This window comes from Streptomyces sp. BYX5S (genome assembly GCF_054724165.1).
The window spans coordinates 3,796,316-3,852,984 of sequence record NZ_CM138829.1 but is presented as its reverse complement, the minus strand read 5'-3'; the positions used below and the strand labels follow the sequence as shown (position 1 = coordinate 3,852,984).

Annotated in this window: 49 protein-coding genes and 1 pseudogene (2 of these 50 running past the window's edge); 10 read left to right on the top strand and 40 right to left on the bottom strand. The window is 72.5% G+C overall.

Features of this window, described 5'->3' with window-relative positions:
- The 3 genes from ACYBSK_RS17530 to ACYBSK_RS17520 all read right to left on the bottom strand — a co-directional run.
- On the bottom strand, positions 1-1,716 hold the 5' portion of the coding sequence (locus ACYBSK_RS17530; protein ID WP_460246765.1) for a right-handed parallel beta-helix repeat-containing protein. It extends 1,602 nt beyond the left edge of the window; only the first 1,716 of its 3,318 coding nucleotides appear in the window; the start codon lies at positions 1,714-1,716; the stop codon falls past the left edge of the window.
- Positions 1,717-1,869: 153 nt separating this feature from the next.
- On the bottom strand, positions 1,870-3,036 hold the full coding sequence (locus ACYBSK_RS17525) for an RICIN domain-containing protein (protein WP_460246764.1): 1,167 nt from the start codon (positions 3,034-3,036) through the stop codon (positions 1,870-1,872).
- The gene (locus ACYBSK_RS17520) at positions 3,033-3,782 is read right to left on the bottom strand and encodes a type VII secretion system-associated protein (protein ID WP_460246763.1); all 750 of its coding nucleotides are present in this window, start codon (positions 3,780-3,782) and stop codon (positions 3,033-3,035) included. Before ACYBSK_RS17520 ends, ACYBSK_RS17525 begins: the two co-directional genes overlap by 4 nt.
- A gap of 411 nt (positions 3,783-4,193) precedes the next feature.
- Between ACYBSK_RS17520 and ACYBSK_RS17515 the strand changes: the two genes are divergently transcribed.
- Together ACYBSK_RS17515 and ACYBSK_RS17510 are read left to right on the top strand one after the other, a co-directional pair.
- Positions 4,194-5,210 carry a mannose-binding protein gene (locus ACYBSK_RS17515; RefSeq protein WP_460246762.1) on the top strand — a complete coding sequence of 339 codons (1,017 nt, stop codon included), beginning with the start codon at positions 4,194-4,196 and terminating at the stop codon, positions 5,208-5,210.
- Between the two features lie 76 nt (positions 5,211-5,286).
- A pseudogene (locus ACYBSK_RS17510) lies at positions 5,287-5,397 on the top strand (hypothetical protein); the annotation flags it as partial.
- Here the strand turns inward: ACYBSK_RS17510 and ACYBSK_RS17505 are convergent.
- A complete protein-coding gene (locus ACYBSK_RS17505; protein WP_460246761.1) occupies positions 5,352-6,785 on the bottom strand; it encodes an endo-1,4-beta-xylanase in 1,434 nt (477 codons plus the stop codon). The pseudogene ACYBSK_RS17510 and the gene ACYBSK_RS17505 overlap by 46 nt on opposite strands.
- 284 nt (positions 6,786-7,069) lie before the next feature.
- On the opposite strand from ACYBSK_RS17505, the gene ACYBSK_RS17500 reads away from it, so the two are divergent.
- Entirely contained in the window at positions 7,070-8,536 is a 1,467-nt protein-coding gene (locus tag ACYBSK_RS17500; protein ID WP_457478036.1) for a non-reducing end alpha-L-arabinofuranosidase family hydrolase, read from the top strand.
- Positions 8,537-8,573: 37 nt separating this feature from the next.
- On the opposite strand, the gene ACYBSK_RS17495 is transcribed toward ACYBSK_RS17500, so the two are convergent.
- Entirely contained in the window at positions 8,574-10,010 is a 1,437-nt protein-coding gene (locus ACYBSK_RS17495) for a DEAD/DEAH box helicase (protein ID WP_460246760.1), read from the bottom strand.
- Positions 10,011-10,228: 218 nt separating this feature from the next.
- Between ACYBSK_RS17495 and ACYBSK_RS17490 the strand changes: the two genes are divergently transcribed.
- A complete protein-coding gene (locus ACYBSK_RS17490; RefSeq protein ID WP_457478034.1) occupies positions 10,229-10,522 on the top strand; it encodes a BAR domain-containing protein in 294 nt (97 codons plus the stop codon).
- Positions 10,523-10,589: 67 nt separating this feature from the next.
- Here ACYBSK_RS17490 and ACYBSK_RS17485 read toward each other — a convergent pair whose 3' ends face one another.
- From ACYBSK_RS17485 to ACYBSK_RS17465, 5 genes are all read right to left on the bottom strand, one after another.
- On the bottom strand, positions 10,590-10,994 hold the full coding sequence (locus ACYBSK_RS17485; protein ID WP_457478033.1) for an STAS domain-containing protein: 405 nt from the start codon (positions 10,992-10,994) through the stop codon (positions 10,590-10,592).
- On the bottom strand, positions 10,991-12,115 hold the full coding sequence (locus ACYBSK_RS17480; protein ID WP_460246759.1) for a cobalamin B12-binding domain-containing protein: 1,125 nt from the start codon (positions 12,113-12,115) through the stop codon (positions 10,991-10,993). Before ACYBSK_RS17480 ends, ACYBSK_RS17485 begins: the two co-directional genes overlap by 4 nt.
- Positions 12,112-13,770, bottom strand: a complete 1,659-nt coding sequence (locus ACYBSK_RS17475; protein WP_460247049.1) for a SpoIIE family protein phosphatase — start codon at positions 13,768-13,770, stop codon at positions 12,112-12,114. The genes ACYBSK_RS17480 and ACYBSK_RS17475 overlap by 4 nt, the downstream gene beginning before the upstream one ends.
- A gap of 193 nt (positions 13,771-13,963) precedes the next feature.
- Complete coding sequence (locus ACYBSK_RS17470) at positions 13,964-15,136, bottom strand: PP2C family protein-serine/threonine phosphatase (RefSeq protein WP_460246758.1); 1,173 nt, start codon at positions 15,134-15,136, stop codon at positions 13,964-13,966.
- A 109-nt stretch (positions 15,137-15,245) separates the two neighbouring features.
- On the bottom strand, positions 15,246-15,737 hold the full coding sequence (locus tag ACYBSK_RS17465) for a MarR family winged helix-turn-helix transcriptional regulator (RefSeq protein ID WP_457478030.1): 492 nt from the start codon (positions 15,735-15,737) through the stop codon (positions 15,246-15,248).
- A gap of 305 nt (positions 15,738-16,042) precedes the next feature.
- Here ACYBSK_RS17465 and ACYBSK_RS17460 point away from each other — a divergent pair, with 305 nt between their 5' ends.
- A complete protein-coding gene (locus tag ACYBSK_RS17460) occupies positions 16,043-16,672 on the top strand; it encodes a phosphatase PAP2 family protein (protein WP_460247048.1) in 630 nt (209 codons plus the stop codon).
- 2 nt (positions 16,673-16,674) lie between these two features.
- Here the strand turns inward: ACYBSK_RS17460 and ACYBSK_RS17455 are convergent, their stop codons facing one another.
- The 25 genes from ACYBSK_RS17455 to rpmB form a co-directional block, all read right to left on the bottom strand.
- Positions 16,675-17,985, bottom strand: a complete 1,311-nt coding sequence (locus ACYBSK_RS17455; protein ID WP_457481777.1) for a glutamate-1-semialdehyde 2,1-aminomutase — start codon at positions 17,983-17,985, stop codon at positions 16,675-16,677.
- A gap of 22 nt (positions 17,986-18,007) precedes the next feature.
- The gene (rfbC, locus tag ACYBSK_RS17450) at positions 18,008-18,559 is read right to left on the bottom strand and encodes a dTDP-4-dehydrorhamnose 3,5-epimerase (protein ID WP_457478029.1); all 552 of its coding nucleotides are present in this window, start codon (positions 18,557-18,559) and stop codon (positions 18,008-18,010) included.
- Entirely contained in the window at positions 18,556-19,779 is a 1,224-nt protein-coding gene (locus ACYBSK_RS17445) for a polysaccharide pyruvyl transferase family protein (RefSeq protein ID WP_460246757.1), read from the bottom strand. Before ACYBSK_RS17445 ends, rfbC begins: the two co-directional genes overlap by 4 nt.
- The gene (locus ACYBSK_RS17440; protein ID WP_460246756.1) at positions 19,776-20,723 is read right to left on the bottom strand and encodes a glycosyltransferase family 2 protein; all 948 of its coding nucleotides are present in this window, start codon (positions 20,721-20,723) and stop codon (positions 19,776-19,778) included. Before ACYBSK_RS17440 ends, ACYBSK_RS17445 begins: the two co-directional genes overlap by 4 nt.
- Entirely contained in the window at positions 20,720-22,021 is a 1,302-nt protein-coding gene (locus ACYBSK_RS17435; RefSeq protein ID WP_457478026.1) for an MATE family efflux transporter, read from the bottom strand. The genes ACYBSK_RS17440 and ACYBSK_RS17435 overlap by 4 nt, the downstream gene beginning before the upstream one ends.
- Positions 22,018-23,301: a DUF4910 domain-containing protein gene (locus ACYBSK_RS17430; protein ID WP_460246755.1), complete on the bottom strand. Its 1,284-nt coding sequence runs from the start codon at positions 23,299-23,301 to the stop codon at positions 22,018-22,020. Before ACYBSK_RS17430 ends, ACYBSK_RS17435 begins: the two co-directional genes overlap by 4 nt.
- A complete protein-coding gene (locus tag ACYBSK_RS17425) occupies positions 23,289-24,314 on the bottom strand; it encodes an NAD-dependent epimerase/dehydratase family protein (RefSeq protein ID WP_460246754.1) in 1,026 nt (341 codons plus the stop codon). Before ACYBSK_RS17425 ends, ACYBSK_RS17430 begins: the two co-directional genes overlap by 13 nt.
- A gap of 3 nt (positions 24,315-24,317) precedes the next feature.
- Positions 24,318-24,995 carry a PIG-L deacetylase family protein gene (locus ACYBSK_RS17420; protein ID WP_457478023.1) on the bottom strand — a complete coding sequence of 226 codons (678 nt, stop codon included), beginning with the start codon at positions 24,993-24,995 and terminating at the stop codon, positions 24,318-24,320.
- The gene (locus tag ACYBSK_RS17415; protein ID WP_457478022.1) at positions 24,992-25,786 is read right to left on the bottom strand and encodes a glycosyltransferase family protein; all 795 of its coding nucleotides are present in this window, start codon (positions 25,784-25,786) and stop codon (positions 24,992-24,994) included. The genes ACYBSK_RS17420 and ACYBSK_RS17415 overlap by 4 nt, the downstream gene beginning before the upstream one ends.
- Positions 25,783-27,033 (bottom strand): class I SAM-dependent methyltransferase, encoded by a 1,251-nt coding sequence (locus tag ACYBSK_RS17410; protein WP_460246753.1) that lies wholly within the window; start codon positions 27,031-27,033, stop codon positions 25,783-25,785. Before ACYBSK_RS17410 ends, ACYBSK_RS17415 begins: the two co-directional genes overlap by 4 nt.
- On the bottom strand, positions 27,030-28,256 hold the full coding sequence (locus tag ACYBSK_RS17405) for a glycosyltransferase (RefSeq protein WP_460246752.1): 1,227 nt from the start codon (positions 28,254-28,256) through the stop codon (positions 27,030-27,032). Before ACYBSK_RS17405 ends, ACYBSK_RS17410 begins: the two co-directional genes overlap by 4 nt.
- 2 nt (positions 28,257-28,258) lie before the next feature.
- Complete coding sequence (locus ACYBSK_RS17400) at positions 28,259-29,533, bottom strand: O-antigen ligase domain-containing protein (protein WP_460246751.1); 1,275 nt, start codon at positions 29,531-29,533, stop codon at positions 28,259-28,261.
- Position 29,534: 1 nt separating this feature from the next.
- Positions 29,535-31,067 carry a right-handed parallel beta-helix repeat-containing protein gene (locus tag ACYBSK_RS17395; protein ID WP_460246750.1) on the bottom strand — a complete coding sequence of 511 codons (1,533 nt, stop codon included), beginning with the start codon at positions 31,065-31,067 and terminating at the stop codon, positions 29,535-29,537.
- 14 nt (positions 31,068-31,081) lie between these two features.
- Entirely contained in the window at positions 31,082-33,022 is a 1,941-nt protein-coding gene (locus ACYBSK_RS17390) for a heparinase II/III family protein (protein ID WP_460246749.1), read from the bottom strand.
- Positions 33,019-35,199, bottom strand: coding sequence for a bi-domain-containing oxidoreductase (locus tag ACYBSK_RS17385; RefSeq protein ID WP_460246748.1), 2,181 nt, complete (start codon positions 35,197-35,199; stop codon positions 33,019-33,021). Before ACYBSK_RS17385 ends, ACYBSK_RS17390 begins: the two co-directional genes overlap by 4 nt.
- 19 nt (positions 35,200-35,218) lie before the next feature.
- Complete coding sequence (asnB, locus tag ACYBSK_RS17380; protein ID WP_460246747.1) at positions 35,219-37,153, bottom strand: asparagine synthase (glutamine-hydrolyzing); 1,935 nt, start codon at positions 37,151-37,153, stop codon at positions 35,219-35,221.
- Positions 37,154-37,156: 3 nt separating this feature from the next.
- Positions 37,157-38,677 (bottom strand): Wzz/FepE/Etk N-terminal domain-containing protein, encoded by a 1,521-nt coding sequence (locus ACYBSK_RS17375; RefSeq protein ID WP_460246746.1) that lies wholly within the window; start codon positions 38,675-38,677, stop codon positions 37,157-37,159.
- Positions 38,674-40,041 (bottom strand): Wzz/FepE/Etk N-terminal domain-containing protein, encoded by a 1,368-nt coding sequence (locus ACYBSK_RS17370; RefSeq protein WP_457478013.1) that lies wholly within the window; start codon positions 40,039-40,041, stop codon positions 38,674-38,676. Before ACYBSK_RS17370 ends, ACYBSK_RS17375 begins: the two co-directional genes overlap by 4 nt.
- Positions 40,038-41,291, bottom strand: coding sequence for a glycosyltransferase family 4 protein (locus ACYBSK_RS17365; protein ID WP_460246745.1), 1,254 nt, complete (start codon positions 41,289-41,291; stop codon positions 40,038-40,040). Before ACYBSK_RS17365 ends, ACYBSK_RS17370 begins: the two co-directional genes overlap by 4 nt.
- Before the next feature lie 13 nt (positions 41,292-41,304).
- On the bottom strand, positions 41,305-42,633 hold the full coding sequence (locus ACYBSK_RS17360) for a nucleotide sugar dehydrogenase (RefSeq protein ID WP_460246744.1): 1,329 nt from the start codon (positions 42,631-42,633) through the stop codon (positions 41,305-41,307).
- A gap of 71 nt (positions 42,634-42,704) precedes the next feature.
- Entirely contained in the window at positions 42,705-44,228 is a 1,524-nt protein-coding gene (locus tag ACYBSK_RS17355; RefSeq protein ID WP_457478010.1) for a sugar transferase, read from the bottom strand.
- A gap of 563 nt (positions 44,229-44,791) precedes the next feature.
- Complete coding sequence (locus ACYBSK_RS17350) at positions 44,792-46,792, bottom strand: beta-N-acetylhexosaminidase family protein (protein WP_460246743.1); 2,001 nt, start codon at positions 46,790-46,792, stop codon at positions 44,792-44,794.
- Between the two features lie 157 nt (positions 46,793-46,949).
- Positions 46,950-48,782, bottom strand: a complete 1,833-nt coding sequence (locus tag ACYBSK_RS17345) for a SpoIIE family protein phosphatase (RefSeq protein WP_460246742.1) — start codon at positions 48,780-48,782, stop codon at positions 46,950-46,952.
- A gap of 149 nt (positions 48,783-48,931) precedes the next feature.
- A complete protein-coding gene (gene rpsN, locus ACYBSK_RS17340; RefSeq protein ID WP_460246741.1) occupies positions 48,932-49,237 on the bottom strand; it encodes a 30S ribosomal protein S14 in 306 nt (101 codons plus the stop codon).
- Positions 49,237-49,473: a 50S ribosomal protein L28 gene (gene rpmB, locus ACYBSK_RS17335; RefSeq protein ID WP_457478006.1), complete on the bottom strand. Its 237-nt coding sequence runs from the start codon at positions 49,471-49,473 to the stop codon at positions 49,237-49,239. Before rpmB ends, rpsN begins: the two co-directional genes overlap by 1 nt.
- Before the next feature lie 95 nt (positions 49,474-49,568).
- On the opposite strand from rpmB, the gene rpmG reads away from it, so the two are divergent.
- The 4 genes from rpmG to rpsR are packed head-to-tail and all read left to right on the top strand — an operon-like array spanning position 49,569 to position 51,434.
- Complete coding sequence (gene rpmG / locus ACYBSK_RS17330; protein ID WP_460246740.1) at positions 49,569-49,733, top strand: 50S ribosomal protein L33; 165 nt, start codon at positions 49,569-49,571, stop codon at positions 49,731-49,733.
- 32 nt (positions 49,734-49,765) lie between these two features.
- Positions 49,766-50,020, top strand: coding sequence for a type B 50S ribosomal protein L31 (locus ACYBSK_RS17325; protein ID WP_457478005.1), 255 nt, complete (start codon positions 49,766-49,768; stop codon positions 50,018-50,020).
- Entirely contained in the window at positions 50,020-51,174 is a 1,155-nt protein-coding gene (locus ACYBSK_RS17320) for a CobW family GTP-binding protein (RefSeq protein WP_460246739.1), read from the top strand. The genes ACYBSK_RS17325 and ACYBSK_RS17320 overlap by 1 nt, the downstream gene beginning before the upstream one ends.
- A gap of 23 nt (positions 51,175-51,197) precedes the next feature.
- Positions 51,198-51,434, top strand: coding sequence for a 30S ribosomal protein S18 (gene rpsR / locus ACYBSK_RS17315; RefSeq protein WP_457478003.1), 237 nt, complete (start codon positions 51,198-51,200; stop codon positions 51,432-51,434).
- Positions 51,435-51,456: 22 nt separating this feature from the next.
- Here rpsR and ACYBSK_RS17310 read toward each other — a convergent pair whose 3' ends face one another.
- The 3 genes from ACYBSK_RS17310 to ACYBSK_RS17300 all read right to left on the bottom strand — a co-directional run bounded on the left by ACYBSK_RS17310 (position 51,457) and on the right by ACYBSK_RS17300 (position 54,567).
- Positions 51,457-52,722 (bottom strand): amidohydrolase, encoded by a 1,266-nt coding sequence (locus ACYBSK_RS17310; protein ID WP_460246738.1) that lies wholly within the window; start codon positions 52,720-52,722, stop codon positions 51,457-51,459.
- 79 nt (positions 52,723-52,801) lie between these two features.
- Complete coding sequence (locus ACYBSK_RS17305) at positions 52,802-53,590, bottom strand: class II aldolase/adducin family protein (RefSeq protein ID WP_460246737.1); 789 nt, start codon at positions 53,588-53,590, stop codon at positions 52,802-52,804.
- Positions 53,587-54,567 carry a C-terminal binding protein gene (locus tag ACYBSK_RS17300; protein WP_460246736.1) on the bottom strand — a complete coding sequence of 327 codons (981 nt, stop codon included), beginning with the start codon at positions 54,565-54,567 and terminating at the stop codon, positions 53,587-53,589. Before ACYBSK_RS17300 ends, ACYBSK_RS17305 begins: the two co-directional genes overlap by 4 nt.
- A gap of 178 nt (positions 54,568-54,745) precedes the next feature.
- Between ACYBSK_RS17300 and ACYBSK_RS17295 the strand changes: the two genes are divergently transcribed.
- Positions 54,746-55,645, top strand: a complete 900-nt coding sequence (locus tag ACYBSK_RS17295; RefSeq protein WP_460246735.1) for an Lrp/AsnC family transcriptional regulator — start codon at positions 54,746-54,748, stop codon at positions 55,643-55,645.
- 340 nt (positions 55,646-55,985) lie between these two features.
- On the opposite strand, the gene ACYBSK_RS17290 is transcribed toward ACYBSK_RS17295, so the two are convergent.
- Positions 55,986-56,576, bottom strand: a complete 591-nt coding sequence (locus tag ACYBSK_RS17290; RefSeq protein WP_460246734.1) for a hypothetical protein — start codon at positions 56,574-56,576, stop codon at positions 55,986-55,988.
- A protein-coding gene (locus ACYBSK_RS17285; RefSeq protein WP_457477995.1) for a baeRF3 domain-containing protein crosses the window boundary here: on the bottom strand, positions 56,576-56,669 show its end. 1,001 nt of this gene lie beyond the right edge of the window; 94 of the gene's 1,095 nt are visible here — the last part of the coding sequence; its start codon lies beyond the right edge, outside the window; its stop codon occupies positions 56,576-56,578. Before ACYBSK_RS17285 ends, ACYBSK_RS17290 begins: the two co-directional genes overlap by 1 nt.

Below are 56,669 nucleotides of genomic sequence, written 5' to 3'. Positions count from 1 at the left end.
CTGCTTGACGTTCTCCAGGCCGATCAGCGCGTTCAGCGCGCCGAGCGGGCCGTCCGCGCGGTCCGGCGGCGGCGCGTCGGCGGCGCCGGAGCCGGCCGGGTCGGTGTTCTCGGCGCTGCCGCTGCCCCAGGCGTCGCGCTTGCCGTTGTCGGTGCTGTGGAGGCCCTCGACCGCGAGCCGGTCCCCGGGGGCGGTCTGCACGAGGCCGCCGCCCTCGTTCTCCCGTGCGGTGCAGTTCACCAGGGAGACCGGGGCGGTGGACTCGACGCGGAAGCCGTCCTGGGCGCCGCCGTTCGCCTCGCAGCCGCTGAGCGAGGCGAGCGAGCCCTCGCGGAGCAGCAGGCCGTGCCCCTTGGCGGCGTGCACGGTCGTGCGGTTGGCGGTGAGTTCGCCGCCCGCGGCGACGACCACGCCCTCCTCGGCCGGTGTCTCGATGCGGAAATCGCGGACGGTGACGTTGCCGCCGTCCTCGACGACGAGCCCGTTGCCGACGGAGTCGGAGACGCCGCCGCCCGCCAGGTAGAGGGTGCTGCCCGCGGCCACGCGGACACCGGAGCCGTTCGGCCGCAGGATCTCGCAGTCCTCGGCGCGCCCGCGGGCGTTGTCGGTGGCCGCGATGCCGTCGCCGTTGGGCTCGACGATGCGGGCCCGGCGCAGCATCGGGTTGGCGCGGTCGCGCACGGCGATGGCGGGGGCGCCGCCGATCACCTCGACGCGGTCGAGCTCCGGTGCGGAGTCCTCCTCCAGGAGCAGTCCGCTCTGGTCGGCGTCGCGGACGGTCAGTCCGGTGAACGCCGGGGAGGCGGCCCCGGCGACGCGGAGGGCGGCGCCGCGCGCGCCGTCCACCCAGCAGTCCTCGAAGGTGCCGCGCGAGCGGTCGGTGACCAGGATGCCGTTGCCCCGGGTGCGCGAGACGCGGCAGCGGCGCAGCACCGGGTCGGTGCCGGCGGCCAGCGCGATCCCGTTCCCGGAGGCCCCGGTGACGCGGACGTCCTCCAGGGTCGTGCGGCCCGCGCTGCTCAGGTGCACGCCGGTGCTGGTGTCGTGCACGACGGTGCGGACGACCGTGAGCGCGCTGTTCTGCTCCAGGGCGAGGGAGGGCTTGTCGGTGGAGGAGATGTCGCAGTCCTCGACGGTGCCGCGGGACTCGCCGTTGGCGAGCACTCCGTTGCCCCGGGCGTCGCGCACCGTGCAGTCACGGATCCGGGCCTCGCCCTGCTCGGCGAGGACCAGGCCGCTGGTGCCGAGGTGTTCGAAGGTGCAGGACTCCACGGTGGTCGGCACGGTCGAGGTGATCACGACTCCCGCGCCCTGGGAGTTGCTGACCCGGCACTCGCGCAGCGCGAGCGAACCGGTGCCACCGGCCAGCATCGCCGTCCAGGCGGCGCCGACGATCTCGCAGCCGTCGAACGCGGCCTGGCCTCGCCGGACATCCACCGCGGGCAGCTCCGGGTCGCCGCCGCGCAGGGTCACCTCGGAGACCATGACGGCGTCGGCGCGCAGCGCGATCACGCTGCCCGTGCGCGGCCGGATCTCCACGGTGCCGCGTCCCTCGGCGGCGGAGAGGGTGACCCGGGTGGAGACCACCAGGTTCTCCGCGTACGTCCCGGGCCGCACGCTGACCAGCGCGCCGGTGCGGGCGGCCGCGAGCGCCTCACCGATGGTCCGGTAGCGGTCCCCGGGCCCGGGGCCGACCGTCAGTACCTGGCGCGACACGCACCAACCTCCTTGCTACGGCGGCGTCTTGGACGGGCTCCCCCGTGCGCCGGGGGAGCTTGTCGGCGAGCCGACGGTGTCATCATGCCTCGTCGCGGTGACGGGCAGGTGCCGAGGGCGGTGCCCCCGGTCCGGTGCGTGGGGTGCGTCCGGTCAGACGCTCCACTTCTGTGCGTCGGATCCGTTGCAGGTCCACAGCTGCACCGGTGCCTTGTTGTCCGGGTTGCTGCCCTTGATGTCGACACACATGCCCTTGACGGTGTTGACCAGGTCATGGGCTTCGTTCAGGACGAACTTCTGGGCGTCGTTGCCGTTGCACCAGGCGATCTGCATCGGGGTGCCCGGGGTGAAGTCGGCGTTGGCGACGTCCAGGCACAGGCCGTGGATGCGGACGGTGCCGTCGGAGGCGAACTGCCATTGCTGTGCGGGGGCGTTGTTGCAGTCCCACATCATCAGCTTCTTGCCGTCGGTGAAGTCACCGGCCGGCACGTCGAGGCAGCGGCCCGCGAGGTGACTGCGCAGGGCCATGGGGGCGCTGAAGGTGACGTTGCCGGCCTTGGCGGGCTGGTTCTTCGCGCCCTCCGACTTCTTGCCGTCGGTGCCCTTCTTCGCCGGTTCCTTCTTCTCGGCGGCCTCGCTCTTCGGCTTGCCGTCCGCGCTCTCCTTGGCAGACGGCTCGACGGCCGCCTTCTTCTCGCCGGAGTCCTTCTTGTCGTCCTTGGAGGCACTGGCGCTGGGCGTGGCCGTGGACTCCGAGAACGCGCCGGGGGCTTCCGTCTCGTCGCCGCCGAGCACGGTGCCGGCCGCGGTCGTCTCCTTGCGGTCGTTGTCGTCCTTGTCGCCGCCGAGCACCAGGAACGGTACGGAGACGAGCAGCGCGCCCGCGACCGCGGCGCCGGCGAGCACCGCCTTGCCGGGCCGCCCGACCGCGGTGGCGGCCTGCGGCTTGCCGATGGCCGTCGCGGACATGGTCCGAACGAGGGCGGGGAGCCGGCTCTTGGCCGCGGCGGCGGCGCCGGGGTCCGTCTCGGTGTCGGTGTCCGTTCCGGCCGTGGTGCGTTCGCCGGCGGCCGGGGATCCCTCGCTCCCGCTGTCGGGGCCGGCGGCGGGGCCGGTGGGTGCGCTCTGCGGATCGGGGGTCGCGGCCCCGGCGGCGGCCGTCGCCGTGCCGGGCTCGGACGGGGAATCGGGCTCGGCCCCGGTCGCCTCGGGCGGGGTGCCGGGTGCGCGGGCGGCGGTCGCGGCCGCGGCCGTCTCCTCACCGTCCGGCCCGGTCTCCGCCTTGGCGGACGTGGGGGGTTGCTGGGCCGAACGCGTCACGGGGTCCTCCCTGTGATGTGGGGCCGGGGTTCGAGGGGGCTGTCGGTCCGGGGCGCGGTGTCCACCTGGGACACCGGGTCGGCGTGGGGCGCCGGTTCGGGGCCGAGCAGCCGGTCCGCCGGGACGAGCAGGGGTGCTGCCGCCCCGGCGTTGGCGAGCAGCAGGGTGGCCGGTCCGCTCAGGGAGCGGGCCAACTCCCGAGCGGGCAGGGTGTCATGGGCAAGTGTTGCGGACATGAACTCTTGTGCCGGGGAGGTGAACAACAGCACCACGGGTTGCCCGTCACGTCCGGCGGCCGTGAGGGGGGCGCCGTCGGGTGCGCGCACCACGGTGACCTCGGCGTCGGCGAGCGCCGCGACCGCCTCGTCCGTCGTGCCGTAGCCGGTGGCGGCCCGCTGTGCCGCCGCGTCCACCGGGTCGGTGGGTTCGGGCCAGCCGAGCATCCGGGCCGAGGGCCGGTACTCCGGGTTGGCGCGGAACTCGCCGACCCCGCCGCTCTCGTCGGACTGCCATTCGCCGAGCACTGCCCACTGCGGAGGGGTGCGTTCCGCGGTCCACTCCGGGTCGGCCACCCCGATCCAGTGACCGGGCGCGCGACGGGCGGCGGCCCGCACGGCCTCGGGTATCTCGGGGACCGCGTCCGAGGCAGCGGCGACGGCGGCCTCGGGGTCGTGCGCCCGGTCGGAGCCGTCGGACGCCCCGGGCAGGGCCTCGCGCCTGCCGTCCTGCCGTTCTCCGGGCCGCATCTCCACCTGAACTCTTTGGTCCGTACGAATTCCTGGGTGCCGCATGACATGCGCACACGCCGACACTGATCAGATCAGGCGTCAACAGGATGCCACACACGTTCCTTCCGTATCGGACCGAGGAGGACCCGTATCGGGTCACACCCTGCCCGTTTGCCGCCCGAGTGCCGAACTTATGCGGATCAGTGGGGTGTTGGCGGACATAGCGCCGACAGGGGTGGGGCGGGAGGAGCGGCCGTGACGCGTGCGACGGGCTAAGTTGGGTACGTCTTCGCCCCCTCAGCCGTACCGACCGGTGCCTGACCAGTGCCCGGTGCGGCGCCGAACCGCCGGTCCCGCGTGCGGCGTTCGCCCCACCTCGCCGCAGGGACTGCGCACACCGACGGCTCCGCCCCCGAGTAGGAGTACCGCATGTCCACCGAGCAGCAGCCCCCCGGCTCGAACGGGGCGGCGGCCGCCGCCCCCCACAAGGCCGGTGCCGAGCCATCACCCGCGTCCGCGGACCCCACGCCGGAGGCCGCGTCCACCGAACCGGCCGCCGCCTCCGCCGAATCGGCCGCCGCCACCCCTGAACCGGGCGCCTCCGCCACCGAATCGGGCGCCGCTCCCGCCGAACAGGGCTCCGCCGCACCGGAGTCGGGTACCACATCGACGGACACCAAGAAGTCCGCCGGCGCGCGCAAGGCGAAGGAGGGCGTCGCGGTGGCGACGGCCGTCGCCACCGTGCAGCCGAACACCAAGACCCGTACCGGCGTCGACGGCGGGCGTCCGCGCAAGCCGGTCCTGGCCGGGGCCGCGATCGCCGGGGCGGCCCTGATCGCGATACCCATGCTGCTGATCGGCGCGAAGGACGACGGGCCGCCCGACGACAAGGGTTCGACCTCGGCGGAGTCCGACACGGTCCTGAGCGCGGACTCCTCCCCCGACGATCTCGGCGCCTACGCGACGGAGGAGCCGAAGCCCTCTCCCACCAAGGAGAAGAAGACACCGGAGGCGGTCGCCAAGACCGTCGCGCCGCCGCCCGCTCCCACGACGAGCGCGCCCGAGCCGAAGGAGTCACCGAAGCCGAAGCCCAAGCCGAAGCCGAAGGCGACTCCGAAGCCGAACTGGGGCTCCACGACCGTCGGCGCGCCCAGTGTGCTGGAGGTCAACCAGGCCTGGACCACCAACCGCATCCGCATGATCATGCAGCCCGACGGCAACCTCGTGGTCTACAACGAGAAGAACAAGCCGATCTGGGCGTCCATGACCTTCGGCGAGCGCCATCGGGCCATCTTCCAGAGCGACGGCAACCTCGTCATCCACAACGGCGACGACCGGCCCATCTGGGCCTCCAAGAGCCATGGCCACGAGGGCGCCCAGCTGATCCTGCGCGCCGACGCCAAGGTGGTCATCGCGCACAACGGCCGGGTCATCTGGTCGACCTGATCCGCACGCGCCCGCTGCACGACGAACGACCACTGCCGGGACATCCACGGCTCCCGCCGCATTCCGCTGGTTCCACCCGGCTGACCTGCGCGCCCTCGGTCTTCACGACGGCGCGCAGGTCGATGTGTCGGCGGGTCGGGGTCAGGTGCGGGTCCAGCGCTGGTTGCTGCCGTTCGAGCAGGAGTAGAGCTGGATCAGGGTGCCGTTGGCGGTGCCGTTCCCGACGGCGTCGAGGCAGAGCCCGGACTGGACGCCGACGATGGAGCCGTCGGAGTTCAGGCGCCACTTCTGGTTGTCGCCGCCCCAGCAGCTGTAGATCTGGACCTTGGCGCCGTTGCCGGTGCCGCCCGCGTCCAGGCATTTGCTGCCGTAGACCTTGAGTTCACCGGCGGAGGTGTACGTCCACTTCTGGTTGCTGCCGGAGCCGCAGTCCCACAGCTGGAGCTGGGTGCCGTCCGTGGTGCTGCTGTTGGGGACGTCGAGGCAGCGGCCCGAGCCGACGCCCTTGATGGTCCCGGACTCCGCGGGAGGCGTGGTGGAGCCGCCGTTGAGGGCGTTGAGGACGGCGGTGTAGGCGGCCTTCTTGCTGCCGTCGCCGTTGAACAGCAGGGGTGTGTCCCCCGAGCGCCAGGAGTCGGTGTCGCGCACGCCCCAGACGGTGATGCCGAGACAGCGCGGCACGGCCAGGCAGTCGTTGGTCACGGCGGCGTAGGTCGTGGCGGACGCGCCCTGGATGTCGAGTTCGGTGACGGCGACGTCCACGCCAAGGGCGGCGAAGTTCTGCAGCGTGGTGCGGAAGTTGCTGTTGTAGGGGCTGCCGCTGTTGAAGTGCGACTGGAAGCCGACGCAGTCGATCGGCACGCCGCGCTGCTTGAAGTCCTTGACCATGTTGTACATGGCCTGCGTCTTCGCCCACGTCCAGTTCTCGACGTTGTAGTCGTTGTAGCAGAGCTTCGCGGACGGGTCGGCGGCGCGCGCGGTGCGGAAGGCGACCTCGATCCAGTCGTTGCCGGTGCGCTGGAGGTTGGAGTCGCGCCGGGCTCCCGAACTGCCGTCGGCGAACGCCTCGTTCACGACGTCCCACTGGGCGATCTTGCCCTTGTAGTGGCCCATCACGCCGTTGATGTGGTCGATCATCGCCTGGCGCAGGGTGCTGCCGCTGAGGCTCTGCATCCAGCCGGGCTGCTGGGAGTGCCAGGCCAGGGTGTGTCCGCGCACCTGCTTGCCGTTCTGCACGGCCCAGTTGTAGACGCGGTCGGCGGCGGTGAAGTTGAACTGGCCGCGCTGCGGTTCGGTGGCGTCGATCTTCATCTCGTTCTCGGCCGTCACCGAGTTGAACTCACGGTTCGCGATCGTCGTGTACGCCGATTCGCCCAGCTTGCCGGAGGCGATGGCGGTGCCGAAGTAGCGGCCGCTCTGCGCGGCCGCGGCGCCGAGCGTGCTCTCGGCCGCGTGGGCGGCCGGCGGCGGCGCGACGAGTGCGGCCGCCGCGGCGAGGACGCCGACGGTCAGCGCCAGCAGCAGACGGCGCAGTCGTCGGGGGACGAAGGGTCTGGCGAGGGCGGATAAACCCATGGGGGTGCCTCCAAGGTGGACGTCGCACGAGGACTGGAGCGCAAGGGGCTGCGCGTGGGGCACCACGGATGATTGAGGCGTTGGCGGGACATCGTCAAGACACCCGCACGGAAAACTTTCCGCTCCCCCACCGAAACCTTCCGGCCCCCACTGCACCGTGATTCAGGGCCAGTTCAGCCCAAGACCTTGACCGGAGAACCTGGCATTCCTAGCTTGTGGCGTCACAGGTTCCGGGAATTCTTCGAAACCTTTCAGGTGTGTATCCGCCTCCTAGGGAGTCCCCCATGTGGTTCCGCCGCCCCTCCCCCGTCCGCGCGAGACGCTTACTCGCGGTGCTCGCGCCCCTCCTGCTCGTGGCCACCTTCCTCGGCGCCCAGCCCGCCGCCGCGGCGACCGTCGACACCAACGCCTCGTACGTACTGGTCAACCGCACCAGCGGCAAAGCCCTGGACGTCTACAACATGGCGACCGGCGACGGCGCCCGCATCACCCAGTGGACGAGGAACGACCAGAGCCAGCAGCAGTGGCAGTTCGTCGATTCCGGAGGCGGCTACTACCGCCTCAAGTCCCGCCTCTCGGGCAAGGTGCTGGACGTCCACAACTGGTCGACCGCGAACGGCGGTTCCATCGTCCAGTGGACCGACCTCAACGCGACGAACCAGCAATGGCGGCTGGCCGACAGCGCCGACGGCCATGTGCGACTGATCTCGCGCCACAGCGGCAAGGCCCTCGAAGTGCAGGGCGGCTCCACCGCCGACGGCGCGAACATCGTCCAGTACGACGACTGGGGCGGCGCCAACCAGCAGTGGAAGCTCGTCAAGGTCGGCGACGACACGTCCGCCCCCTGCGGCCTCCCGTCGAGCTACAGCTGGTCGTCGACGGGCGCGCTGGCCCAGCCCAAGTCGGGGTGGGTCTCGCTCAAGGACTTCTCCGTCGTCCCCTACAACGGCAAGCAGCTGGTCTACGCGACGACGCACGACACGGGGACGAGCTGGGGTTCGATGAACTTCGACCTGTTCTCCGACTGGTCGCAGATGGCCTCGGCCGGCCAGAACGCGATGTCGTCCGGCACCGTCGCACCCACGCTCTTCTACTTCGCGCCGAAGAACATCTGGGTGCTCACCTACCAGTGGGGCGGGAGCGCCTTCTCCTACCGGACGTCGAGCGACCCCACCAACCCGAACGGCTGGTCCTCACCGCAGGTGCTCTTCTCCGGGAGCATCGCCGACTCCGGAACGGGGCCCATCGACCAGACCCTCATCGGTGACGGCACGAACATGTACCTCTTCTTCGCCGGTGACAACGGCAAGATCTACCGGGCCAGCATGCCGATCGGGAACTTCCCGAGCAGCTTCGGCACGAACTCGACCGTCGTCATGAGCGATACGACGAACAACCTCTTCGAGGCGCCGCAGGTCTACAAGCTCAAGGACCAGAACCGCTACCTCATGATCGTCGAGGCGATCGGCTCGCAGGGCCGCTACTTCCGCTCGTTCACCGCCACCAGCCTGAACGGCTCGTGGACACCCCAGGCCGCGACGGAGAGCAACCCCTTCGCGGGCAAGGCCAACAGTGGCGCCACCTGGACCAACGACATCAGCCACGGTGAACTGATCCGCACCAGCCCCGACCAGACCATGACCGTCGATCCCTGCAATCTGCAGTTCCTCTACCAGGGGCGCAGCCCCAACTCGGGCGGCGACTACGGCCTCCTGCCCTACCGTCCGGGGCTGCTGACACTGCGGCGCTGACGGCCACCGGCGGTCCTTTGAGCGGCGCGGCGGCGGGTCACCGGCCGCGCCGCACCCGGGCCGCCTTCCGGGCCTCCGCCAGCTTGCGGGCCTCGTTCGTCTTGCGGGAGCCCCTGCCGCCGGACCCGGAGCCGCCGGCGGACCCGGACCCGGTCCCCGCGCCGGAGCCGCGCTTCGGGTCCTTGCTGCTGCCGAGGCCGCGGAACGGGGTGTTGTGGTTCTTGGCCCGCGCGGCGGGACCGCCGTCGAGCGGCTTGCCGGAGGGGGCCCTGGCTCCGGTGATGCGGCTGAGCTCCGCCTCGCCGGAGCGCACCTTGGTGACCTTGGGGGCGACCTCGGCGTCCGCCATGACCTGGCTCGTCTCGCGGCGCTGCCCGGACAGGACGAGCGACACGACGGTGCCGGAGCGTCCCGCGCGGGCCGTGCGCCCGGCACGGTGCAGGTAGTCCTTGGGGTCGGTGGCCGGGTCCACGTTGACGACGAGGTCGAGGTCGTCGACGTGCAGGCCGCGGGCGGCGACGTTGGTCGCGACCAGCGCGGTGACCTCGCCGTCCTTGAACTGGGCCAGCGTCCTGGTGCGCTGCGGCTGAGACTTGCCGCTGTGCAGTGCGGCGGCCGCGACGCCGCTCGCCCGCAGGTGCCGGGTGAGCTGGTCGACGCCGTGCTTGGTGTCGAGGAACAGCAGGACGCGGCCGTCGCGGGCGGCGATCTCCGTGGCGACGGACCAGCGGTCGGGACCGTGCACGACGAGGACGTGGTGCTCGATCGTGCCGACCGCGCTGCCGGACGACGGATCCACCTCGTGGACGGCCGGGTCGCGCAGATAGGTGCGCACCAGCTGGTCGACGTCGCCGTCGAGGGTGGCGGAGAACAGCATCCGCTGTCCGTCGGGACGGACCTGGTCGAGGATCTCGGTGACCTGCGGCAGGAACCCCATGTCGCACATCTGGTCGGCCTCGTCGAGGACCGTGATGCGCACGCGTCCGAGGCGGCAGCCCTTGCGCCCGATCAGATCGTGCAGGCGGCCCGGCGTGGCGACGACGACCTCGGCGCCGTCCCGCAGCGTGGCGGACTGCCGTCCGATGGACACCCCGCCCACCACGGTCGCGAGCCGCAGGCCCAGGGCCTGCGCGTAGGGGGTGAGCGCCTCGCCGACCTGCTGCGCCAGTTCCCTGGTGGGGACCAGGACGAGCGCCAGGGGCTCCTTGGGCTGCGCGCGCCGGCCGGCGGTCCGGGCGAGCAGGCCCAGGCCGAAGGCGAGCGTCTTTCCGGAACCGGTGCGGCCCCGGCCCAGCACGTCACGCCCCGCCAGCGCGTTCGGCAGCGCCGCCGCCTGAATGGGGAAGGGCACCGTCACGCCCCGCTCGTCCAGTGTCCGCAGGATCGCGGCCGGAAGTCCGAGCTCCTTGAAGGAGGGCGCGGTGGACGGCGCGTCGTCCTGCTGCCGGGGTTCGGGGCGTGCTGATTCGCTCACAGAGAGCCTTCCTGCGGAGGGTGCCGTACCGGGGGAAACGTCCAAAGCTAGCACGAGGCGCCTTTTCTCCCACGCCCACGGTCGAACGCCGTACCCGTCTTCGATTTCCGTGCGGGCGGGGTCCCCCGGACAGGTGCCGTGCGGCGTGGTCGGGAGGAAGGCGGGCATCGGGGCATCACGAGAGAGCGCGGCACTGCCGCGAGGAGGAAGGAGCGCGCATGACACTGGAGATTCCGTCCCATCCGTCGGCCACGCTGGAGGCCCTGACGCTCCTGCGCGGCGCCCTTCAGGACGGCTACACGCCCGCCTCCCGGGCCCAGCTCGACTCGGCGGTCCTGCGTGTGGGGCGGCGGCTCGGTGACGACGCCGCCGCGCACTGCGCGCTGCTGTGGGCGATGACCCACACCGCGGAGCTGAGTGTGGGCGTCGCGGCGCAGGCCTACGACCTGGACCCGGACTCGGTGCTCGACGAACTGACCGTCGGCCTGCGCCGCGTCGAAGAGCGGGAGTGAGGCGAGCGGGTGCGACGGCGGCGGGTCCGTACCGGGGCCGCCGGATGCCGGTCGACGCGGAGCCTGCTCACCGCGAGGTGTCCTCGCGGTGAGCAGGCTCCGCGTCGCGGCCGCCCGCCTCCTCGTCGGCCTCGGCGGCCGAGGATTCGCCGATGAGGTGGCCGAAGGTTCCGGTGACGTCCAGGAGTCTGTCCAGGCGTGCGGAGCGCGGGGTGAGCCGCAGCGCCGCGCCGAGTCCGTCGAGTCGGCGGCGCAGCGACAGCAGCACGGACAGGCCCATCGAATCGATGCTGTCGAGGCCGGCGCAGTCCAGGAGCAGGACGCGCGTGACGGGATGCTCGGCGAGCGCCCGCTCGACGTGCTCGGCGAGGGCGCCGCTGGTGTCGTAGTCGAGCGTTCCGGCGACCCTCAGGGTCAGTACACCGTCGGTCGCGCCGACACGGGTCACGCTCAGGGCTGCGTAGGAGGTCATGCGGGGATTCCGGGTCCGGGGTCGGGGTCTTGGTCGGGGTCGGGGTCGTGGTCGGTCAGGGCCTTGCGGGCCTCGGCGAGCATGCCGGTGGCGCGCGGGAAGTCGTTCAGTTGGTGCACCAGGGAGTCCAGTACGGGCCGCAGGCAGCCCGGTGGCACTCCTCGGCTGCCGAGGATGTCGGCGGTCCAGGTGACGAATCCGGTGAACAGTTCGGTGTCGTCGACGTAGAGGGCGGTGCCGAGGTTGGTGACGATGTGGTCGATGTCCTCGGTCGTGCGCTCCCTTTGGGGCGCGCTGTAGGAGCGCATGGGCGGGAAGGCGCTCTCGACGTCGGCGAGCGTCTGCTTGATCAACCGCCGCTTCGCCTGCCTGACCATGGTGAATTCCTGGTCGGTGAGGTGCGGCAGGTCCAGGTCCGGCAGCCGGGCCGCCGCCACTGACGGCCGCGCGAGCCCCTGCTCCAGCAGCGCGTGCGCGTCCCGGGCGTCGGCCGCCCAGGCGACCTGCATGCGGCGCGCGTAGCGGCCGCGCGGGCCGAAGGCCGCGCCGCCGACCAGTACCGGGACGGCGGCGGCCTGGCAGGCGCTGATCGCGGCGTGGGCGGTGGGCAGATGCGCGGGGAGCGAGGAGGAGAGCAGCACGGCGTCGGCGGCGCGCTGGTGGAGGTGGGCGACGAGGTGCTCGGTGGGCACCTGCGCTCCGAGGTAGTCGACGTCCCAGCCGCGCAGGCGCAGGACTTCCGCGACCAGGCGGGCGGGCAGGGCGTGCCACTCGCCGTCGACGCAGGCCACCGTCACCCGGCCCAGCTCCGGGCCCGTCCCCGCGGCGGCGGCGAGTTCGGCGACGGCGGTGACGCAGCGCTCGTTTATGGCGGTCGCCGCGTGCTCCTGCGCCACCGTGATCGCGTTCGCCGCCCACTGGAGGCCGACACGTTCCTGCACGGGCGCGATCAGGTCGAGCAGTACCCGCTCGGCCGCCGACCGCACCTGTGCGGGTTCGCCCTCGCCGACGGCGCCGCACGCCACGGCCACGGCGCGCACGTCGTCGCAGCCGATCGCGGCGTCCCACAACTGCTCGCGCAGCACGGCGAGTTCGGGCTCGGTGGCCCGCTGTGCGGTCACGCCGTGAACCTGCCTCGGGTGTGTCCGTCGACCGCGGTGAGATGGGTGGAGCGCGGGGCGGTGATCGCCAGGAGCGCCATGTCGTCGTGGGGGCCGTCGCCGACCCACTGGGAGGCCACCATGTGGACGTGCTCGGTGACGGCCTCCGCCGGCAGTCCGGCGCACTCGGCGAGTACGCCGCGCAGCCGCTCGTCGCCGAACATGTCGTCCCCGAGCGGGCCGCCGTGCGCCTCGGTGATGCCGTCGGAGTACAGCAGGCAGGTCTCCCCCGGCTCCAGGACGACGGTGTCCGTGGTCACGGAGACCTCGGGCAGCACTCCGACGAGGGTGCCGCGCGTCCTGGCCTCCTCGACCCGGCCGTCGGCCCGCAGGATGAGCGGGGCGGGATGTCCGCCGCTGGTCAGACGCAGCCGGACCCGGCCCTGGCTGCGGACCGCCGAGGCGAACACCATGGTCGCGAAGCGCGTGTGGTGCGAGGTCAGGAGCGCGTTGTTGAGGAGGGTCAGTACGCGGGCGTGGTCGGCGGCGAAGGGCAGCAGCGCCTGGACGGTGTTGCGGATCTTTCCGGTGAGGACGGCCGCCTCCAGCCCCTTGCCGCACACGTCGCCCAGGACCGCGAACGCCTCACCGTCCTCGCTGTCGGCGGCGTACACGTCGTAGAAGTCGCCGCCCACGCGCTCGCCCGCCGCCGAGGGGCGGTAGCGGCCGGAGAACTCGATGCCCTGGATGCGCTCCAGTTTGGGAGGCAGCAGCTCCCGCATGAGGACGCTGGTGATGTGGGTCTGCTCCGCGTAGATGCGGGCGGCCGAGAGGCCCGCGCCCGCGCGGGCGGCGAAGAGCCGGGCGAAGGCCTCCTCGCTCTCGGTGAACGCCGCCTCCTTGCTGCGGCGCATCAGTACGACGGCGCCCGCGGGCAGCCCGTGGCCGGGCAGCGGCACCACGACCACCGAGCCGACCTCGGCCGCTTCCCGGGCGAAGCCCTCGGGGATCGCCCACTCCGGCATCCGGGCAGGATCGATCCACCGGGAGGGCACCGGGGGGAAGCCGAGCAGCGCCTCGGTCAGGCCGGGGAGGTCGTCGGTGTCCACGGCGATGCGGCTCTGGGTCACTCCGCGGCCCGCGCAGGCCCAGGTGACCGGGTGGGTGCGGCCGCTGCCGACGCCGACGATGACCGCCGCGTCCGCGAGGTGCTCGGCCGCCAGGGAGGCGGTCACCTCCATGCACCGGTCCACGTTCAGGGACGCGAGGAGTTCGCCGGAGACCTCTTGCAGCAGGCGCGAGCGGGACCGCTCCTGGCTCAACTGTTCGCGCGCGTGGTGCAGTTCACCGTCGTCGACCAGCCACCAGGAGACCGCGCCGTCGGTGCCGCGGCTGGGAAACGCTTCCACCGTGCGCTCGCCGACGCGGCCGCACGCGACGCCGGGCAGCCCGGCGCCCGCGCCCGTGGGGACGCCGCTGTGCGCGTCGGCCAGCCAGTCGGGCGCCGTCTCGGTCAGCAGCGCGCCGACGCGGACGCCGCCGAGGAGCTCTCCCGCCCGGTCGTTGCAGGACAGGACGCGTCCCACCGGGTCCACGGTCAGTATCGGATGCGGCGATCGCTGACCGGGAACCGGCGTCGTTCCTCGGGGGCCCAACGGCTCCGTGGAGGAGACCATCACACGGGGCCCGGGTAGTACGGGCCCCCACCACCCTTCGCTGGGAGTCTGGAGACAGCAACTGACACGGGGTTCAACGAGCTTGTCCTGCTCCCCGGGCAGCGCGGACCATTACAGTTTCCATGAGGCAACAGTTGCACGCTCGGGTCAGTCCCGGCAAGCGACGGCCTCCGCGCCCCGGATCGCCGGGACGTCAGTCGCGAGTGGCTCTGCCGAGCCAGTCCAAACACACCACCAGGGCGTCGTCGTCCGCGTCGTGGTTCAGATGCACCGCCAGCTCCTTCAGAATGGCCCGCGGCACGGCCGAAGCCGGCAGCAGACGTGCTCTCTGGATCGCTCTGGCTAGCATCTTCTCCCCGTACGCCTCCCCGGAGCTCGACAGTCCGCCATAAACACCGTCACTGACGAACAGCAATCGGTCACCCGGCCGCACCTGGAATTCCTGTGCGACGTAGTCGGTCTCCTCGAACATGCCCAAGGGCAACTGGGGTTCGAAGGGTATCTGCTCGATCACCCTGCCCCGCTGCCGCCACAGCTGGGGCGACCCGGCGTCCACCACCCGCACCCGTCCCGTCGCCAGCTCGAAGGAGAGCAGCAGCGTCGAGACGTACTGGTCGCCCCGGTACTGGGCATGGAGCGCCTGGTCGGCGAGGGCCGCCTGGTCGGCGATGCCGATGCCGGCCCGCCGGGCGTTGCGCAGGGCGTTGACGGCGAGGTTGGTCAGGAGGGAGGCCGCGATCCCCTCCCCCATGCCGTTCGTGATGGTGAGGGTGAGCGTCTCGCTGGTCGCCGCCCAGTCGAAGTTGTCCCCGTGGATGGCGTACGCCGGTTCCAGCTGGGCACCGATCGCGTACTCCGCGCCGGTGTGGGCCCGGCCGGGCAGCAGTTGCCACTGCATCTCGGCGGCGAGGGTGAGCCGGCTCGCCCTGCGGGCCTGGAGATAGACGTCGGTGTCCCGGTCCGCGACGACGATCTCGTGGCCGAGGACGTCCGCGAGCGCGGTGAGCTCCCGCACGTCCTCCGGCAGGCTCCGCTCCTGCGGCACGCGTACGCAGAGGATGCCGAGCCGGTCGCCGCGGACGGTCACCGGCAGGTAGAGGTCGACCGCTCCTCCGTCGCCGACGGAGCTGCTGTGGGTGTCCTGGCTCGCGAAGGCCCGGCCCGCGGGGCTGCTGTGCACGGGCAGCGGGTCGGCGGTGCGCGGCAGCTCCGTCACCGTCTGGAGCACGGTGAGGCTGTAGTCGGCGAGCAGCAGGTCGACGCTGAGTGCGCCGTAGTGCTCGGTCAGTGCCCTGCGCACGGTTTCCAGGAGATCGAACGGAGCGGCGGAGCGGACAGCGCGCTCCGCGGCCAGAAAATCCTTCACTGCAGCCTTCTTCGATGGCCGGGCCGGCTGCCGGGGCGGGAATGTCCGAAGGAATGTCCGAGCACCAGACATGTTGCCGTGCGACACACTGGACAACGATTGGTCCAGTCTAGCCCGTCCGCGCGTCCTCCTGGCCTTCTCTCGGAGCGATGTGCTGCGAGGCCGCATGCTCGAACTGCGCCAGTCCCTCGGCCAGGGTGCGCAGCTCCGCCGGGGCCATGGTCCGCAGCACTTCCGAGATCTCCCGCGCGCGGGAGGCGCGGAACTCGTCGAGGACGGCGGCCCCACGACGGCTCAGCCGCAGCTCCACCTCGCGGCGGCTGGTGGGACTCGCGACGCGCTCCACCAGCCCCGCGGCCGCCAGCCGGTCGCACATGCGGCTCACCGAGGACGGCCGGGACCCGAGGGCCTCGCCCAGCGTCCGCTGGTTCACCCGCCGCTGCTCCTCGATGAACGCGAGGGCCCGGAACTGGGAGGGCGGAAGAGGGCCGGACGACGCGGCCTCCTGGCCGCGCCCGTACAGCAGGTCGAGGAGCTCCGACACGTGGCACGCCAGCTCGGCCACCTGTTCAGGGGCGGGGCGGGGCAGACTCCGCGGCATCCCAGCACCCTCCGGGAGAAGACAGCGTCGACACGTCCGACCCTACCCCCGCGCCCCGGCCCGCGTGGGCCCCGGCCGCCGTATCCGCGTCCCCGGACAACTGAGCCACCGGCTTGCCGAGTTGCTCGGGTGCGCGCGCCGCGCGGCGGTTAGGGTCGGTTGAGGATGGTTCGGACACGACTGGGGGGCTCGCGTTGGATCACCTGGCAGGATCAGCGGGCCCGGAAGCGGGAGCGGGTCCCGCGGCGGACCGGAGCCGCCGTGACCGTGACTCCACCACCGCCGCACCGGCCCTCGCGCTCCCAGTGGCGCTGCGCGCGCCGCTCGCGCTGATCGGGGCCCTCGCCGCGCTGACGGCGGTCGCGCTCGGCGTCCTCTACTCCGGTGACGGTGCGCCCGGCCGGCTGGACAGCTGGATCGTCCACCCGACGGCGGACAGCGTCGGTCCGCCGTGGCGGGGTGTCGCGCTCGCCGTGGACTTCCTCGGCGAGCCCGTCGGCGCGGTGGTGCTGGTCTTCGCCGTCGTGGCGTGGTGTCTGCTGCTGCGCCGCCCGCGCGCGGCGGTGCTGGTCGTGGCCGGGGTCGTCGCGACCGTGGGCACGGGGACGGCCGTCAAGCCGCTGGTCGGGCGCACCATCCACGGCCCCGACAACCTCGCGTACCCCAGTGGGCACACCGCCTTCCTCACCGCGCTCGCACTGGCGGTGGCACTGACGGCGGTGGGCCGGTTGGGGCTCGGCAGGGCGGCCGGTACGTCGCTGGTGCTGGGCGCCGCGCTGGTCGCGGGCGCCGCGATGGGGTGGGCGGAGGTCGCGCTGAGCGCCCACTACGCGACCGATGTGCTCGGCGGCTGGTGCACGGCGCTGGTGGTGGTGCCGGTGACCGGGTGGCTGGTCGACCGGGTGGCGGACGCCGGTCGACCAGGGCGGCGCTGACCTCAGGCCAGGCGGCGGAAGACCGGCTTCACCGGGCGGCCGCCCACCCATGGCGTGGGGTCCCGGGCGTCGAGTGCCTTGCGGTACACGGCGCAGGCCTCGGCCACCACGTCGACGGTGTGCTCGATGTCGGCCTCGGTGAGCGCGCTGCTCACCACGAACGACGGGGCCAGCACTCCGCCCATGAGCAGTCGGCGCAGGAACAGGGTGCGGTACTCCTGCGACGGCCGGCCGTCCTCGTCGAGGGTGGCGAAGACCAGGTTGCTGGCCCGGCCCCGGACCAGGACGTGGTCGGCGACGCCCATGCTGGAGGCGGCCTCGCGGACTCCGGCGGCCAGGCGCTCGCCGAGCGCGTGCAGCCGCGCGGTGATGCCCTCCTCGGCGTAGGTGGCCTGCACGGCCATCGCGGCCGCCAGGCAGTGGGTCTCGGCGCCGTGCGTCGTGGAGAGCAGGAAGACCCGCTCGTCCGGGTGGCGCAGGCCGCCGCGCTCCATCAGCTCGCGGCGTCCGGCCAGCGCGGAGACGGCGAAGCCGTTGCCGAGGGCCTTGCCGAACGTGGAGAGGTCGGGGACGACTCCGTACAGGCCCTGGGCGCCCGCCTCGGACCAGCGCAGACCGGTGATCATCTCGTCGAAGACGAGGACGCAGCCGTGGCGGTCGGCCAGTGCGCGCAGGCCCGCCAGGTAGCCGGGCGGCGGCTCGGCGTGGCCGGCGGGTTCGAGGATCAGGCAGGCGACCTCGCCCTCGTACCGGGTGAGCAGTTCCTCCGTGGCGGCCAGGTCCCCGTAGGGGAAGGAGACCGTCAGTTCGGTCGTCGACGACGGGATGCCGGCCGACATCGGTGTCGTCCCGATGAACCAGTCGTCGACGGAGAAGAACGGGTGGTCGCCGCAGATGGCGACGCGCGGGCGGCCGGTGACGGCGCGGGCGAGGCGGACCGCGGCGGTGGTGACGTCGGAGCCGTTCTTCGCGAACTTCACCATGTCGGCGGTCGGCACGGTGGCGAGGAAGCGCTCGGCCGCCTCGGCCTCCAGGACGGACGGCCGTACGAAGTTGCTGCCGCGGTCGAGTTCGCGGCGGACGGCCTCCGTGACTCGCGGGTGGGCGTGGCCGAGGCTGACCGAGCGGAGCCCGGAGCCGTACTCGGTGTAGCGGTTGCCGTCGACGTCCCACACGTGGGCGCCCCGGCCGTGGCTGATGACCGGGGCCAGGTGCTCGGGGTACTGGTCGTCGCCCTTGGCGTAGGTGTGCGCGCCGCCGGGGATCATGCGGTGCAGGCGTTCGTTGGCCGCCCGCGACCGGGGCAGGTCCATCTCTTCGGTGCTCACGGCGTCCTCAACCCACTTTCTGCTTGAGGACGTCGGCGAGGCTCGGCGCCTCCCGGTCCCGCTGGGACATGGCGGTGACCGGCAGCGGCCACGGGATGGCGAGCTCCGGGTCGTCGTAGCGGATCGTCACGTCCTCGGACGGGTCGTGCTCGCGGTCGATGCGGTACGAGGTGTCCGCGGTCTCGGTCAGCGCCTGGAAGCCGTGCGCGCAGCCCGCGGGGATGTGGAGCGTCACCTGCGTGTCGCCGGACAGTTCGAAGGTGGCCCGGTTGCGGTAGGTCGGCGAGTCGGGCCGGAGGTCGACGACAACATCGAAGATCTTCCCGTACGAGCAACGCACCAGCTTGGCCTCGCCCTGGCCGGAGCGCAGGTGCATGCCGCGCAGCACGCCGCGGCGGGAGCGGGAGACGCTGTCCTGGACGAAGGCGTGGGGGTCGAGGCCGACGGAGCGGAGCACGTCGGCGTCGAAGGTGCGGCAGAAGAAGCCGCGCTCGTCGGCGTGCGGGGTCGGCTCCAGCAGGAACGCCCCGGTGATCTCCGGGACTTCGGTCAGTTTCATCGGTTCTCCCGGTGGGCGGGGGCCTGGGCGTGGTCGGTCGTCGGGAACGTCGGGAACAGCGTCGCGGTCAACGCGGTGAACTGGTGGGCGAGTTGTTGGGCGGCGGCCCGGTTGCGCCGGGTCAGGGTGCGGCGCAGTTCCGCCGCGTTCTTCTCGACGTCCCGGAACTGTTCGAGCAGCCGGTCGGCGTCGACGTTCCGGGCGGGGTGGCAGTACGTGCCGAGGCCCATCCGTTCCATGAGCGCCTCGCTCTTCGCCGCGTAGGTGAGCGCGAGGGTCGGGGTGCCGACCTTCAGGGCGCAGACGAGGTTGTGGTAGCGGGTGGCGACGACGGTGTCGGCGGCCGCCATCTCCTTCATCAGGTCGGCGAGCGAGGCCGTTTCGGCGGCGGTGACCAGGGGTGAGTCGACGGCGTCGAGGATCGCGGTGACGACCGTCTCGTCGCAGTCGTCGCCGGTGAGCAGCCGGACGGGCCTGCCGTCCTCGACCAGGGCCCGGACGAACCGGGTGGTGCCGTCGACGTAGCGGCGGTGGATCGCGTCGGCCCGCGCCCGGTCGTCGTTGCTTCCGTGGAAGTCCATGACGCCGACGCAGACCGTGCCCGCGCCGGGCGTCGCCTCGGGGGTGGGCAGGGCGAACGCGAGGTCCGGGTAGACGTTGTCGCGGGCGGTGTTCACGCCCATCGCCCGCATGGCGTCGCGGGACTGGGCGTCGCGGTAGGAGCGGTAGGCGGCGAGCCGCGCCGACCAGCGCACGAGGGCCCGGGTGGGCCGGGCCCGGATCGGGGCGGCGCCGACGCTGACCAGCGCGACCTTCGTCCCCAGCAGCCGTCCGCTCGCGCAGAGCAGGAACAGGGAGTACGGGAAGCCCCACGGCCGCAGCGGCAGGGTGGCCTCCAGCACGCCCATGCCCGGCACGATCACCACGTCGTGCCGGCGCACCCAGGCGGCGGTGCGGAGGACGTCGACGAGCTTGCCCGCGCCCTTGGAGGCCACCGCGCCCAGGCGGGAGGCGGTGGCGTACTCGCCGCGGTTCCAGTGCAGGCGGGTCGCCGGGATCCCGTAGCGGGCGGTGACCGCCTCGGGTCCGCCGCACAGCGCGTCGACGGCCGCGTCCGGGTGTTCGGCGCGCAGGTAGTGGAGGACGGCTTCGAGGGATCCGTCGTTTCCGAGGTTGCCGGAGCCGAGCAGGCCGAACACTCCGACGCGTATCGGGGTCATGGCTTCCTGCCTTCGCGGCCCGCGACGAGGTCGTCGATGGAGACCTCGAACTGGGCGGGATCGACGGGCGCCCGGTCCTCGACGCGCTCCCCCGCGCCCGGCCGCGCCCGGCTGGTCGCCCAGGCGGCCAGGTGGCCGTAGCAGGCGCGCCGTTCGGCCGAGGACAGCGGCGCCCGGCGGATCGCCGAGACGAAGCCGAGGACGTACTCGGCGAGCAGCCGGGGCGTCGGGTGCAGGGCGCCCGCGCGACGCGGGTCGAGGTTGACGCAGCGGGCGCGCTTGGACGGGTTGGCGCGCTCGGCGCGGGTGGGGTGGTCGCGGCGGAAGTACAGCAGTTCGGGCACCTGGTGGAAGGGGCCGTGCAGGCCGATCTCGGCGACGAAGGTGCGGTCGGCGTGGTGGTAGCTGTCGTGCGGCTTCACCTTGCGCAGCACGTCGGCGCGGATCACGCCGTAGAAGTCGTCGCCGCCCGGCTCGAAGAGCATGCTGCGGAACCGCTCGGGGGCGTACGGCGAGGCCGTGTCGAGGGTGTACGCGTAGGGCACCTTGACCTTGCCGTCCTCGTCGATGACGGCCTGGTCGGCGTGGGCGAGGACGGCCTCGGGGTGCTCGTCGAGGGCCTCGACGCAGCGGCGCAGCAGGTCGCGGGCGTACAGGTCGTCGTGGGAGGCCCACTTGAACAGTTCGCCGCGGCACTGCGTGAACACGTAGTTGTGGTTCGGGGCGGCGCCGATGTTCCTCGTCAGCCGGATGCAGCGGATGCGGGAGTCCTTGGCCGCGTAGGTGCGGCAGATGTCCTGCGTCCCGTCGGTCGAGGCGTTGTCGGTGATGACCAGTTCGAAGTCCTCGTAGGTCTGGCCGAGGAGCGCGTCGAGGGACTCGGCCAGGTACTCCTCGCCGTTGTAGACGGGCAGGCCGATGCTCAGCCGGGGGCGGTCGCTCATGAGGTCCTCGCTTCGGGGGTGGGGTCGTGGTGGTGCTCGCGCAGGGCGGACCGCAGGTGCAGCCACCACACGGCGGAGCCGGTGAGGGTCGCGGCGGCGACGCCCCAGGCGGAGCCGACCGTGCCGCCGAGGGCCGCGCCGCCGAGCCCGCCGCCGACGTAGAGGGCGGAGGCCAGCAGTTGGGAGCGCAGGCTGCGGCGGGCCGCGCCGAGCGCGCGCAGTCCCGCCGCCGCTCCGGTGCCGAGTCCGGCGCCCGCGACGCCGAGCGTGACGGGCACGATGAGCTGTGCGGAGGCGTGCCAGACGTCGCCGAGGACGAACGCGCCGGCCCGGTCGGGCACCAGGAGCAGGGCCGCGCCCCACAGCAGCGCGGCGACGGCCTGGCCGCCGCCGAGCACGAGGCAGAACGCGCCGAGGCGGTGCGGTGCCCGCCGCAGGACGCGGGCGGCTTCGGCGACGGTGACCAGCGACAGGCCCATCAGCACGGCCATGAAGGGGCCGAGCAGCAGTTCGGCGCCGCGCACCACACCCACCGCGCCGACTCCGACGATGACGCCGAGTCCGTAGGCCCGCAGTTGGCTTCCGCCGCTGTTGCTGACGTTCTCGACGAGGTAGCGGTAGCCGAGGTCGCGCTGTTCGCGCAGCCACGCGCGCGCCCGGCTCACGCGGGGCCGGATCCCCGACTGGAGGCAGCCGTAGGCGGCGGCGATGGCGGCGGAGCCGCCCCAAGCGAGCACGAAGGCGGCGACGCCGCCGACACGGGCCGCGATCAGCAGGGCGGGGACGAGGGCGACGCACCACACGACGTCGTTGAGGAACGCCTTGCGTCCGGCGCCCGCGGCGAAGAAGGCGAACCGCCAGGAGTCCTGGAGCAGCAGCCCCGGCAGCACGACGCCGAGGCAGGCGAAGGCGGGCCCCACCTGGCCGCCGAGCGCGAGCCCGACGACCAGGGACGCCGCGCCGAGCGCGGTGCCGACGCCGAGGGCGGTGCCCGTCGACCGGGCCACCGCCCCGCGCCACGACGTCTCGTCGACCCCGCTGAAGCGCACCATGAGCGGGTCGGTGGCCAGGCCCCGGGAGACGTTGAGGACCACGCCGTACGTCACCCAGGCCAGGCTGAACACGCCGAACGCGGTGACGCCGAGGGAGCGCGCCACGTAGATGCCCACCGCGAAGTTGGACATGCTGGAGGCCGCCTGGTCGGCGAGCCCCCAGGACAGCCGGCCGGCGAGGGCCCGCTTGGCGGATCCGGCGGTCGGCTTCGTGGTCCCCTCCCCCTCGGTGGTCGTCGACGTCATGCCTTGACCAGCCCCGCTCCGTGCAGGGCGGCGGCCGCCGCGGCGACGGTGTCGAACGGCAGCCCGGACCGCTCGGCGACGTCCAGCAGGCTGTGCGTGCCGTCGGAGAGGTTCAGCACCCAGAGCATGGCCATCTGGGCCTCCTTGGTGTCGCTGCGCCCGCCGAGCGCGTCGTACAGACCGCGCCGCCCCAACTGCGGCTCCCCGTAGGGACTGAGGTTGAGATACGTCCGGTTGCGGTCGAGCACGGCGAATGCCTCCCGGCACACGGCGAGCGTGTCGGCCATCGCCTGCGCGGAGACGAAGTCCATGTTGTCCGCCGACGTGTGGTACTCGGGATAGCCCGCGTACGGGGTGCGGGTGAGGGAGCCGACGCCGAGGTCGAAGCCGGGCGAGCAGTACTGCCGCTCGTCGTAGCCGTAGGGCGTGAACTCCTTGACGGTGTGCGGCCGTTCGGAGACCTTCAGCACGTGCCGCAGCACCCGGTCGATCTCCGCGTCGCCGCGCCTGCTCTGCTTGTACGTGAGGTCGCCGGGGTCGCCCGCGCAGGCGAGCACGAGCCCGTGCTTGACCCGGTCGACGCGCTCCTTGTTGCGGGCGAGCCAGGTGATCGCGCCGATGGTGCCGGGCGCGAAGATGAACCGGTAGGTGTAGTACGGGTTCCGCTCGGCCAGCTCCCGCGCCAGGTACGTCGCCACGGCGACGCCCGCCATGTTGTCGTTGGCCAGCGACGGGTGGCAGACGTGGCAGGAGACGATCACCTCGTCCGCGACCTGGCCGGGGACCACGTGCTCGGCGTAGGTGAGGTGGCCGTCCTCCAGGGTGGAGTCGACGCGCACCTCGTACTCGCCGTCCGGCAGCGCGTCGAGGGTGTCCTGGGCCAGGCAGAATCCCCACTCGGGCTTGTAGTAGCTGGTGCGGTACGGGATCCAGCCGGGCCGGTCCGGCAGGGTGTGCAGGTGCTCTCGCAGTTCGGACAGCGGCATCGTCGCCGCCACCGGGACGCTGTAGCCGAGCACGTGGAGGCTGGACGCGGCGAAGTCGATCACGCGGCGGCCCGAGGCGTCGGCGACGTAGGCGTCCCGGATGTTCCACTCCTGCGGCACCGTCCAGTCGAGCACCTGGGTGCCCGTCGGCACCTCGTGCGTGTCGAGGGCGATGTACTCGCCGACGATGGCCAGGGTGGCGCGCACCCCGTCGCCGGTGATGCTCCGGCAGAGCGGGTAGAGCCGCTCCACCAGGGCGTACATCTCCTCGCCGAGCGCGGTCACGGGCGCCACCGCAGGGTGTCGTCGACGGCGCCGGACCCGGTCGCCGAGCGGAGCACGGCGAGACGGGTGAAGCGGTTGTCGAAGGCGTCCTTGGTGAGGCCGAACTTCCGGTAGGCGTCGGCGAGTTCGAGGGCGCCGCGCTTGACCGTCCACTCGCAGTCGAAGCCGGGGACCGCGGAGCGGAAGCGGGCGAAGTCCACGCGGTAGGAGCGCGGGTCGGCGCCGGACTCCCCGGTGATGCGCACCTTCGCGCCCTCCACCGCCTCGGCGACCTGTTGGGCGATCTCGGCGACCGTGACGTTGTTGGTCTCGCTGCCGATGTTGAACGCCCGGTCGTGGACCGCCTCGCGGGGCGCGTCCAGCGCGGCCGTGAAGGCGCGGGCGATGTCGGCGGCGTGCACCAGCGGGCGCCAGGGCGTGCCGTCGGACAGGACGAGGACCTCGCCGGAGAGCAGCGCGTGGCCGACCAGGTTGTTGAGCACGATGTCGGCGCGCAGCCGCGGCGAGTAGCCGAAGGCGGTGGCGTTGCGCATGTACACCGGGGTGAAGTCGTCGTCGGCGAGCGCGTGCAGGTCGTCCTCGACGCGCACCTTGGACTCCGCGTACGGCGTCACGGGACGCAACGGGGCGTCCTCACCGACGAGTTCGCCGCCGCCCGCCGCACCGTAGACCGAGCACGTGGAGGCGTACAGGAAACGCTTGACGCCTGCCTCGCGGGCCAGTCGGGCGAGGTGGACGGAGGCGTGGTGGTTGATGTCGTACGTGAGTTGCGGCGCCAGCGAGCCGAGCGGGTCGTTGGAGAGCGCGGCGAGGTGGATCACGGCGTCGACGCCCGCGACGTGCTCGGCGGTGACGTCGCGCAGGTCCACCCGGTGCCCCTGCGGGTCGTCGGGGGCCGGGCCGAGGACGCAGTCGGCGAACAGGCCGGAGTCGAGGCCGACGACGTCGTGTCCGGCGGCCTTCAGGACCGGGGCCATCACGGTGCCCAGGTAGCCCTGGTGTCCGGTCAGCAGTACGCGCAAGGTTCAGTCCCCCAGAGTGAGGGCGCCCGCGGTGGCGGCGCCCAGGTCGAGCGTGAGTTTGGTGACGGCGAACGCCTCGGCGTAGCGCTCGTGGCATTCGATGCCGCGGATCCGGGCGAGGCCGAGGAAGGCCTCGCGGTCGTACCAGGGACGGTGCCGCTGCGAGGCGTAGTGCTCCTGGAGCAGCCGCACCTTGTCCTCGGCGGTCTGAGGTGTCAGCGGCTGGTACGCGGACATCCGGCCGAGGTCGCCGTCCCACTTGACGATCTCGTAGCCGAGCACGAGGTGGTCGCGGAACGCGGTGGGGATCAGCCGGGCGAGGCCCCGGTGGTCCTGGTGGGCGTCGTCGGCGCGCGGGGCGAGGACGAGGTCCGGGTCGCCCTGCAGGCGCAGTTCCTCGACGGCGGACTTGGCCTCCTCCCAGTGCGCGGGAAAGCGCCCGTCGGGCAGCTTGTGCACGGTCAGGCGCAGGTCGGCGCCGGGGCAGAAGGCGGCGAGCGCGGCCCGCTCCTCCTGCTCGCGCTCGCTGCCGCCGCCGGTGAGCACCAGGGCGTCGACGCGCAGGCCGGGCCGGGCCCGGCACAGCGTGAGCAGCGTGCCGCCCGCGCCGATGGCGATGTCGTCGCAGTGCGCGCCGACGGCGACGATCCGGCCGGGGCGGCCGGCCGCGAGCCGGATCACGCGCTCACCCCCACGCCGTCGCGCTCCCACACGGCCCACGGGCGCTCGCCGCGCGCGTATCCGGCGTCGAGCGCGGCGCGCTCCTTGACGGTGTCGGTCGGCTTCCAGAAGCCGCGGTGCTGGTGCGCCACGAGCCGTCCCTGCTTGGCGAGTCGGGCGCAGCCGTCGGCGACCAGGTCGCCGTTCTCGGGGATGTGGTCGAAGACTTCCTGGCGGAGCACGAAGTAGCCGCCGTTCTCCCACAGCGGCATGTCGCTGACGGCGGTGATGCCGCCGACGAGACCGTCCTCGCCGAGGTCCACGCAGTGGAAGGAGGACTGCGGCGGCACGACCATCATCGACGCGCCGGCGTCGCGCTGGGCGAACCGGTCGATCATGTCGGGGAGATGGGCGTCGGTGAGGACGTCGGCGTAGTTGGCGAGGAACATCTCGTCGCCGTCCAGGTGGTGGCGGACCCGGCGCAGGCGCTCACCGATCGGCGACTCGATGCCGGTCTGGGCGAACGTGATCGTCCAGTCGGCTATGTCGTTGGACAGCAGCTCGGCCCGGCCGCCCCGGAGCACGAAGTCGTTGGACGTCGTCTCCTCGTAGTTGAGGAAGAAGTCCTTGATGTGGTGCGCGCCGTAGCCCAGGCACAGGATGAACTCCTTGTGCCCGTAGTGCGCGTAGTAGCGCATGACGTGCCAGATCAGCGGGCGCGGGCCGACCATGGCCATCGGCTTGGGCACGTCGTCGGACGACCCGTTGCGCATCCGCATTCCGTAACCGCCGCAGAACAGGACGACCTTCATCGCTGGACCTCGCCATCGCTCGGCTCGACAACACTCAGTTCCGGGATGGGGAAGACCAGACGGCCGCCCCAGTCGTGCACATAGCTCAGCTGCGCGACGAGCTCGTCGCGCAGGTTCCACGGCAGGACCAGGACGTAGTCCGGCTTGTCGACGGCGATCTGCTCGGGCGGCAGGATCGGGATCCGGGTGCCCGGCGTGAACCGGCCGTGCTTGTACGGGTTCCGGTCGACCGTGTAGGCGAGCAGGTCGGGGCGGATGCCGCAGTGGTTGAGCAGCGTGTTGCCCTTGCCGGGCGCGCCGTAGCCGACGACCGTCTTCCCCTGCTCGGCCGCCTCGATGAGGAACTTGAGGAGGTCGCGGCGGACCTTGGCGACGCGCGCGGAGAACTCGGTGTACCCGGACAGCTCCTGGAGCCCGGCCGCCTTCTCCCTGGCGAGCACGTCGGCGACGCGCTGCGAGGGCTCCCCCGCCACCTCGGCGGGGCGCGCCCACAGCCGGATGGAGCCGCCGTGGGTGGGCAGCAGCTCGACGTCCACGAGCGCGAGTCCGCCGCTGGCGAGGGCGCGGATCGCGGAGGCGACCGTGTAGTACTGGAAGTGCTCGTGGTAGATCGTGTCGTACTGGTTCTCCTCGATGAGGGTGAGCAGGTGCTGCACCTCGATGGAGACCCAGCCGTCGTCGGCGACCAGGGTGCGCAGCCCCTGCGTGAAGCCGACGACGTCGGGGATGTGCGCGTACACGTTGTTGGCCGCGACCAGGTTCGCCGGGCCGTGCTCGGCGCGCACCGCGGCGCCGGTCTCGGGCGAGAGGAACTCGGTGAGCGTCGGCACGCCCTTGTCGCGCGCGGCGGCGCCGACGTTGACGGACGGCTCGATGCCCAGGCAGCGGATCCCCCGGTCCACCACGTGCTTCAGCAGATAGCCGTCGTTGCTGGCGACCTCGACGACGAAGGCGTCGGCGCCGAGTCCGGCCCGCTCCACGGCGTCGGCGACGTAGGTGCGCGCGTGCTCGACCCAGGACGTCGAGAACGAGGAGAAGTACGCGTACTCCTTGAACGTCTCCTCGGGTGTGATCAGCGGCGGGATCTGCGCCAGCCAGCAGTCGGTGCAGACCCGCAGGTGCAGCGGGAACGCGGGCTCCGGCGCGTCCAGCCGGTCCGCCGCGAGGAAGCTCTCGCACGGAGGCGTCGCCCCCAGGTCGACGACGCTCGCCAGCGTCGCCGAACCGCAGAGTCGGCATCCAGTCATTTACTGCCCCCCATTGTTTCGTCCCCCATTGATTCCGACCGGCCCGCGATCACGGCCCGGTACTCCTCTTCCAGGCGGGCCAGGCCGACGGCCGGGCTGAAGCCCCGCTCGTACCGGCGTCTGGCCGCCAAACCCATCTCCCGGTTGCGCCCCGGCTCCTCGGCGATCCCGCGCAGGCAGGACGCGAGCGAGGTGCGCTCGCCCGGCCGGTGCAGCAGCCCGGTCGCCCCGTCGTCGACGAGTTCGACGAAGGCGCCGTGCCCGGAGGCGACGGCCGGCACCCCCGCCGCCATCGCCTCCGCGACGACCAGGCCGAAGGTCTCCGGGGCCAGCGAGGGCGCCACCACGGCGACCGAGCGGGCGACGGCCTTGCGTACCTCGTCCGGCTCCAGCAGCCCGACGAAGCGCACGTCGTCGCGGCCCTGCGCCCACGCCCGCACCTCACGTTCCAGGGGCCCCGCGCCGGCCAGCACGAGCGGCACCCCGACGCCGCCCTGCGCGGCGACCATGTCCCACGCGGCCATCAGCACCCGCACCCCCTTGGCCTCCGCGAGCCGCCCCAGGTACAGCAGTTGCTCGCCGTCGCCCTCCCGGCGCGCGCCCGGGTCGGGAACGAAGTTGTGCTTCACCGTCAGCAGGTCGGCGGGCATCCCGGAGCTCACCAGCAGGTCCCGCTGCGCCGCGGAGATGCAGAAGAACCGCTCGACGCCCGACCACCAACGCCGCCGGTTGACCGACAGGTTGACCGCGAGCGGCACCGTCGCGAGGCGTGAGTCGCGGTAGCAGCCGTGCCGGACGGCGGGCAGCGGCACCGATGAGCCGACGCACTCGGTGCACAGCCGGCCGTCCCGCTGGAGCGTGCCCGGCGGGCACACCTGGTAGTAGTTGTGCAGCGTCGCCACGGCGGGCACCCCGGCGTCGGCGCAGGCGGTGAGGACCGAGGGCGACAGCAGCGGGAACACGTTGTGGACGTGCACCACGTCGGGCCGCTCGGCGCGCAGCCGGGCCGTCAGTTCCTTGCGGACGGCCGGGTTCCAGGGCACGAGCAGCGGGACGGCGACCTTGCCGAGCAGCGAGCGCCCGGCGATGTCGTCGCTGCGTCTTTCGAACCGCTCGACGTGGTGGCCGGCCGAGCGCAGCAGCGCGACCTCCTCGTCGACGACGCGGTTCTCCCCGCTCGGCTGCCCCGACGAGTAGTAGTTGTGCACCACGAGCACGCGCATGGTCACATCACCTCCCGGTCCCGGGCCCAGCGCGGGACACGTCGTCGGGGCACCGCGGGCGTCGGGAACGGGCCCGCGGCGGTCGGGGTCGCGAGGAGCGTGGCGGCGAGCGCCAGGTGCAGCAGATACGGCGAGGCGTCGCCGAGCCCCGCCTCGGTGTACGAGGAGAGCGCGACGTAGCTGATGAGGAAGATCGCGCAGGCCCGCGGCAGCGACGGCGGCCGCAGCAGCGCGACGCCGCCGAGGACGAGCACGACGGCCGCGACGAGGGTGACGCCGATCAGCCCCTGCTCGTTGTAGGCGGCCAGCCAGCTGTTGTCGATGGGCAGCCCGCCGTACGACTTGTCGCCCATGCCCGTACCGAAGAACTGCTCGGAGCCGGTGCGGGGCGCGGAGAGCAGGGCGTCCCAGACCTTGGCGCGGCCGGTGAGGCTGGTGAAGTACTCCTGGGTCTGGCCGCGCAGGAACCACGCCTGGAGCGCGGAGGCGAACCCGACCGCGGCGATCGTGACCACCAGCACCGCCCACCCGAAGAACCGCCGGGCCGCCGCGCTGGTGAGCAGCAGCGAGCAGATCGCGAGGGTGAGCCCGGCGAGCAGGCCGACCGTGGCGGTCCGGGTGTGGGTCATCGCGAGCAGCGCGAGGCAGGGCACGATGACGATCGCCGCGCTGGTCCGGTCGACCTGACGGCCCACCAGGAGCAGCACGGTCAGCCCGATGATCACGGCGGTGTACTGACCGATCTGCGGCGGGGTGAGCGGCCACAGCGCGCCGACGAGCCGCCCGCCGTACAGCTCGGGCATGGCGGCGCCCGGGGAGATCGCGAGGCCCGCGACCACGGACACGAGGATCCCGGCGTACATCCGGATGTGGTAGCGCACGAACCGCAGGCTGCCGTCCCACCAGCAGGTGAGCAGCCACAGCGTGGCGACGAAGAGGGCGAGGCGGCCGCAGCGGAACAGGGCGCCGGCCCCGACCTGTTGGTGCACGGTCGAGATCAGGCTCGGCACCAGCAGCAGCGTCAGCAGGAACACGAAGGTGCTGGGCTTGATGCGCAGCCGGGGGTTGAGCGCGAGCGCCAGCGCGAACGCGGCGGCGAGCGAGCCCATGGTGATCAGCTGGATGAGGGAGCGCGGCAGCGGCACGATGGTCTTCGCGCCCGCGGAGCCCAGCGTGTTGATACCGAGGAGCAGCCAGACGATCCCGACGGCCTTGGGGGTGCGGGGTGCGGCGCGTTCCGCCACGGCCGTCTCGGGTGTGCCGGACATCTGGGCCATGTCAGCCACCGGCCTTTCCGAAGGTGCTGCCCTTGTCCTGCTTGTAGGGGGCGCCCTGCCACTCCCCGCGGTCGACGACCTTGCTCTGGTCCTCGACGACGAACGTCCACGACCCCAGGTACGTGTTGTCGTGCCAGCGGTTGTCCTGCTCGCGGGTGATGGCCTCGCCGACCTTGGTGGCCTTGTACGGGGACCACTTCGGATAGGTGCCGTAGAGGGAGAGGATTCCCATCCGGTCGCACTTCTGGGTGCACTTGACGACGGCCTTGTCGAGGACGAAGCGGTTGTCGTGGATGTCGACGCGCTGGGTCTTCCACCGGCAGTCGTCGTAGAGCGGTGCCTTGGCGATGGCGGGCTGCTTGCAGGTCTTGGTGTCCTTGACGAGCAGCGTGCACTCACCGGTGGAGGTGTTCGCGGGGCTGTTGCAGAACCGGTTGGAGTTCTCCCACAGGGTGATGCCGTTCCAGTTGTTCTCCAGCAGGTTCCCGTAGATCTCCAGCTTGTCCGTGCGGGCCTTGACCCGGGGTTCCCCGCCGGCCTCGGAGACGTAGACGGTGCCGTAGGGGAAGCTGTCGCCGCGCGCGGCGGACTTGCGGCTGCCGACCAGGTTGTTGTGGCGCATGGTGTTCTTGCGGATGATCGCGTTGTAGCTGGTCTCGTACATCAGCGCGGCGCCGTCGTTGTCCTCGAAGAGGTTGTCCTCGATGAGGAAGTCGTTGTTGTTGTTGTCGGCCCAGAAGCCGGCGCCGCGGTTGTCGTGGACCCAGTTGCCGCGGATGTCGGCGCCGTTGACGGCCCAGAACTTCATGCCGCCGGTGCAGCCGCAGCCCGGTTGCCTGCGCTCCCAGTCGTCGGTGTTGTTGCCGACGATCTCGTTGTCCTCGACGACGAGGTCGCGGGCGGTGTCGCCGTCCTTGTAGCCGTTGATGCCGTACTGGCCGTTGTCGCGCAGGCAGTTGGCGCGGATCTGCTGGCGGGCGCCGGTCATCATCCCGGCTCCGGCGTTGCGCTGGATCGTCGAGTGCTCGATGATCCAGCCGTCGGCCGAACCGTGGTTGACGACGCCCTCGTTCTGCGGCGGGACGAAGCGCTGCACGGTGAGGTGGCGGATGACGACGTCGGGGGCCTGGCCGCCGAAGGCGTACTGGTTGACCTTGCGGCCGTCGAGGACGGCGCCGGGCGCACCGAGGTAGCGGTTGCCCTTCTTGGGGATGACCTGGGCGTAGCGCGCGGCCTCCAGGCGGTGGGTGCCCGGCCGCAGCCAGAACGTGGTGCCCGCCGGGTGGCTCTCGGTCTTCGCCGCGAGGTCGTTGAGCTTCTTGGGGTCGACGGTCACCGCGCCCTTCGGCGCCTTCTCGGGCCCGGGTTCGGGCTTGGCGCACACGCGGGCCGCGGCGGAGCGGGAGCCGGACTTGGTCGGCGAGGCGCTCGGCTTCGCCTCCTCGTCGGGCGAGCCCGTGCAGGCGGTCGCCGCCATCAGGACCAGCGCCAGCGGTGCCGCGGGCCACGCCCAGTGCCGCCACTTGATACCCACGTGTGTCCTCCCTCCTAGCCCTGGAACCTGAGCACGGTCGTGAACTCCCCCGCGCCGTCCGTGGATCCGGTGCCGACCAGCGTGGTGGCGGGCTCCTTGCGGCCGAACCCGGCGGAGTACCAGCCGAGCGGCGGCGTCATCTCGCCGCGGTGCGCGCGCCACCGGAGCTGTCCGGGCAGGTCCAGCACGGCGGAGCGGTCCTCGCCGTCGCGGGTCCAGGTGAGCCGCGCCCGATTCCCGTCCTCCAGTTCGGCGGTGATGTCGGGGCCGAGATGGAACGCGAGGCGGGCGTCACGGCCCGGCCCGCTCACCTCGTCCACGATGCGCAACTCCGCACCGTCCGGTGCGAGTTCGGCCCGGCGCCGGTGCACGGAACCCTCGTAGCCGTCGTGTTCGGCACGCCAGCGTCCGGCCCCCGCCTCGAGGACGCGGGTGCGGGCGTGCCGGGTCCACAGGAACGGTCCGCCGGAACCGGACTGGTCGGCGCCGTCCAGCTCCAGCGTGTTGTGGCCGAGCGTCGAGCGGAAGTACTGCCGCCACTCGGGCTGACCGTGGTAGCAGTACGTCCCCGGGTCGGCCAGTACGTCGACGCCGTTGTGCCGGACCTCCACGGACAGCGCGTCGGAGTGGGCGTGCGCGGCGATGGACAGGAAGCCGTGCGGTCCGCCGTCGCAGCGGCACCAGACCTCCCCCGTGTCCCCCGCGCCGCGCAGGACGGTGAGCCCCGCGTCGGCGAAGTGGGCCGGGCGGGCGGCGGGCCGCCGCACGGCGGGCGCGCCGGGCTTGATCAGTGCGGCCAGCAGCGGCGTGCGGACATCGCTGCCGGGCACGGCCGGCCACCAGTCGAGGCGCCCGAAGACGGCCTCCCCGGTGGCGAGGAGCGAGCCCCAGCGGTCGGTGCCCGGGGCGTCGACGACCAGGCCGTGGCCGTCGTCGGCGTCGCCCTGGCGCGGTGGCCGCAGCCGGTCGTCGACGACGGCCGCGAGCGCGTCGGTCATCCGCAGCAGCACGATGCGTACGGTCGCGGGGACCGGTACCCCGGCGGCGTCCGCCTCGGCGAGCGCGGCGAGGCCCAGTTCCAGGACGAGGCCGTGGTACTCGGAGGCCAGCTCGCGGTTGATGCCGGAGTGGAAGGTGTTGGACCGCAGATGCCGGTCGAGGGACTTCAGGGCGCCCGCCCGCCAGCGCGCCGACGACGGGAACCAGTCGAACGCGCAGGACGCCGCGAGTTGCCCGGCCGCCTCGGCGATCACGTGGTTGTTCGCCGACGAGCCGCGGCTCGGGAAGGCGGCGAGCCAGCGCTGGTGGTGCCAGATCTGGTTGATCGCGACCGGATTGTCCTCGAACAGCTCGGCCGCGCCGGCCCAGCCGTCGAGCAGCCTGCGCACCCACACCCAGGAGATGAGCCGGATGCCCAGTTCGATGCCGCTGATCCAGTGGACGCCGCGCAGCGGCGGGTTGGCGGCCCACCAGGAGCGCAGATGCTCGGCGACGCGCTCGGCGTACCGCTCGTTGCCGGTGAGCGCGTAGGCGGCGGCGAGCTGCGTGAGGTACTGGTGCCGGGACGGCTCCCAGATCTGCTTGATGTCGCCGACCACGTCCTCGTCCCGGTACGGCACGCCGAAGGCGTAGCCGAACGGCGCGCGGCGGCCGGTCTTCGGGTCGTACCACCAGTCCGGGTCGACCATGTCGTCACGGACCACGCCGAAGTACTCGGCGTGCCCGTACATCAGCCGGTCCGCCTCGGTGATCAGGCGTTTCGCGGCGTCCGGCGGCACGGCGGCGACCGTGCCCGCGGGCAGCGCCGCGGTGAACCGGGCGCCGGGCACCGGCGGGCAGGTGGGCCGCGCCGACCGCCAGCGCCGCCTGCGCACGGTGTCGGCGACCCGGCCCGCGACCTCCTGCGGCCCCATCCGGGACAGGCGCCGCAGGTACCAGCCCACGCTCATCGTCATCGCGTCTCCGCCAGGGTCACCGGGGCGCCGCCCGCGAGGCCCGCCTGCACGGCGAGGGTGGCCGCCGTGGTGGCGACGAGGGACTTCAGCGGCACCGGCATCGGGCCGCCGGTGCGCACGGCCCGTACGAACGCGGCCAGTTCGGCGTTCTGCCCCTTGTCGCGGGCCTTGGGCAGCCGGGAGCTGACCCAGCGCTTGCGCCCGTAGACCGAGGCGCGCACGAAGTCGTCGAGGCGCAGCGCCTTGCCGTCGGCGACCAGGTCGAGCGTCTCCTTCGGGAAGGCGGCGGGGCCGGTGGTGACGTAGCTGATGGTGGCGGTGGAGCCGTCCGGGTAGCGGAGCACGACCTGGAGGTCCTCGTTGCCGGCCGGGGCGGTGGCGTACACGGAAACCGGGTCGGCGTCCAGCAGCCAGCTCGCGGTGTCGATGAAGTGCCCGCCCTCACCGGCGAACCGGGAGCCCTCGGTGCCCTGCTGGAGGTACCAGCTGCCGTGGTCGAGACGGCCCGCGTTGACGAGGTACCGCAGGTGTGCCGGGCCGCTGCGGGCGCCGAAGCGGGTCCGTGCCTCGCGCAGCAGCGGCGAGAAGCGGCGGTTGAAGCCGACCTGGAGCCGGTCGTTGCCGGACTCCTCGACGGCCGCGAGGACCCCGGCCAGTTCGTCCTCGCCGAGGGCGAGGGGCTTCTCCACGAAGACGGTCTTGCCCGCGAGGAGGGCCTTGCGGGTGAGGTCGGCGTGCGAGCTGTGCCGGGTGACGACGAAGACCGCGTCGACGGCGGGGTCGCCGAGGACGGCGTCGAGGTCGGTGGTGGCCGCGGTGAAGCCGAACTTGCGCTGCGCGTTGGCCGCGGACAGCGCCGTGGTGGTGACGACCGTGGACAGCTCGACGCCCTCGCGCTGGGCCAGGTGCGGCAGCAGCATCGACGACGCGTAGTTCCCGGCGCCGACGAAGGCGAGGCGTACGGGTGTCTTCGCGGCGCGGGACGGGCGCGGCTTCGTGGGTGCGGGCACGGCGGGCACGGCGATCTCCGGGGCCGCCGCCTCCTCGGCCGGCTGCTCGGGGTACTTGAACAGCACGGCGACGGCCTTGAGTTCGCCGTCCTTCAGGCTCTGATAGGTCTCGACGGCGTCGTCGAAGTCGGCGACGTGGGAGACGAGGGGCTCCACGTCGACGCGGCCGCGGGCGACGAGGTCGAGGAAGCAGGCGAGGTTGCGGCGCTCGGTCCAGCGCACGTAGCCGATCGGGTAGTCGCGGCCCTCCAGCTCGTACTCCGGGTCGTAGCGGCCGGGTCCGTAGCTGCGCGAGAAGCGGACGTCGAGTTCCTTCTCGTAGTACGCGTTCCAGGGCAGGTCGAGGCGGCACTTGCCGATGTCGACGACGCGGCCGCGGTCGCGGCAGAGCCGGGCGGCCAGCTCCACCGGCCCGTTGCTGCCGCCGCCCGCCGCCAGGTACACCTGGTCGACGCCGTGGCCGTCGGTGAGTTCGGCGACGGCCGCCTCGACGGCCGCGGACTCGGGGTCGCCGCAGGCCACGGCGCCCTGTCGCTCGGCGAGTTCGCAGCGCGCCGGGTCGGGGTCGACGCCGACGACGCGGACACCGGAGGCGGTCAGGAGCTGCACCACGAGCTGCCCGATCAGGCCGAGGCCGATGACGAGCGCGGACTCGCCGAGTCCCGGCGCGCCCTGCCGTACGCCCTGGAGCGCGATCGAGCCGACCGTGCCGAAGGCGGCGTGCCGGGGCGCGAGGCCGTCCGGCAGCGGGGCGTAGAGGTTCTTCGGCACCCAGTTCAGCTCGGCGTGCAGCGCGTGCTCGTTGCCCGCGCAGGCCACCAGGTCGCCGACCTTCACGTCGTCGATCCCGGCGCCGACCTGCTCGACCACCCCGCACAGCGAGTAGCCGAGCGGTGTGTAGGAGTCGAGCTTGCCCATTACCTTGCGGTAGGTGGCGGGCACCCCGTTGGTGGCCACGGACTGCATGACCTTGGCCACCTGGTCGGGGCGGGAGCGGGCCTTGCCGAGCATCGACATGCCGGCCTCGGACACCTTCATCATCTCGGTGCCCGTGGAGATCAGCGAGTAGGCGGTGCGGACCAGCACCCCGCCCGGCTTGCAGCCCGGCACCGGCACGTCGAGCACGGCCAACTCGCCGCTCTTGTAGTTCTGAACAACTTGCTTCACGCGAACTCCCCTGAGATTCCTATGCCGTTGGCCGAGTGCTCGGTGCGGACCCAGAGGTCGCGTCGCGATACCAGTACTCGAGCGTCAGTACGTGCCACAGATGCTTGGAGTAGTCGCTCTGTCCGGCCGCGTCGGCCGCGGCGAGCCGCTGGAGCGCGTCGCGGCGCAGGAATCCGGAGCGGACCAGTTCCCCGTCGTTGATCACCTCGCGCACCAGCGGCGCCAGGTCCCGGCTCATCCAGGCCCGCAGCGGGGCGCTGAACAGCCCCTTGGGCCGGTAGACGATCTCGCGGGGCAGGATCGAGGTGGCGGCCTCCTTGAGGACGGCCTTGCCCTGCCGAGCGACGATCTTCTGGTCGCCGGGCACCGTGAACGCCGCCTTGACCACCTCGACGTCCACGTACGGCACCCGGACCTCGGTGGAGGCGGCCATGCTGGAGCGGTCCGTGTACGTGAGGTTGAGGCCCGGCAGGAACATCCGGGCGTCCCCGAGGCACATCCGGTTGACGAAGTCGTCGAGGTCGTTGTCCTCGTAGGTGTCGGCGTGCTCGGTGAGCACGTCGTCGACCGTCCCCGCGAGGTCCGGGTCGAGCAGGGAGACCAGCTCGGCCCGGTCGTACATGGTGTAGCTGCGCCGGAACGCGGTCTCCTCCGGCAGGTCGGCGAAGGACAGGAACCGCTTGGCGAAGCGGACCGACCGCAGCCCCCGCTTGGACGTGGCGACCGGCAGCCGGTCCACTGCCGCCGACACCCCGCGCCGCACCGGCCGCGGCACCCGCTGGTAGCGCAGCGCGATCAGGTTGGCGAGGTGCTTGCGGTAGCCGGCGAAGAGCTCGTCGGCGCCCATCCCGGAGAGCATCACCTTGACCCCGGCCTCGCGGGCGGCCGTGCAGATCAGGTAGGTGTTGATCGCGGCGGGGTCGCCGATCGGCTCGTCCAGGGAGTACGTCATCCGCGGCAGCAGGTCCAGCACGTTCGGCGCGATCTCGATCTCGTGCAGGTCGACGCCGAACCGGGCGGCGACCTGCCGGGCGTAGCGCAGGTCGTCGGGCATCGCCTCGAACTTGGCGTCCTCGGCGCGGAAGCCGATCGTGTAGGCGGAGATGCCGGGCTGGTGGCGGGCCGCGAGGGCGGTGAGGTAGCTGGAGTCGAGGCCGCCGGAGAGGAAGGTCGCGACGGGCACGTCGGAGAGCAGGTGCCGCTTGGTCGACTCCTCGACGATGGCGGCGAGGTCCGGCTTCTCTCCGGCGCGGGCCCGGTCGCGGCCCTCGGCGGCGACGTCCTTCAGGTTCCAGTACCGGCCGCGCTCGACCTGTCCGTCGGGCCGGAAGCGCATCCAGCTGCCGGGCGGCAGCTTCTCCGCCTCGCGGTACGCGCAGCGCGAGTCCGGCACCCAGTAGTACAGGAGCGAGGCGACCAGGGCCGCGTGGTCCACCTCCAGCTTTCCGCCGGTGGCGGAGGCGAGCGCCTTGAGTTCGGAGGCGAACACCAGGCCGCCGCCGCGCCGCAGCAGGAACAGCGGCTTGATGCCCAACTGGTCGCGGGCGAGCACCAGTTCACCGGTGCGCTCGTCGAAGATCCCGAACGCGAACATGCCGCGCAGGCGGGGCAGGCAGTCGGTGCCCCAGCGCCGCCAGGCCTCCAGGAGCACCTCGGTGTCGGAGGTGCCGCGGAAGCGGACCCCGGCGCCCTCCAGTTCGGCGCGCAGCTCGGGGGCGTTGTACAGCTCGCCGTTGTAGGTGAGGGCGAGGCCGTCCGAGACCATGGGCTGGGCGCCGGTCTCGGACAGGTCGATGATGGCCAGCCGGCGGTGTCCCAGCTGCACCTCGCCGTCGCCGACGGGGTGGCCGTAGCGGCCCGCCCCGTCGGGTCCGCGGTGCGCGAGGGTGTCGGTGAGCCGGTCGGTGACGACCTTCCCGTCCGGCCACCGGTAGGTGCCTGCGATGCCACACATGTGCTAGCGACCCTCCTGGTCGTTGTCCGCGCCTCTTGCCGCCCACGCGGGCTTGCGCTCGGTGCGTCGCTGACTCGCCCCGTTGTGCCGGGCCGGCCGCTCGCCCCTGCCGCGCAGCGCGGTGTGCAGGCCGTCCCAGAGCGTGCCGTCGGTCCGGTCCCGGGGGTCCGGGTCGATCAGCACCACGCCGAGCACGGGGATGCGCTGCTCGGCGAGCTGACGCGCCACGGTGTGCAGCCAGGCGGCGCTGCCGTGCCCGGCCCGTACGACGAGCACCGTCCGGGTGCCGAGGTACTGGAGGTCGGTCCACGCCGTGCCGGGCGCCACCGAGCCGACGCCGATGGCGCGGTCCTGCGGGGACACCGCGCCGGCGTGCTCGCCGCTGACGACGGTGGGGTCCCCCGGCTGCGCCTGGCGGCCGGACAGCTGCGGTCCGGGGAGCCCGTCGACGAGGACCACCGGGCCCTCCGCGGCGAGTTCCCGGGCGAGGTCCAGCGCGATCAGGCTGGTGGCGTGCGCGCAGCCCAGTTCGAGCAGGGACAGCGGTTCCCCCGAGCCGCGCGTGGCACGGCTCAGGGTCGCGGTCAGCCGCTCCCGGGTGACGCGGGTGCGCCCGCGCCGCCACGGGCCGCCGGAGCGGCGCGGGAGTTCCGCGATGACGGAGGCGCCGAGATGGGCCGAGATGTCCCGGCGCAGCACGGGGCGGTCCGCGACCACGGAGCCGACGGCGGCGAGCGCGAGCCCGAGGACGAGTCCGAGCACGAGCCCGATGGCGCCGTTGACGGCCGCCGACTTCGGCACGGACGTCTCGACCGCGCGCGGGGCGTCGACGATCTGCGTGCCGGCGATCACCTTGGGTGTGCCGGTGCGGGCCTCGGCGGCGCGCTGGTCGAAGTCGGCGATCCGCGAGTTGAGTTCGGCCCGGCGGGCGAACAGCGTCTCGATGCCGGCCGAGTCCGTGGGCTCGGTCTCGGGCGACCGGTCGCCGATCTCCTTGTTGACGCGGGCGAGTTCGTCGCGCATCCGGTCGCGCTGGTCGAGCAGCGCGTCGGACTCGGCCTTGGCGGCCGCCCGCATCCGGTGGACGTGGTCCGCGATGAAGGCGTCGGCGAGGGCCTTGGCCCGGTCCACCGCCTGCGCGTCGTCCTGCGCGGTCACGTCGATCTGAAGCACGTTGTTGGTCAGCCCGGTGCCCCGGTAGTCCCGCAGGAAGTCCTCGGGGCGCTCCGGTGACTTGAGGGTCTGGAGGGCCTCTCTGGCGATGCGGGTGGTGGCCAGCACCTCGACGTCGGTGCGGATCAGCGTCCCGGTGTCGTTCGGCTGGTCCTCCTGGTGCGCGACCAGCACCTTGGTCACCGCGGTGGGCGGCGGCGGCAGCAGGACCGCGACCGCCATGCCGATCAGCAGGCCGAGCAGCGCCGTCGCGGTCCACAGGCGGCGGCGCCTGCGCACCGCCACCACCAGGGCGTGCAGGTCGAACAGCGGGGTGGCCGCCGACGACTCGGTGGTCTTGCTCGTCGTCATGCCGAACCTCCCGTCATGTGGCCGCGCACCGCGAGGGCCGGGGTGGCGTGGTCGGGTGTCTCCTCCACGGGCCGGGCCGGGTGCGCGAGGACCGGTCCCGCGACGACGATGCCGACGATGTCGTGCCGGCCGTCGGCGCACGCCCCGGCGATCCCGGCGAGTTCCTCCGCGGTCCAGCTGCCGGCGCTGAGGACGACCACGGCGCCGGACTCGGTGCCGCGGTCCGGGACGATCGGCCGGTCCACCGGGACCACGACGGCGCGCAGCAGCGGATCGCCCTTGGCCTCGGCGACGAGCTGTCCCGCGGCCTGGAGGGCGAGTTCGTCGCCGTCCGGGACGACGGCCAACAGCCGGCGCGGGGCGGGCAGTTGACTGCGCAGGCGGGCGCACACCCGCCGGTAGCGGGTCCGCCGGGCCGCCTCGTCGCCCGAGCGCTGCGGGGCGGGCACGTCCCACCGGGTGTCGGTGCCGAGCACCCGGCGCAGCCAGGCCCGCCGGCCGCCGCCGCGCGTCCGGTGCGTACGCAGGTCGCCGGGGACGTCGACGGTGCCGAGGAGGGTCGAGCCGAGCGCCGCGGCGATGTCCGCCTCGGTGCGCAGCCTGCGGTTCATCCGTGCGGCGGTGAGATGGCCGATGACGGTGAGCAGGAAGAACAGCAGAGCGCCGCCGACGACGAGGTGGAGCCTCGTCGGCGGCGCCTCACCGGTCGGCTTGGCCGCGGGGCCCATGACGACCAGGGCGGCCTTGTCCGTCGCCGGGTCGGCCTCCTCCAGCTTCTTCATGGCCTCCTCCAGCGAGGTGCGCAGCTCCTCCAGCTCGGTGCGGGCCTGGACGCTCTCGACGGTCCGCCCCGGGTCGGCCGCGTTCGCCAGTTCGGTGATGCGGCGGTTGGTCTCCTGCACCTTCTTGCGCAGTGCCTCGGGACCTCCGGCCGCGTCCTCGTCGGTGGCGGCGCCGCCCGCGATCCGCTCGGAGAACGCGACGAACTGCTGGGCGGTGCGGTCGGTGAGCTGCTGGGCGCGTTTCGGGGTCTCGGCGGTGCCCGAGATCGTGATGATGTTCCCGTCGGCCTTGGCGCTCACCCGGTCCTTGAGGTCCTTGCCCTCGACGCCGCTCCAGCCGAGCTTGGCGGCCACCCGGTCGGTCACCGAGGAACTGGTGGCGACTTCGGCCTGGGTGAGCAGCTCGCGCTCCTCCCACTGTCCCGGCAGCAGCACCGACGCCGACGCCGTGTACTTCGGCGGGAACACCACCGAGGCGCCGAGGCCGACGAGGGCCCCGAGCACCGTGAGGACGACGAGCAGCCGCCACCTCCTGCGCAGAATCCGGCCGATCGTCACCAGGCGGATCGTGTCGTCGTTCAACGCCCCCGCCTCCTCCTTGCCGAGGGCGGGCCGTCGGACGGCACCGGGATGCGGCCGCGGCAGGCGGCGGCGTAGGCGGCGAGCAGCGCGGTCTGCGAGTTGCGCCAGCTGAGCGGACCGCCGATCCGCTCCTGGCCGATCTTGCCCATGCGGGCCCGCTGCTCCGGGTCGTCCAGCAGCCGGGCGACGAGCGCCGCGAACTCGCTCTCGTCGTTGGCACGCGCGTAGACGGCCGCTTCACCGGCGGAGACACGGGCCTCGCGCAGATCGAACGAGACGATCGGGCGGCCCATCGCCATGTACTCGAGGACCTTGTTCATGGTCGACACGTCGTTGAGCGGATTGCGCGGGTCCGGGGACAGGCAGACGTCGGCGGTCGACAGGTAGCGCACCAGGTCGGCGTCCGGGATGCGCCCGGTGAACTGGACCTGGTCGTCGAGCCCGAGTTCGCGGGAGAGCTCGACCATCGCGTCGAAGGCGTCGCCGGAGCCGACGAACACCGCGTGCCAGTCGGTCCGCCCCTGTTCGTCGCGGAGCTTGGCGAGGGCCCGCAGCGCGTAGTCGACACCGTCCTGCGGCCCCATCACGCCGAGGTAGCACAGCAGATGGGACTTGCCGCGCTTCAGCTCCGGCTCGGGCGGCACCGGCTGGAACCGCTCGATCGCGGGCGCGCTGCGCACCACGAAGACGTCCTCGGGCCGCTTGCCGCCGCGGCGTACCGCGACGTCGCGGTAGCTCTCGTTGGTGGCGAGCACGATGTCGGCGCTGCGGTAGGTGCGCCGCTCCAGTGCGCACACGGCCCGGTAGAGCAGGTCCTTGCCCCGGTCGAACCGGGACAGGTACAGCTCCGGCACCAGGTCGTGCTGGTCGAAGACGAAGCGGGCGCCGCGCCGCTGGAGCCACCGCGCGGGCAGGAACAGCAGGTCGGGCGGGTTGCACGCGTGCACCACGTGGACCGGTCCGACCTTGCGGACGAGCCGGGCGGTGTGCCACAGCGCCGAGCCGTACTCCCGCAGGTAGCCGGCCGGTCCTCCGGTGGCCGCGGTCAACGGGTAGCGGTGGATCCGCACCCCGTCGATCACCGTCTCCGGTTCCGTGTCCCGTTTCGTGCCCTGCGGGCAGATGACGTCGACCGTCCAGCCCGCGTCGCGCAGGGTCGTGCACTCCTGCCACACCCGTCGGTCGAAGGGCACCGAGAGGTTCTCCACCAGGATCAACGCGCGTCCGGCCGGCCCTTCGCCGCCTGTCACGTCGTCCTTTTCGTTACCAAGCAAGTCCCGTGTACCCCGGTTCGGCCCGGCGCTCTTCGGCGTCGGGAAGGCGGATGAGGTCGACGACCGCCGGGCCGCCGCCGTGAGGCAGCGCGTCCAGCACGGCCGGATCTCTGGTTCCGATGAGGCACACGTCGGCGTGCTCGATGACCTCGTCCACGGAGTCCGCGAGGAGCTGCGCGAGGTGCGGCAGCCGGCTCTCGATGTACTCGCGGTTGGCGCCCATCAGCCGGGAGAGGCTGACGTTGGCGTCGTAGATCCGCAGGTCGTACCCCTTGCCGAAGAGCCGCTCGGCCAGCTCGACGAGCGGGCTCTCGCGGAGGTCGTCGGTGCCGGGCTTGAACGACAGGCCGAACAGGCCGACCTTGCGCTTGCCGGTGCGCTCGACGAGCTCGACCGCCCGCTGGAGGTGGTCGGCGTTGGAGGCGAGGACGTGCGCGAGGATCGGCACGGAGACGTCGGCCCGCTGCGCCGCGTGCACCAGGCTGCGCAGGTCCTTGGGCAGGCAGGAGCCGCCGAAGGCGAAGCCGGGGCGCAGATAGGCGGGGCTGATGTTGAGCTTGCGGTCGGCGAGGAACACGTCCATCACCTGGTGCGAGTCCACGCCCAACGCCTGGCAGACGGCGCCCAGTTCGTTCGCGAAGCCGATCTTGAGACCGTGGAACGAGTTGTCGGCGTACTTGATCGCCTCGGCGACCGGGACCTGTACGCGGAACACCTCGCCGGGCAGTCCCTCGTACAGCGCGGCGACCACGTCGCCGCTGGCCTGGTCGAGTTGGCCGATGACGGTCTTGGGCGGGTCGAAGAAGTCCCGCACGCTCGTGCCCTCGCGCAGGAACTCCGGGTTGACCGCGACCCCGAAGTCGACGCCGGCGGTGCCGCCGACGCTCTTCTCCAGGATCGGCACCAGCAGGTTCAGGCAGGTGCCCGGCAGCATGGTGCTGCGGAACACGACCGTGTGGCGGCTGCCGCCCTGCTCCTTGCGCTCGGCCAGCGCGGCGCCGATCTGTTCGGCGACCCGCTCCAAGTACGTGGTGCACAGGCTGCCGTTCGGCTCCGACGGTGTGCCGACGCACACCAGGGACACGTCGCTGCCCAGGATCGCCTCGCGGACGTCGACGGTGGCGCGCAGCGCTCCGCTGTCGACGACCTCGGCGGTGAGTTCGCCGATCCGCTCCTCGACGACCGGCGCCTTCCCTGCGTTGACCAGGTCGACCTTGGCCTGGTTGACGTCGACGCCGATGACCTCGTGGCCCTGGCCCGCGAGGCACGCGGCCGAGACACACCCTACGTAGCCCAGCCCTAAGACGCTGATTCTCATGACCCGTTCCTCCCCCTCGGCGGACCCTTGTGGCCCGCCGTCCGTACGCCGCCGAAGCGGCGCCCCCCGGTTCAATACGCCCCCTGCCCGTGGAGCACGGCACGCAGCGTCTTCCACAAGATCACCGTGTCCAGGGCCAGCGACCAGTCCTCCACGTACCGCAGGTCGAGGCGGACGGCCTCTTCCCACGGCAGGTCACTGCGTCCGCTGATCTGCCACAGGCCGGTGAGTCCGGGCTTGACCAGCAGCCGCCGCCGGATGTCGGGTCCGTACGCGGCGGACTCCTCCGGCAGTGGCGGCCTCGGGCCGACGAGTGACATCGACCCGCTCAGTACGTTGAACAGCTGCGGGAGCTCGTCGAGCGAGTACCGGCGCAGCACCTGCCCGACCCGCGTCACCCGCGGGTCGCGGCGGAGCTTGAACAACAGGCCCGCGCCCTCGTTGTGCTCGGCGAGGACGGCGCGTTCCTGGTGGGCTCCGACGACCATGGTGCGGAACTTGAGGATGGTGAACTCGCGCCCGTCCTTGCCGACGCGGCGCTGCCGGTAGAACACCCCGCCCCGGCTGTCCGCGAGGACGGACAGGCCGACGAGCACCATCACCGGCGCGAACAGCAGGATCAGCAGGGCCGCGCCGAGCCGGTCGACGACTTCCTTGATGGCCCGGCGTCCTCCGGTGAAGGCCGGCATGCTGACCCGCAGCAGGGGTATCCCGAGCACCGCGTCGACGTGCAGCCGCGGTCCCGCGACCTCCATCAGCACGGGCGCCACGACCATCTCGGCGTCGCTGCCCTCCAGGTTCCAGGCGAGCCGCTGAAGCCGCTCCGGGGTCCAGTACGCGTCCGGGGTGACGGCGACGACGCGGTAGCCGTCGCGGGACACGTGGCTCGCGACGTCCGTCAGGGAGCCGACGACCGGCACCCCGTCCAGCCGGTCGCCGCCGGGACCGTGTCCGTCGGTCGTGCACACCGCCTCGACCTGCCAGCCGATGTGCGGGAACTTGCGGGTCCTGGTGATGAGGTCGCGCAGCGTGTCCGGGCTGCCCGCGGCGAGCACCGGCCGCAGGCAACGTCCTTCCTTGCGCTGTTTGTGGAGCCACAGGCGCAGCAGATAGCGCGCGGTCATGGTGACGAGCGCGATCGCGGGGATCGCGACGAAGATCCACAGCTTGATGTTGCGCGAGGTGAGGGCGATCCCGCCGAGCGCCAGCACGACGGTCGCCGCGAACAGCGAGCGTCCGAGCCGCCGGAACTCCTCGGCGCCCTGACCGAGGACGGCCGGGGCCCAGGAACGGCTCACCGCGAGCGCTCCCAGCACCAGCAGTTCGGTGCCGAAAGCGAGGATCTTCCACTTCTCGTGCCAGTTGGCGGCGTCCCGCACTCCGAAGAAGCCGCCGAAGGCGGTCACCACCAGGGCGGTCGCCAGGGTGTCGCTGATGATCACGATGCGCCGGTAGCGCTGTTCCCAGTCGCTCGCCGGCCTGCGCAGTGTCCCGTTCGCCCGGCGTCCGTGCGCCGGTGGAAACGGGCTGACTAAGTCACCTTGCTGAACCGCGCCGTCCTGGTCACCAGCGGGTTCGACGTGCTCGCCCAACACGGTTACTCCCCCCTCGGAGGCCCCCCGGCCTCCGCGCTGTTCCCCTCCTCGGGAGACCCCCCGGCCCCCGCGCCGTGCTGCTCCTCCCCCCGGGAGGTCCCACCCTCCCGCGCATGACATCCGGCTTTTCCAGCGCTTGTTGTCGAGCTGTCCGCTCAGTCGGCGGTACGTCCGCGGAGACCCGGGGCGCTCCCCGCACCCCGGCCCCTGTCGGGCATCAAGAAACGATCACCCCCCTGTCGGCTCCGGCGACGAGACGGTCAACTGCCCGTCGCTGCAACGCAATAGATCGTCATTTGTCGCTTCGTGTCCTGCATGCGAAGCACGGTCAATCTAGACCATTGAGCCCGCCCATAGAGAGGGATGTGTGGAATTTGTGGTCAAGGTTTGAAGTTGGATACATGTACCGGTCAACTCCTGTACGTGGCCTGTTTGTTACCCCATCCCGCCTGACCTGCGCCTACGGGCCTCCATCGGCCCTGTGGAGCCACCGCCTCCTCGACCCGATTCACAGGAGAACGCCCGCCCCGGGCGTGCGCCGGGGCGGGCGTAGCGGAGTGCGGTCACATCTGTGGTGCGCGTGCGATGAAGGTGTCCAGCACACCGTCGGCGACCTTGACCGGTCCCTGCGGCCGGGTGGTGCCGGGGATGGTCGTGATGGCTCCGGCCTGCTCGGCGAGTTCGGCGGCCTTGGCGAACTCGGCTTGTCCGTCACCGGAGTTGAGCCTGGCGCGCAGTCCGTCGAGGGTGGCGTTCAGCGATCCGCCCCACAGTTCGAGGGCGTCGAGCCACGGCTTCGTCTGCGCCAGAAAGGCCGAATCCGGTACCCCGGCACGGATCCGCTCGGGCGCCCCGGCCAGTACGTCGGCGTAGGCGGCCAGCTTCCGCAGCGCGGACCGCCGCTCGGCGCGGGACCCGCCGTCCCACGCCTCGCCGAACTCCTGGAGCCGCGCGGCGAGTTCGGGTGCCTGCGGCTGCCAGGCGGTGTCGCCGAAGGTCGGCGCGAGGTGTTGGGTGTCGAAGAAGGCCAGCAGCGCCCGGGAGGTGTCGCGGTCCCCGCCCGCCAGGTAGTCGGCGGAGGCGCGCCAGGTGCGGCCCGGGTCGTAGTCCTCGTCGTTCCAGGCGAAGGACGCGCCGCCGAAGAGGGCGACCTTGCTCGGCGCGGCCTGGTTCATCGGGTTGAGCACGATGCCGCTCAACTCCTCGTGCAGCCCGGCCTCCCGCTTGTCGTACGGGGCCATCAGCAGCCGCCCGGTGGTCTGCCCGTAGTCGTTCACCGGGTAGTTGTCCCAGAGGAACACCTTGCGGCCCCACACCGTGGACGCGGCCTTCGCGTCGGCGACACTGATGGCGGGCGGCACCACGTCGGTGCCGGTCCACTGCACGACGACCTCCGGGTCGAGCTGCTCGCGCAGCACCGACTTGTACGCCGAGTCGGCCGTGTCGGAGTACTCCGTGGGCACGAACTGGAGCGGCTTCGCGCCGTCGTGCGTGTCGATGAAGTCGTGCTGCACCGCGTTGAGCAGATCGGTCTGCGCCTGCCCCGCGGCGGCCCGGCCGGGGGCGCCGTACTTCGCCTCGTCGGCCGCGCAGTTCCACTTGGTGTAGCTGATGTCGTCGAGCGCCACGTAGAAGCCGCGCGCGCCCTGGTCGTAGAGCGAACCGACCTTCTCCTTCAGCGCCTTGACGTCGTCGGGGTCGCTGTAACAGATCGACAGGCCCGGGGAGACGGCGTACGTGAAGTCGACGTGGTGGGTGGCGGCCGCCTCGATCAGCTCACGCAGATCGGCGAGCTTGTCGGCGGGATAGGGGGTGCGCCACTTCTCCCGCAGGTACGTGTCGTCCTTCGGGGTGTAGATGTACGTGTTGGCCTTCACGTCGCCGTAGAAGGCGAGTTGGTCGAGGCGGTCGCTGTGGGACCAGGGTGCGCCGTAGAAGCCCTCGATGCTGCCGCGCAGCGGCATGCTCGGGTGGTCGGTGACGGACACGGCCGCCAGGGTGCGCTTGCCGGTCACCAGCTGGCGCAGGGTCTGGGCGGCGTAGTACACGCCGTCGCCGTCGTTGCCCGCGAGGACCACGGACCCGCCTCCGGCGGCGCTGCGGGAGGCCAGCGAGTAGCCCTCGGCGACCAGGGTGTCGGGCACGGTGCCGCCCGCGGCCTTCAGGGCGGCGGCCACGGCGGGGTCCTTGACGGAGCCGACCACGACGGTCAGCGGGCCCCGGCCGGAGCGGGCCGCGTCAGCGGCCTTCACGGTGTCGACGGAGCGGGCTCCGGCCGATCTCAGGGCCCGCTCGACGACGGCCACGGTCGCGTCGTCGACGTCCGGCCCGAGGACGAGGCGCACGCGGTCCGGCACCCGCAGATCGCCCCCGGTGGATCTCATGTGCTGCGGGGTGGGGGTGACGACGGGCAGCCGCGCCGAGGTCGCGGCGCCGGTCCTGGACGGCGCTTCGTCGAGCGCCTGGGCGGGTCCGGCGGCCGTGCCGAGCGTCAGCAGCAGGGCCGCGCCGGCCAGAAGGGGGCGGGGAAGGCGGGGACGACAGGACGGTTGACTTTCGGGCATGCGAGAACTGCACCTCCGCGTCAGTGGACCATCACGTTCCGGTGAGGGAACGTGGTCTAAACCACCACCCCTCGATGCCGGTGTCAAGATCCCGTGACCGGGTGGTGAGTTGAACGGCGGTTCCGTCCATTTCCCGCCGCGCGCAGGGGCGTTGCGGTCACGGTTCCTCCGGACCGTCCTCGTCCACTTCGAACCACACCGTCTTCCCCTCCGGCTCGGGCCGCAGGTTCCAGCGGTGGGCCAGCAGGTCGAGGAGGACCAACCCCCGCCCGGAGGAGGAGAGTTCGCCCGGGGCGCGCCGGGCCGGCACCTCGTCGCTGCGGTCGGACACCTCGACGCGCAGACAGCGGTGGCCCTCGGTGCCGTGGATGTCGGCGCGCAGGACGGCCGCCTGGTCGGTGTGGACCAGTACGTTGCCGAGCAGTTCGGAGGCGAGCAGCAGGACCGTGTCGACCTGCTCCGGGCGGTCCCAGTCGTGCAGCAGGCCCTGGAGTTCGATCCGGGCGTCGGCGAGGCCCTGCGCCTGGTCCTGTTCGAGGGTGAACCGCAGGTTGCGGCCGGGGCCGTCCGCGTGGTCGGCGGAGGGGTCGCGGCGCAGGAGCACCAGCGCGATGTCGTCCTCGGTGAAGGAGGTGACGGAGCGGTCGCCGGGGTGCGCGGACTGCGGGGCGACCACCGCGTTCAGGAGCCGGTCGGCGAGGCCGTCGATGTCGTCCGGGCCACCGGGCGTCAAAGCGCCCCGGACCCGGAGCCAGCCGGAGTACATGTCGTGGCCGCCGGACTCGATGAGGCCGTCGGTGCACAGCATGAGGATCTCGTTCTCCCGCAGCGTGAGCACGCTGACCGGGTAGTTGTCCTCGCCGAGGCCGAGTCCGAGCGGCAGCCCGCCGCGCACGTGTTTGAGCAGACAGGTGCCGTCCGGCAGCCGCAGCACGGGGTGCGGGTGCCCGGCGCGGGCGATGCGGAGCATGCCGCTCGCCGGGTCGGCCTCCAGGTAGATGCAGGTGGCGAAGCGGTCCTCGTCGAGCGAGGCCAGGAAGCGGGAGGCGCGCACGAGGACGGCGTCGGGGCCGTGGCCCTCGGCGGCGTAGGCGTGGATGGCGGTGCGCAGCTGGGACATCAGCCCCGCCGCCTGGACGTCGTGCCCCTGGACGTCGCCGATCACCAGGCCGAGGCGCCCGCTCGGCAGGGTGATGCTGTCGAACCAGTCGCCGCCGACCATGAGCCCGCCACCGGTGGGCACGTAGCGGGCGGCGACGGTGAGGCCCTCCGGGCCGGGTCCGACGCGGCCCATGCTGCTGCGCAGGGCCTGCGACAGGGCATGGTCGGCCTGGCCGTCGTAGCTCTGCTCGATGCACTCGCCGAGCAGCCGGGCGAGCGCCACCAGGAAGCTGCCGAGCCCCTCCGTCACCTCCACCGGGGCGCCGAAGGCCGCCATCCACACCCCGGTGAGCTGGCCGTACGTGGTGATGGGCAGGAAGGCCCACGCCTCGTGCCCCTCCCGGCCGGCGGACGCGTCGGCGGCCGGGAACCGCTCCCGGTACTCCCGCGGCGAGGTCAGCACCACGGGCCGCCCGGTCCTCGCCACCTGCGCCGCCGGGTGGGCCGCGTGCAGGGGCAGCCGGAACGTGGCGGGCTCGTCCGCCTCCAGGCCGAGCCGGCCCACGCAGTGCAGCACTTCCCGGTCGGACCGGAAGACCGCCTGCCCGTGGACCGGGAAGCCGTCGTCGGCGAGCCGCGCGATCAGGGTGAGCGCCTCCCCCAGCGAGGTGACGCGGGCCAGGGCCTGCCCGGTGACGAGCAGGTCGGTGTCGCGGTGGCGGGCGCGCGGCGTCCGCTTCCCGGCACCGGGTGCACCGGACGCCGGTCCCGCCAGCCGGTTGAGCCCCTCGACCTGCCGCACCTCGGCGTCGTGCCCCTCGGGTTGCCCGTCGTCCTCGCGGCCCTCGTGGCCCTCGTCGAGGTTTTCGTGCTCGCGCCCGCCACCCACTTGCGGCACTCCCCTCGGCTCGACGCACTCCGGCTCCCCCATGGTCCGCCGTCCGACGCACCCGCGCCTGCCCACGCGGGCCGTTCCGGGGTCCACGCAGGGCGCCCCACCTGGGCGGATGCCCGGTGGGGCGGATTCGCGCGGCTACGTCACCAGGATGACTTCGTCACCCCCGGCAGATGTCCGGCGTGCGCCTCCGCGCGCAGCCGCACCCGCGAGAGGCCGAACTTGCGGACGTGGCCGCGGGGCCTGCCGTCCACGCTGTCGCGGTTGCGGACGCGGGTGGCGCTGGCGTCGCGCGGCTGGCGGCGCAGCTCCGCGAGGGCGGCGGCGCGGTCGGCCTCGGAGGTGGCGGGGCGGCGGATGATCTCCTTCAGCTCCGCGCGCCGGGCGGCGTACCGCTCGACGACGGCCTTCCGCTTCTCGTTCTTCGCGATCTTGCTCTGCTTCGCCATCAGACCTTCCCCCCTCGCGCGCGGATCCGGGCGACCGCCGCCTCGATCCCGATGACATCGACCGTCTTGACTCCCCGGGCGCTCAGGGTCAGCCGCACGGTGCGCCCCTCGCTGGGCAGCCAGTAGCGCTTGCGCTGGATGTTCGGGTCGAAACGGCGCGAGGTGCGCCGGTGCGAGTGGGAGATGCGGTTGCCGAAGCTCGGTGCGGCTCCGGTCAGTTGGCAGTGGGCGGACATGCCACCCCTCTCTGTCGTGTGTGCGGTCGTACGTGTCGCGGTCCGCGACCCGGTCCCCTTATTGAACATGGAAACCATTGCCATATACTAGCGGCATGGCACGCAACGAACTCCGCCCGATCGTGAAAATCCGCTCCACCGCGGGCACGGGCTACACCTACGTCACCCGCAAGAACCGCCGGAACGACCCGGACCGCCTGGTCCTGCGCAAGTACGACCCGGTGGCAGGCCGGCACGTCGACTTCCGCGAAGAGCGCTGAACACCCACCGCCCCGAACCCCTGGAGTCCGCCATGAAGCCCGGCATCCACCCCGCCTACCGGCCCGTCGTCTTCCGTGACAAGGCCGCCGACTTCGCCTTCCTGACCCGCTCGACGCTCACCAGCGAGCGCACGATCGAGTGGGAGGACGGCCACACCTATCCCGTCTTCGACGTCGAGATCTCCTCGGCGAGCCACCCCTTCTACACCGGCACCGCCCGCGTCATGGACACCGCGGGCCGCGTCGAGCGCTTCGAACGCCGCTACGGCCGTCGAGAGGCGCGGTGATGGGGGACGTCGACCGGCTGCCCGTCGTTCTCGTCGGCGGGCTGCACAGCGAAGCCCGCCGCGAGGTGGTCCGGGGCCTGCTGGAGGCGGTGCCGTCCAGCGTGGCCCTGCACCACGACCTCAGCACCGCCCCGTCGGGGACCGTGACCCGGACCGTGCGAAACGTGTCCGGTGAACTCGGCCGCGGCGAGGCGCCGTTGGTCAACGACTGCGCCTGCTGCGCCCTGCGTGAGGACCTCGTCCCCGAGCTGGAACGCCTCGCGGGCGACGGCCTGACACGGCTCGCCGTGGTCGAGCTGTGGGACTCCGTGGAGCCGCAGGCCATGGCGGACGTGGTCGCCGCGCACGGGGCGCCGCTGCTGCACCTGACCGGTGTCGTCACCGCCGTCGACCCCGCGCTCGTGCTGCCCTACCTCGGCAACGGCGACGACCTCGCCGAGGCGGGCCTCGCGGCGGCCGCCGCGGATCAGCGCACGGTCGCGGACACCTGGGCCCGGCAGCTGGAGTACGCGTCCGTGATCGCCGTCGTCGAGAGCCCGGAGGCGGACGACGAGGACCGGGCGCTGCTCGCCCAGCTGCACCCGACGGGGCGGCAGGTGGCGGCCGGGTCGGACGAGCTGGCGCGGATCGCGCGCGCCGGGTTCGACGTCGAGGCGGCCCGCACCGCGCAGCACCCCGCCTGCGCCCGGCTCCCGCAGGAGGCGGAGGAGGCCGGGGTCGGCACCCTCGTGTGGCATCGGCGGCGGCCGTTCCATCCGCAGCGGCTCTTCGACGCGCTGGAGGACCTGTGCTGCGCCGCGGCCCGCAGCCGGGGGCGGTTCTGGCTCGCCGACCGGCCCGACACCCTGCTGTCGTGGGACGCGGCGGGCGGCGCGCTCGGCGTCGACGACTGCGGGCCCTGGCTGCACTCGTTGCCGGACGCCGCCTGGGAGTTGGTGCCGCCGGAGCGGCGCGCGGCGGCGGCCGTCGACTGGCATCCGGAGCACGGCGACCGCTGCCAGCACCTCGTGTTCACCTCCCCCGCCCTCGACCGGGAGGGACTGTCCGCCCTGCTCGACTCCTGCCTGCTCACCGACGACGAGTACCGCGCGGGCCCGGCCGGCTGGAGCCGGCTGCCCGCCGCCTTCGACCCGCTCCTCGACCCCGCGCGCTGACCCACCCATCGAAAGGACCCGACATGCCCCGCTCCCGTATCCCCCGCAAGCCCGCCAAGCCCCGCCCGAACCCGCTCGACGCGGCCGGCATCACGTACGTCGACTACAAGGACACCGATCTGCTGCGGCAGTTCATCTCCGACCGGGGCAAGATCCGCAGCCGCCGGGTCACCCGGCTCACGGTGCGGCAGCAGCGCCAGGTGACGGCCGCTGTCAAGAACGCGCGGGAGATGGCGCTGCTGCCGTACTCCAGCAGGTGAGTCCGGCCCGCTGACGGCCCGGTCACTCCTTTGGCGCGCCCAGCCACGCCAGAGCGGCCGCAGTCAGCGCGCGCACGCCCGTGTCGAGGGTGGGCCGCGGGGCCGGGGCGAAGTGCGGGCTGTGGTTCACGGGGACGTCGGAGGTGAGACGGCCCGCCGTGAGCGCCTTCTCGTACGTCGCCGGGTCGGTGCCGCCGATCCCCCAGTACGTGAAGGGGACGCCGAACGCCTCGGGGATGCGGCTCATGTCCTCGCTGGCCGGCTGGGCGTCGATGGTGTGGGCCCGCTCGCCGAAGTGCTCGGTGAAGGCCGCGGCGACGGCCCGGGTCGGCGCCTCGTCGTTGACGGTCGGCGGGAAGGCGGCGAGCGCCTCGAACTCGGGGTCGCGGACCGCTCCGGACGCGGCGGCCTCCGCCCGCACGATGCGCTCGACGGCCGCGCGGACCGCGGCCCGCGTCTCCTCGTCGTAGGTCCGGACGTTGAGGTGCAGCTCGGCGCGGTCGGGGATGATGTTCGGCCCCGTGCCGGCCAGGATGGCGCCGACGGTGAGGACGGCGGGGGTCGCGGCGGCGATTTCGCGGGAGACCACGGTCTGGAGCCGGACCACCGCCATCGCGGCCATCACCACGGGGTCGACGGCGTTCTGCGGCATGGAGCCGTGGGCGCCGCGCCCGTACAGCGTCACCTTCGTGCTGTCGGCCGCGGCGAGGAAGGAACCGGGGCGGATGCCGACGTAGCCCGCCGGGTACGGCAGCACGTGCTGGGCGAGGACGACGTCCGGGCGCGGCGAGCGGTCGACGAGGCCGTCGGCGACCATCGCGTCGGCGCCCGAACCGTCCTCCTCGGAGGGCTGGAAGAGCACCACCAGCGTGCCCCGCCAGGCCCCGGGCGCCCGCGCCATCAGCCGGGCGAAGCCGAGCATCGAGGCCACGTGCACGTCGTGGCCGCAGGCGTGCATCACCGGGACCGTCGTGCCGTCGGCGCTCCGCCCGGTGGCGGTGGAGGCGTACGGCAGGCCCGTCGCCTCGGCCACCGGCAGGGCGTCCATGTCGGCGCGCAGCAGCACCGTGGGCCCGGCGCCGCCGCGCAGTACGCCGATCAGGCCGGTGCCGCCGATGCCCTCGGTCACCTCGAAACCGTCCGCCCGCAGGGATTCGGCGGCCTTCGCGGCGGTGCGGTGCTCCTGGAAACCCAGTTCCGGGTGGGCGTGGAGGTCCGTGTAGAGCTCCTCCAGCCAGGGGCGGATCTCGTCGAGTGGCTTCAGGACGGTGTCGGTGGCGCCGCTCACGGAAGTGGTCCCTTCGTCGGGGCGTCCCCAGCACGGGGCGTCCTCTTCAGTAGAACCCGCTCACGGCGCCACCGCCCGCTCAGTCCTTGTAGTCGGGGGCGATGCGCTCCACGAGCCGCAGCAGGGCGCCCCAGGCCAGGTCGTAGCCGATGTCGTCCGCGAAGTCCGAGGCGGCGCCGCCCTCGCCGGTGAGCTGCTGAGCCGTGTACTCGCAGACCTGCTCGGAGGGGATGATCAGCCCGCCGCCGGCCTGGGCGGTGACCTGGATCTCGCAGGCCTTCTCCAGGTAGTACATGCGCAGGAACGCCTGCTTGGCGCTGTCGCCGACGGTCAGCAGGCCGTGGTTGCGCAGGATCAGTGCGGGGTGCGTGCCGAGGTCCTCGACGAGGCGCTGCTGCTCGTCCAGGTTGAGCGCGACGCCCTCGTAGTCGTGGTAGCCGACGCGGTTGTGGAACTCCATCGACATCTGGTTGACGGGGAGCAGTCCGCCCTGCTGCGCGGCGACGGCGCAGCCCGCCTTGGTGTGGGTGTGCAGCACGCAGTGGGCGTCGGGGCGGGCCTTGTGGATCGCGGAGTGGATCACGAAGCCGGCCGGGTTGACGGGGTGCGGGCTCGGCTCGACCGCGTTGCCGTCGAGGTCGATCTTGACGAGGTTCGAGGCGGTGATCTCCTCGAAGAGCAGGCCGTAGGGGTTGATCAGGAAGTGGTTGTCCGGGCCCGGCAGGCGCTGCGATATGTGCGTGAAGATCAGGTCGGTCATGCGGAAGTGCGCGATCAGCCGGTAGACGGCGGCCAGTTCGCGGCGCAGCCGCAGCTCCTCCTGGGCGGCGTCGTCGGCCGTGACGGGGGCGGTGAGGGTGTCGGTCACGCGAGGGCTCCTTGGGTGCGGGTCGTGGGGTCGACGACGGGGGTGTGCGGGCGTCCGGTGGTCCACCAGGCGATGACGTTGCGCGCGGGTTCGGTGACGTAGGCGCGCTGCGAGGCGTCGGAGAGGAAGGCGCTGTGCGGGGAGAGCAGCAGGCGGGGGTGGGTGCGCAAGCGGTCGTCGGCGGCCGGTGGTTCGACCGGGAAGACGTCGAGCGCGGCGCCCGCGAGGCGGCCGGCGTCGAGGGCGCCGAGCAGGGCTTCGGGGTTCACGAGGTCGCCGCGCGAGACGTTGACCAGGAGGCTGCCGGGCCGCATCCGGGACAGCAGGCCGGCGTCGACCATGCCCTGGGTCTGCGGCGTCGAGGGGACGTGCAGGGAGAGGACGTCGGCCTGCTCCACGAGCGTGTCCAGGTCGAGGCGTTCGACGCCGTCCGGCCAGTTCGTGGCGCGCGGGTCGTACGCGGCGATCCGGCCGAAGAGGGGCGCGGCGATCCGGGCGAACGTCCGGGCGATGCGGCCCATACCGACGAGGCCGAGCGTCAACTCGCTCGTGCGGCGCGGCACTTCGCCCAGGTCGGTGCTCCAGCCGCCGGAGCGGACCACGGCGTCGGCCTGCGGCAGGCGGCGGGCCAGGGCGAGCGTCTGGGCGAGGGCGTGCACGGCGACGTCCTCGGTCGCGGCGCCCGGCAGGTTCGCCACCCACAGGCCGCGCCGCTCCGCCTCGGCGACATCGACCATGTCGTACCCGGCGGACATCGTGGCGAGCATCCGCACCGCGGGCAGGTGGTCGAGCAGGTCCGCGTCCACGCGCGCGTACCCGACGATCAGCGCGTCCGCGTCGTGCGCGACGGCGGCGATCGCCCGCGGGTCCCGGCTGCCGGCGATCCGCACCTCCCAGCCGGCGTCGGCGAGGAGCCGGACCCCCGGCGCGGGGTCCAGTTCCTCGGTGTCGGTGATCACGACGACGGGTCGCGGCACACCATCCTCCAATGACATCAGGAATGATTCGAACGACTTACGGGGATTGAACTTACGTTTCGACTGCTCACCTTGTCCAGACCGGACGAGACGACCGCTCGCACCATGACCGAGAATGAGCGCGCACCCCGGCCGGTCCTCGGCCGGGCCGCAACCGAACCGCCGAGGGGAACAGCACGTGGATCTCGACGAGACCGACCTGGGCATCGTGCGCGAGTTGCAGGCCGACGGCCGCCTCACGTACGAGACCCTCGCCCAGCGCGTGGGCCTGTCCCGGCCCGCGGCCCGGATGCGCGTCCAGCGGCTCCAGGAGTCGGGCGCCGTCCGGGTCGTGGCGATCGTGCACCCGGCGGTGCGCGACCTGTCGGCCTCCGCGCACCTGGCGATCGACACCGAAGGGCCCGCGGGTCCGGCGGCCCGCGCGATCGCCGCGCTCCCCGAGGCCCCGTTCGTGACGCTGACCAGCGGGCGGCGCGCCATCATGACGGAGCTGCGCACCGCGGGCTTCGGCGCGCTGGAGCGGACCATCGAGCGGATCCGGGCGCTGCCGGGGGTGCGGGCGGTGGACGCGCTCGTCGCGACCCGCCACGTGAAGGACCCCTATCTCCTCACCCGGGAGCCGACCGTGAGCGCGCTCGACGCGCTGGACGAGCGGATCCTCGCCGAGCTGGAGGACGACGGCCGCCTGGCCTTCGCCGAACTGGCCGCGCGCGTCGGCCTGTCGGCGGGCGCGACCCGCGCCCGCACCCTGCGCCTCCTCGACGGCGGCGTCGCCAAGGTGGTGGCCCTGGTCCGCCCCGACGTGCTCGGCATGGGGTACCTGTGCGGGTTCAGCCTGCGCGTCGACGGCACGGCGGCGGACGTCGCCGAACGGGTCGCCGCCTTCGAACGCGTGACGTTCCTGTCGACGTGCCTGGGCCACGCGGAGCTGGTCGGCACGATCACCGCGGAGTCGTTCGCGGCGGTGCGCGCCACGATCGAGGACATGCGCGCACTGCCCGCCGTACGCGAGGTGGAGAGCTGGCTCCACCTCGAACTGATCAAGGAACGGTACGACCTGGGGCCGCGCACGGACTGATCCCGGGCACGTGACGTGTCGCGGCCGCGGACAGGATGCCCACGGCCGCGACGCCCGCCGGTGTGCCCGTCTAGGGCCCTTCTGGCGGATCAGGCTGGGCCCGGGAGGCCGCATCGTTCGGCTCCGCGAGCGGGGTAATGGGGCCTCCCCTGCTCGAGCGAAGCCGAGAGCTCGGGGAAGCGTGCAGCTGCAAGGCGGAGGAGGGCGGCAACGCGAGGGGGTACCTCCCGCCCGAGCCTGGCGGAGCCTGGTTCGAGGGTGGGGGAGTTGGCAACCGACGACAACGCCGCAGATGTGCGTGCCAGACCCCGCGACTCCAGCAAGATCCGTCAGAAGGGCCCTAGTACCGCTGCGCCTTCGCCACACTCGCCTTGAGGTGCGGCTCCGGGGGCTTGGAGCTGATGGCCAGCGGCTGTGCGCGGTCGCCCGCCTTCAGGTCCTCGGCGCCGACGACCTTCGACTCGACGAGCTTGCCGTCGGGGTCGGTGAAGTCGACCTGCACGGCGTAGGAGGCCGTCTTGTCGGTGGTGTTGGTGATGTTGACGACGACGGCGCGCACGCCCTGGGTGTCCTTGAGGCGCTTGCCGGTCAGTTCGACGTCGCGCACCGCGTTGCCCTTTCCGTCGGCCTTGTCGAGCTGCTTGGTGAACTCCTGGCGCTTGCGCTCGACGTTGGCCGAGACCGACTCCTCGAAGGCGCTGGCGCGCGCCGAGGCCGACTTGGCGGCCTCGGAGGCGGAGGCCTTGATGGACTCCTTCTTCGACTCCAGCGCCGAGGGCGGGGTGCCGGAGAACCTCGACGCGTCCGGTGAACTGGCGGTGGCGCTGGCGCTCGCGCCCGTGTCCTCGCCGCTGTCGCTGCCGCACGCCGCGAGGGCCAGCGCGCCCGCCAGGGCGCACGCGGCGGTCGCGAGTGTCCTTCGCCCGCGCATCAGAACCTCAGCACCGCGGCGACGCGCCCGGCGTCCGCGAGGGTGTCGTCGGGCACGAACACCACCTCCGCGCCGGTCTCCAGGGCGGACTCG

What these genes read in the sequence shown, in the direction of transcription:
- ACYBSK_RS17520 (WP_460246763.1), bottom strand. Translation starts at nt 3,782, where the DNA reads ATGCGGCCCGGAGAACGGCAGGACGGCAGGCGCGAGGCCCTGCCCGGG.
- ACYBSK_RS17515 (WP_460246762.1), top strand. Translation starts at nt 4,194, where the DNA reads ATGTCCACCGAGCAGCAGCCCCCCGGCTCGAACGGGGCGGCGGCCGCC.
- ACYBSK_RS17505 (WP_460246761.1), bottom strand. Translation starts at nt 6,785, where the DNA reads ATGGGTTTATCCGCCCTCGCCAGACCCTTCGTCCCCCGACGACTGCGC.
- ACYBSK_RS17500 (WP_457478036.1), top strand. Translation starts at nt 7,070, where the DNA reads ATGTGGTTCCGCCGCCCCTCCCCCGTCCGCGCGAGACGCTTACTCGCG.
- ACYBSK_RS17490 (WP_457478034.1), top strand. Translation starts at nt 10,229, where the DNA reads ATGACACTGGAGATTCCGTCCCATCCGTCGGCCACGCTGGAGGCCCTG.
- ACYBSK_RS17485 (WP_457478033.1), bottom strand. Translation starts at nt 10,994, where the DNA reads ATGACCTCCTACGCAGCCCTGAGCGTGACCCGTGTCGGCGCGACCGAC.
- ACYBSK_RS17475 (WP_460247049.1), bottom strand. Translation starts at nt 13,770, where the DNA reads ATGGTCTCCTCCACGGAGCCGTTGGGCCCCCGAGGAACGACGCCGGTT.
- ACYBSK_RS17465 (WP_457478030.1), bottom strand. Translation starts at nt 15,737, where the DNA reads ATGCCGCGGAGTCTGCCCCGCCCCGCCCCTGAACAGGTGGCCGAGCTG.
- ACYBSK_RS17455 (WP_457481777.1), bottom strand. Translation starts at nt 17,985, where the DNA reads ATGGACCTGCCCCGGTCGCGGGCGGCCAACGAACGCCTGCACCGCATG.
- rfbC (WP_457478029.1), bottom strand. Translation starts at nt 18,559, where the DNA reads ATGAAACTGACCGAAGTCCCGGAGATCACCGGGGCGTTCCTGCTGGAG.
- ACYBSK_RS17445 (WP_460246757.1), bottom strand. Translation starts at nt 19,779, where the DNA reads ATGACCCCGATACGCGTCGGAGTGTTCGGCCTGCTCGGCTCCGGCAAC.
- ACYBSK_RS17440 (WP_460246756.1), bottom strand. Translation starts at nt 20,723, where the DNA reads ATGAGCGACCGCCCCCGGCTGAGCATCGGCCTGCCCGTCTACAACGGC.
- ACYBSK_RS17435 (WP_457478026.1), bottom strand. Translation starts at nt 22,021, where the DNA reads ATGACGTCGACGACCACCGAGGGGGAGGGGACCACGAAGCCGACCGCC.
- ACYBSK_RS17415 (WP_457478022.1), bottom strand. Translation starts at nt 25,786, where the DNA reads ATGAAGGTCGTCCTGTTCTGCGGCGGTTACGGAATGCGGATGCGCAAC.
- ACYBSK_RS17410 (WP_460246753.1), bottom strand. Translation starts at nt 27,033, where the DNA reads ATGACTGGATGCCGACTCTGCGGTTCGGCGACGCTGGCGAGCGTCGTC.
- ACYBSK_RS17405 (WP_460246752.1), bottom strand. Translation starts at nt 28,256, where the DNA reads ATGCGCGTGCTCGTGGTGCACAACTACTACTCGTCGGGGCAGCCGAGC.
- ACYBSK_RS17400 (WP_460246751.1), bottom strand. Translation starts at nt 29,533, where the DNA reads ATGGCCCAGATGTCCGGCACACCCGAGACGGCCGTGGCGGAACGCGCC.
- ACYBSK_RS17390 (WP_460246749.1), bottom strand. Translation starts at nt 33,022, where the DNA reads ATGACGATGAGCGTGGGCTGGTACCTGCGGCGCCTGTCCCGGATGGGG.
- asnB (WP_460246747.1), bottom strand. Translation starts at nt 37,153, where the DNA reads ATGTGTGGCATCGCAGGCACCTACCGGTGGCCGGACGGGAAGGTCGTC.
- ACYBSK_RS17375 (WP_460246746.1), bottom strand. Translation starts at nt 38,677, where the DNA reads ATGACGACGAGCAAGACCACCGAGTCGTCGGCGGCCACCCCGCTGTTC.
- ACYBSK_RS17360 (WP_460246744.1), bottom strand. Translation starts at nt 42,633, where the DNA reads ATGAGAATCAGCGTCTTAGGGCTGGGCTACGTAGGGTGTGTCTCGGCC.
- ACYBSK_RS17350 (WP_460246743.1), bottom strand. Translation starts at nt 46,792, where the DNA reads ATGCCCGAAAGTCAACCGTCCTGTCGTCCCCGCCTTCCCCGCCCCCTT.
- rpsN (WP_460246741.1), bottom strand. Translation starts at nt 49,237, where the DNA reads ATGGCGAAGCAGAGCAAGATCGCGAAGAACGAGAAGCGGAAGGCCGTC.
- rpmB (WP_457478006.1), bottom strand. Translation starts at nt 49,473, where the DNA reads ATGTCCGCCCACTGCCAACTGACCGGAGCCGCACCGAGCTTCGGCAAC.
- rpmG (WP_460246740.1), top strand. Translation starts at nt 49,569, where the DNA reads ATGGCACGCAACGAACTCCGCCCGATCGTGAAAATCCGCTCCACCGCG.
- ACYBSK_RS17325 (WP_457478005.1), top strand. Translation starts at nt 49,766, where the DNA reads ATGAAGCCCGGCATCCACCCCGCCTACCGGCCCGTCGTCTTCCGTGAC.
- ACYBSK_RS17320 (WP_460246739.1), top strand. Translation starts at nt 50,020, where the DNA reads ATGGGGGACGTCGACCGGCTGCCCGTCGTTCTCGTCGGCGGGCTGCAC.
- rpsR (WP_457478003.1), top strand. Translation starts at nt 51,198, where the DNA reads ATGCCCCGCTCCCGTATCCCCCGCAAGCCCGCCAAGCCCCGCCCGAAC.
- ACYBSK_RS17290 (WP_460246734.1), bottom strand. Translation starts at nt 56,576, where the DNA reads ATGCGCGGGCGAAGGACACTCGCGACCGCCGCGTGCGCCCTGGCGGGC.